Source organism: Marinobacter sp. DY40_1A1 (assembly GCF_016597815.1).
Lineage (GTDB): Bacteria > Pseudomonadota > Gammaproteobacteria > Pseudomonadales > Oleiphilaceae > Marinobacter > Marinobacter xiaoshiensis.
In genome coordinates, this window is the sequence record NZ_VCHA01000003.1 from 401895 (window position 1) to 458517 (window position 56623).

57 protein-coding genes and 3 tRNA genes (2 of these 60 only partly in view) are annotated in these 56623 nt (G+C 54.1%); 23 read left to right on the forward strand and 37 right to left on the reverse strand.

The genetic code is table 11. From position 1 onward, the window contains the following. From gltS to amn, 3 genes are all read left to right on the forward strand, one after another. Positions 1-16, forward strand: the 3' portion of a protein-coding gene (gltS, locus tag FFI61_RS10275) for a sodium/glutamate symporter (protein ID WP_200370187.1). 1208 nt of this gene lie to the left of the window's left edge; 16 of the gene's 1224 nt are visible here — the last part of the coding sequence; the start codon falls outside the window, past its left edge; its stop codon occupies positions 14-16. A gap of 511 nt (positions 17-527) precedes the next feature. Further along, positions 528-1982 carry an MFS transporter gene (locus FFI61_RS10280; protein ID WP_200370190.1) on the forward strand — a complete coding sequence of 485 codons (1455 nt, stop codon included), beginning with the start codon at positions 528-530 and terminating at the stop codon, positions 1980-1982. A gap of 62 nt (positions 1983-2044) precedes the next feature. After that, positions 2045-3520 carry an AMP nucleosidase gene (gene amn / locus FFI61_RS10285; protein ID WP_200370205.1) on the forward strand — a complete coding sequence of 492 codons (1476 nt, stop codon included), beginning with the start codon at positions 2045-2047 and terminating at the stop codon, positions 3518-3520. Between the two features lie 13 nt (positions 3521-3533). On the opposite strand, the gene FFI61_RS10290 is transcribed toward amn, so the two are convergent. Genes FFI61_RS10290 through FFI61_RS10315 form a run of 6 tightly spaced genes read right to left on the reverse strand, consistent with a single transcriptional unit; the run spans position 3534 to position 8144 of the window. Further along, positions 3534-3959 (reverse strand): secondary thiamine-phosphate synthase enzyme YjbQ, encoded by a 426-nt coding sequence (locus FFI61_RS10290; RefSeq protein ID WP_200201994.1) that lies wholly within the window; start codon positions 3957-3959, stop codon positions 3534-3536. A 15-nt stretch (positions 3960-3974) separates the two neighbouring features. After that, positions 3975-5039, reverse strand: coding sequence for a succinylglutamate desuccinylase/aspartoacylase family protein (locus FFI61_RS10295; RefSeq protein WP_200201995.1), 1065 nt, complete (start codon positions 5037-5039; stop codon positions 3975-3977). 3 nt (positions 5040-5042) lie between these two features. Further along, the gene (rimK, locus tag FFI61_RS10300; RefSeq protein ID WP_200201996.1) at positions 5043-5948 is read right to left on the reverse strand and encodes a 30S ribosomal protein S6--L-glutamate ligase; all 906 of its coding nucleotides are present in this window, start codon (positions 5946-5948) and stop codon (positions 5043-5045) included. Continuing rightward, the gene (locus FFI61_RS10305; protein ID WP_200201997.1) at positions 5945-6442 is read right to left on the reverse strand and encodes an ATP-dependent zinc protease; all 498 of its coding nucleotides are present in this window, start codon (positions 6440-6442) and stop codon (positions 5945-5947) included. Before FFI61_RS10305 ends, rimK begins: the two co-directional genes overlap by 4 nt. Then, complete coding sequence (locus FFI61_RS10310) at positions 6423-7283, reverse strand: mechanosensitive ion channel family protein (RefSeq protein WP_200202116.1); 861 nt, start codon at positions 7281-7283, stop codon at positions 6423-6425. Before FFI61_RS10310 ends, FFI61_RS10305 begins: the two co-directional genes overlap by 20 nt. A 51-nt stretch (positions 7284-7334) precedes the next feature. Further along, positions 7335-8144 (reverse strand): hypothetical protein, encoded by an 810-nt coding sequence (locus FFI61_RS10315; RefSeq protein WP_200370207.1) that lies wholly within the window; start codon positions 8142-8144, stop codon positions 7335-7337. Positions 8145-8300: 156 nt separating this feature from the next. On the opposite strand from FFI61_RS10315, the gene phrB reads away from it, so the two are divergent. Further along, positions 8301-9719, forward strand: coding sequence for a deoxyribodipyrimidine photo-lyase (phrB, locus tag FFI61_RS10320; protein WP_200370216.1), 1419 nt, complete (start codon positions 8301-8303; stop codon positions 9717-9719). A gap of 117 nt (positions 9720-9836) precedes the next feature. Here the strand turns inward: phrB and FFI61_RS10325 are convergent, their stop codons facing one another. The 6 genes from FFI61_RS10325 to hemA all read right to left on the reverse strand — a co-directional run bounded on the left by FFI61_RS10325 (position 9837) and on the right by hemA (position 16418). Continuing rightward, on the reverse strand, positions 9837-10451 hold the full coding sequence (locus tag FFI61_RS10325) for a DUF2931 family protein (protein ID WP_200370219.1): 615 nt from the start codon (positions 10449-10451) through the stop codon (positions 9837-9839). A gap of 16 nt (positions 10452-10467) precedes the next feature. Continuing rightward, a complete protein-coding gene (locus FFI61_RS10330) occupies positions 10468-12333 on the reverse strand; it encodes a phospholipase effector Tle1 domain-containing protein (protein WP_200370225.1) in 1866 nt (621 codons plus the stop codon). A gap of 115 nt (positions 12334-12448) precedes the next feature. Then, a complete protein-coding gene (locus FFI61_RS10335) occupies positions 12449-13198 on the reverse strand; it encodes a molybdopterin-synthase adenylyltransferase MoeB (protein ID WP_200370227.1) in 750 nt (249 codons plus the stop codon). Further along, a complete protein-coding gene (gene prmC / locus FFI61_RS10340; RefSeq protein WP_200370230.1) occupies positions 13188-14054 on the reverse strand; it encodes a peptide chain release factor N(5)-glutamine methyltransferase in 867 nt (288 codons plus the stop codon). Before prmC ends, FFI61_RS10335 begins: the two co-directional genes overlap by 11 nt. Next, positions 14047-15132, reverse strand: coding sequence for a peptide chain release factor 1 (gene prfA, locus FFI61_RS10345; protein ID WP_200202002.1), 1086 nt, complete (start codon positions 15130-15132; stop codon positions 14047-14049). Before prfA ends, prmC begins: the two co-directional genes overlap by 8 nt. Beyond that, entirely contained in the window at positions 15129-16418 is a 1290-nt protein-coding gene (hemA, locus tag FFI61_RS10350) for a glutamyl-tRNA reductase (RefSeq protein ID WP_200202003.1), read from the reverse strand. Before hemA ends, prfA begins: the two co-directional genes overlap by 4 nt. 246 nt (positions 16419-16664) lie before the next feature. Here hemA and FFI61_RS10355 point away from each other — a divergent pair, with 246 nt between their 5' ends. The 8 genes from FFI61_RS10355 to ychF all read left to right on the forward strand — a co-directional run bounded on the left by FFI61_RS10355 (position 16665) and on the right by ychF (position 23665). Further along, positions 16665-18419: a tetratricopeptide repeat protein gene (locus tag FFI61_RS10355; RefSeq protein WP_200370239.1), complete on the forward strand. Its 1755-nt coding sequence runs from the start codon at positions 16665-16667 to the stop codon at positions 18417-18419. Beyond that, positions 18419-19054, forward strand: a complete 636-nt coding sequence (gene lolB, locus FFI61_RS10360) for a lipoprotein insertase outer membrane protein LolB (protein ID WP_200202005.1) — start codon at positions 18419-18421, stop codon at positions 19052-19054. The genes FFI61_RS10355 and lolB overlap by 1 nt, the downstream gene beginning before the upstream one ends. Next, positions 19051-19914 carry a 4-(cytidine 5'-diphospho)-2-C-methyl-D-erythritol kinase gene (ispE, locus tag FFI61_RS10365; protein ID WP_200370241.1) on the forward strand — a complete coding sequence of 288 codons (864 nt, stop codon included), beginning with the start codon at positions 19051-19053 and terminating at the stop codon, positions 19912-19914. The genes lolB and ispE overlap by 4 nt, the downstream gene beginning before the upstream one ends. Positions 19915-19933: 19 nt before the next feature. Continuing rightward, positions 19934-20008, forward strand: a tRNA-Gln gene (locus tag FFI61_RS10370). Positions 20009-20060: 52 nt separating this feature from the next. After that, positions 20061-21011 carry a ribose-phosphate pyrophosphokinase gene (locus FFI61_RS10375; RefSeq protein ID WP_200202007.1) on the forward strand — a complete coding sequence of 317 codons (951 nt, stop codon included), beginning with the start codon at positions 20061-20063 and terminating at the stop codon, positions 21009-21011. Positions 21012-21196: 185 nt separating this feature from the next. Further along, the gene (locus FFI61_RS10380) at positions 21197-21844 is read left to right on the forward strand and encodes a 50S ribosomal protein L25/general stress protein Ctc (RefSeq protein WP_200370353.1); all 648 of its coding nucleotides are present in this window, start codon (positions 21197-21199) and stop codon (positions 21842-21844) included. Between the two features lie 21 nt (positions 21845-21865). Beyond that, on the forward strand, positions 21866-22459 hold the full coding sequence (gene pth / locus FFI61_RS10385) for an aminoacyl-tRNA hydrolase (protein WP_200370243.1): 594 nt from the start codon (positions 21866-21868) through the stop codon (positions 22457-22459). Positions 22460-22573: 114 nt separating this feature from the next. Then, positions 22574-23665 carry a redox-regulated ATPase YchF gene (gene ychF, locus FFI61_RS10390; protein ID WP_200202009.1) on the forward strand — a complete coding sequence of 364 codons (1092 nt, stop codon included), beginning with the start codon at positions 22574-22576 and terminating at the stop codon, positions 23663-23665. Here the strand turns inward: ychF and FFI61_RS10395 are convergent. After that, a complete protein-coding gene (locus FFI61_RS10395; protein ID WP_200370246.1) occupies positions 23655-24419 on the reverse strand; it encodes a pseudouridine synthase in 765 nt (254 codons plus the stop codon). The two genes, ychF and FFI61_RS10395, sit on opposite strands and share 11 nt — an antisense overlap. A 9-nt stretch (positions 24420-24428) precedes the next feature. Next, on the reverse strand, positions 24429-24812 hold the full coding sequence (locus FFI61_RS10400; RefSeq protein ID WP_200202011.1) for a nuclear transport factor 2 family protein: 384 nt from the start codon (positions 24810-24812) through the stop codon (positions 24429-24431). A gap of 263 nt (positions 24813-25075) precedes the next feature. Here FFI61_RS10400 and FFI61_RS10405 point away from each other — a divergent pair. Beyond that, a tRNA-Met gene (locus FFI61_RS10405) sits at positions 25076-25152 on the forward strand. Positions 25153-25236: 84 nt separating this feature from the next. Beyond that, positions 25237-25671, forward strand: coding sequence for a PACE efflux transporter (locus tag FFI61_RS10410; RefSeq protein WP_200202012.1), 435 nt, complete (start codon positions 25237-25239; stop codon positions 25669-25671). Here FFI61_RS10410 and FFI61_RS10415 read toward each other — a convergent pair. After that, the gene (locus FFI61_RS10415; RefSeq protein WP_200202013.1) at positions 25665-25997 is read right to left on the reverse strand and encodes a DMT family transporter; all 333 of its coding nucleotides are present in this window, start codon (positions 25995-25997) and stop codon (positions 25665-25667) included. The two genes, FFI61_RS10410 and FFI61_RS10415, sit on opposite strands and share 7 nt — an antisense overlap. 161 nt (positions 25998-26158) lie before the next feature. Here FFI61_RS10415 and FFI61_RS10420 point away from each other — a divergent pair, with 161 nt between their 5' ends. Both FFI61_RS10420 and lipA read left to right on the forward strand, forming a co-directional pair. Then, positions 26159-27436 carry an O-acetylhomoserine aminocarboxypropyltransferase/cysteine synthase family protein gene (locus FFI61_RS10420; RefSeq protein WP_200202014.1) on the forward strand — a complete coding sequence of 426 codons (1278 nt, stop codon included), beginning with the start codon at positions 26159-26161 and terminating at the stop codon, positions 27434-27436. 155 nt (positions 27437-27591) lie between these two features. Continuing rightward, positions 27592-28635 (forward strand): lipoyl synthase, encoded by a 1044-nt coding sequence (gene lipA, locus FFI61_RS10425; protein WP_200202015.1) that lies wholly within the window; start codon positions 27592-27594, stop codon positions 28633-28635. Positions 28636-28726: 91 nt separating this feature from the next. Here lipA and FFI61_RS10430 read toward each other — a convergent pair whose 3' ends face one another. Continuing rightward, the gene (locus FFI61_RS10430; RefSeq protein WP_200202016.1) at positions 28727-29164 is read right to left on the reverse strand and encodes a Spy/CpxP family protein refolding chaperone; all 438 of its coding nucleotides are present in this window, start codon (positions 29162-29164) and stop codon (positions 28727-28729) included. 214 nt (positions 29165-29378) lie between these two features. Here FFI61_RS10430 and ylqF point away from each other — a divergent pair, with 214 nt between their 5' ends. Further along, complete coding sequence (gene ylqF / locus FFI61_RS10435) at positions 29379-30314, forward strand: ribosome biogenesis GTPase YlqF (RefSeq protein WP_200202017.1); 936 nt, start codon at positions 29379-29381, stop codon at positions 30312-30314. A gap of 98 nt (positions 30315-30412) precedes the next feature. Then, a complete protein-coding gene (gene fnr, locus FFI61_RS10440; RefSeq protein ID WP_200370247.1) occupies positions 30413-31168 on the forward strand; it encodes a fumarate/nitrate reduction transcriptional regulator Fnr in 756 nt (251 codons plus the stop codon). Between the two features lie 27 nt (positions 31169-31195). On the opposite strand, the gene FFI61_RS10445 is transcribed toward fnr, so the two are convergent. Continuing rightward, positions 31196-32074: an SDR family oxidoreductase gene (locus FFI61_RS10445; RefSeq protein WP_200370255.1), complete on the reverse strand. Its 879-nt coding sequence runs from the start codon at positions 32072-32074 to the stop codon at positions 31196-31198. 165 nt (positions 32075-32239) lie between these two features. Here FFI61_RS10445 and FFI61_RS10450 point away from each other — a divergent pair, with 165 nt between their 5' ends. After that, entirely contained in the window at positions 32240-32596 is a 357-nt protein-coding gene (locus FFI61_RS10450; RefSeq protein WP_200202118.1) for a hypothetical protein, read from the forward strand. A gap of 5 nt (positions 32597-32601) precedes the next feature. Here the strand turns inward: FFI61_RS10450 and alr are convergent, their stop codons facing one another. The 8 genes from alr to rnr form a co-directional block, all read right to left on the reverse strand. Then, positions 32602-33678 carry an alanine racemase gene (gene alr, locus FFI61_RS10455; RefSeq protein WP_200370256.1) on the reverse strand — a complete coding sequence of 359 codons (1077 nt, stop codon included), beginning with the start codon at positions 33676-33678 and terminating at the stop codon, positions 32602-32604. After that, entirely contained in the window at positions 33678-35084 is a 1407-nt protein-coding gene (dnaB, locus tag FFI61_RS10460; RefSeq protein WP_200202021.1) for a replicative DNA helicase, read from the reverse strand. The genes alr and dnaB overlap by 1 nt, the downstream gene beginning before the upstream one ends. A gap of 231 nt (positions 35085-35315) precedes the next feature. After that, positions 35316-35762, reverse strand: a complete 447-nt coding sequence (gene rplI, locus FFI61_RS10465) for a 50S ribosomal protein L9 (protein WP_200202022.1) — start codon at positions 35760-35762, stop codon at positions 35316-35318. A 20-nt stretch (positions 35763-35782) separates the two neighbouring features. Continuing rightward, a complete protein-coding gene (locus FFI61_RS10470) occupies positions 35783-36649 on the reverse strand; it encodes a hypothetical protein (protein ID WP_200202023.1) in 867 nt (288 codons plus the stop codon). 25 nt (positions 36650-36674) lie between these two features. Next, positions 36675-36905: a 30S ribosomal protein S18 gene (gene rpsR / locus FFI61_RS10475; protein ID WP_007154918.1), complete on the reverse strand. Its 231-nt coding sequence runs from the start codon at positions 36903-36905 to the stop codon at positions 36675-36677. Positions 36906-36930: 25 nt separating this feature from the next. Further along, a complete protein-coding gene (gene rpsF / locus FFI61_RS10480; RefSeq protein ID WP_200370257.1) occupies positions 36931-37374 on the reverse strand; it encodes a 30S ribosomal protein S6 in 444 nt (147 codons plus the stop codon). A gap of 232 nt (positions 37375-37606) precedes the next feature. Next, the gene (gene rlmB, locus FFI61_RS10485; protein WP_200202025.1) at positions 37607-38344 is read right to left on the reverse strand and encodes a 23S rRNA (guanosine(2251)-2'-O)-methyltransferase RlmB; all 738 of its coding nucleotides are present in this window, start codon (positions 38342-38344) and stop codon (positions 37607-37609) included. A 15-nt stretch (positions 38345-38359) separates the two neighbouring features. After that, positions 38360-40870: a ribonuclease R gene (gene rnr / locus FFI61_RS10490; protein WP_200370258.1), complete on the reverse strand. Its 2511-nt coding sequence runs from the start codon at positions 40868-40870 to the stop codon at positions 38360-38362. Between the two features lie 255 nt (positions 40871-41125). Between rnr and FFI61_RS10495 the strand changes: the two genes are divergently transcribed. Further along, a tRNA-Leu gene (locus FFI61_RS10495) sits at positions 41126-41212 on the forward strand. 170 nt (positions 41213-41382) lie between these two features. On the opposite strand, the gene FFI61_RS10500 is transcribed toward FFI61_RS10495, so the two are convergent. From FFI61_RS10500 to mpl, 4 genes are all read right to left on the reverse strand, one after another. Further along, a complete protein-coding gene (locus FFI61_RS10500) occupies positions 41383-43302 on the reverse strand; it encodes a hypothetical protein (protein ID WP_200370355.1) in 1920 nt (639 codons plus the stop codon). 144 nt (positions 43303-43446) lie between these two features. Beyond that, positions 43447-44586, reverse strand: a complete 1140-nt coding sequence (locus FFI61_RS10505) for an acyl-CoA dehydrogenase family protein (RefSeq protein WP_200370265.1) — start codon at positions 44584-44586, stop codon at positions 43447-43449. An 85-nt stretch (positions 44587-44671) separates the two neighbouring features. After that, complete coding sequence (locus tag FFI61_RS10510) at positions 44672-45343, reverse strand: flavin prenyltransferase UbiX (protein ID WP_200370356.1); 672 nt, start codon at positions 45341-45343, stop codon at positions 44672-44674. A 36-nt stretch (positions 45344-45379) separates the two neighbouring features. Then, complete coding sequence (gene mpl, locus FFI61_RS10515) at positions 45380-46774, reverse strand: UDP-N-acetylmuramate:L-alanyl-gamma-D-glutamyl-meso-diaminopimelate ligase (RefSeq protein WP_200370266.1); 1395 nt, start codon at positions 46772-46774, stop codon at positions 45380-45382. Positions 46775-46929: 155 nt separating this feature from the next. Here mpl and FFI61_RS10520 point away from each other — a divergent pair, with 155 nt between their 5' ends. Next, positions 46930-48192 carry a 6-phosphofructokinase gene (locus FFI61_RS10520; RefSeq protein WP_200202030.1) on the forward strand — a complete coding sequence of 421 codons (1263 nt, stop codon included), beginning with the start codon at positions 46930-46932 and terminating at the stop codon, positions 48190-48192. A gap of 119 nt (positions 48193-48311) precedes the next feature. Here FFI61_RS10520 and FFI61_RS10525 read toward each other — a convergent pair whose 3' ends face one another. Together FFI61_RS10525 and FFI61_RS10530 are read right to left on the reverse strand one after the other, a co-directional pair. Further along, a complete protein-coding gene (locus tag FFI61_RS10525; protein WP_200202031.1) occupies positions 48312-48770 on the reverse strand; it encodes an SRPBCC family protein in 459 nt (152 codons plus the stop codon). A 38-nt stretch (positions 48771-48808) separates the two neighbouring features. Then, positions 48809-49051, reverse strand: a complete 243-nt coding sequence (locus FFI61_RS10530) for a GrxA family glutaredoxin (RefSeq protein WP_200202032.1) — start codon at positions 49049-49051, stop codon at positions 48809-48811. 196 nt (positions 49052-49247) lie between these two features. Here FFI61_RS10530 and FFI61_RS10535 point away from each other — a divergent pair, with 196 nt between their 5' ends. After that, entirely contained in the window at positions 49248-49691 is a 444-nt protein-coding gene (locus FFI61_RS10535) for a YqaA family protein (RefSeq protein ID WP_200202121.1), read from the forward strand. On the opposite strand, the gene FFI61_RS10540 is transcribed toward FFI61_RS10535, so the two are convergent. Then, on the reverse strand, positions 49631-51076 hold the full coding sequence (locus tag FFI61_RS10540; RefSeq protein ID WP_200370267.1) for an ABC1 kinase family protein: 1446 nt from the start codon (positions 51074-51076) through the stop codon (positions 49631-49633). The two genes, FFI61_RS10535 and FFI61_RS10540, sit on opposite strands and share 61 nt — an antisense overlap. Before the next feature lie 446 nt (positions 51077-51522). On the opposite strand from FFI61_RS10540, the gene FFI61_RS10545 reads away from it, so the two are divergent. Beyond that, positions 51523-52512 carry a GGDEF domain-containing protein gene (locus FFI61_RS10545; protein WP_320159565.1) on the forward strand — a complete coding sequence of 330 codons (990 nt, stop codon included), beginning with the start codon at positions 51523-51525 and terminating at the stop codon, positions 52510-52512. Here the strand turns inward: FFI61_RS10545 and lipB are convergent. From lipB to rodA, 5 genes are all read right to left on the reverse strand, one after another. Continuing rightward, complete coding sequence (gene lipB, locus FFI61_RS10550) at positions 52491-53150, reverse strand: lipoyl(octanoyl) transferase LipB (RefSeq protein ID WP_200370268.1); 660 nt, start codon at positions 53148-53150, stop codon at positions 52491-52493. The genes FFI61_RS10545 and lipB overlap by 22 nt on opposite strands. Positions 53151-53155: 5 nt before the next feature. Continuing rightward, on the reverse strand, positions 53156-53425 hold the full coding sequence (locus tag FFI61_RS10555; RefSeq protein ID WP_200202036.1) for a YbeD family protein: 270 nt from the start codon (positions 53423-53425) through the stop codon (positions 53156-53158). A gap of 29 nt (positions 53426-53454) precedes the next feature. Beyond that, on the reverse strand, positions 53455-54636 hold the full coding sequence (locus FFI61_RS10560; protein WP_200202037.1) for a D-alanyl-D-alanine carboxypeptidase family protein: 1182 nt from the start codon (positions 54634-54636) through the stop codon (positions 53455-53457). Between the two features lie 47 nt (positions 54637-54683). Next, the gene (locus tag FFI61_RS10565) at positions 54684-55604 is read right to left on the reverse strand and encodes a septal ring lytic transglycosylase RlpA family protein (RefSeq protein WP_413785032.1); all 921 of its coding nucleotides are present in this window, start codon (positions 55602-55604) and stop codon (positions 54684-54686) included. Positions 55605-55708: 104 nt separating this feature from the next. Further along, a protein-coding gene (rodA, locus tag FFI61_RS10570) for a rod shape-determining protein RodA (protein WP_200202039.1) crosses the window boundary here: on the reverse strand, positions 55709-56623 show its 3' portion. Its footprint extends 228 nt past the window's final position; only the last 915 of its 1143 coding nucleotides appear in the window; the start codon falls outside the window, past its right edge; the stop codon is at positions 55709-55711.

The following is a 56623-nucleotide window of genomic DNA, read 5'->3' on the forward strand; positions in this document are numbered from 1 at the left end:
CTTGAACAGCTTATAGCCGCTGGATTCGGGTGCTTGGCGTACGGGCTGATTTCCCTTTGGGACAACTCCGTCCAGCCAGACGACCATCTCTGGCATAAACAATAGTCTTGCCAGGCTGTAGTCGATCACACCCGTGCCTGCGATATCCTCAATCAGCCATTCGCGCCCCACCTATTGCGAGAATTCTCCTGCGCCATGGCGACTCCTCCCAATGCCAGGAATAACGTGAGACATGTGGTCACAATGGACTTCATCGTATTGTCCTTATCGCTCTTCCGATGCTTTTCAAAACAGCTTCGCTCAGAATCAACAGTGCAGTTCAGTTCAGCCCCGTTCCTGTACACCACCCCCTGCCTTTTCCATTTCGGGCGCAGCCAGTTGAGCCGGGCGGAACAACACATAAACATTCAACTAAAAAGCCCAGCGAAAATCCTCCATTGGCATATCAAAGGGCTTGAGGCCACAGACTCTGGTACGCTCCCATACTCATTGCTCTGTGTGTTGTGCGCAACTTTTATGGCCATTACATGACCGAACTGACCTCCCAGCAAACTACCACCACCGATAGCATCAGCGACTCCGTCCGTTGGCGTGTTCTTTTGGTATTGCTCATGGCAATTTTCATGTCGCTGATGAGTGTCAGTGTGATTAACGTGGCCCTGGCCTCGATCCAGCAAGGGCTGGATGCCAGCCAGTCTGATATCCAGTGGGTGCTGTCCGGTTATGCACTCACCTTTGGCGTGGTGCTGGTAAGTGCGGGCCGCGCCGGGGATCTGATGGGGCGCGGCGGCTTTTTTATTCTTGGCGTTGCCATATTCACCCTCGCCTCGGTTGCCGCAGGTCTGGCACCGGATGCGGATTGGCTTAACGCGGCGCGTTTTGTTCAGGGTGTTGGTTCGGGGTTCCTGAACCCCCAGGGCATTGGCATGATCCAACAGTATTTTCGGGGCCCTGACCGCGCTCGCGCTTTTGGTTTTTTTGGCACCACAGTGGGTGTATCTGTTGCCATTGGCCCGGTTCTTGGTGGCATTCTGATTCACCTGGGTGGCCCGGAGATTGGCTGGCGCCTGACGTTCCTTATTAACGTTCCGGTAGGCTTGCTAACCATAGCGCTGGCGTTTTTGTGGTTTCCAAGGCCTTTGATACACAAGCCCAAGCTAATGGCACATAAAGGCCTGAGATCGCTGGACCCCATGGGCGCCTTGCTACTGGGTTTGGGTGTTTTGGCCGTGCTCTACCCCTTTGTTGAATCCCGCTCGAACGGGCTGATGTGGCTGCTGCTTCCCGCGGGACTTCTGCTTTTTTACCTCTGGGTACATTGGGAGCGCTGGTATACCCGGCGCGGATACAGCCCCATGGTGGATCTTAAAATCTTTGCCACCTCCAGCTACCGTAATGGCAGTGTCATAATGTTTCTGTATTTCTTGGGCATGACCAGTGTCTGGGTACTGATCCCCTTGTACGCACAGCAGGGTGTTGGCTTTTCAGCATTTGAAGCCGGCATGATCGGCATCCCCTCGGCACTGCTCTCTGCCTGGTCCTCCAACTGGGCCGGAAAGCGAGTCAACCACTACGGTCGCAAGGTTGTCATTGGCGGATTGATGTTTGCTGTTTTCGGATTGCTGTCCAGTATCGCGGTGGTGCTATTGCATCAGCATCTGGGCGTGAGTATCTGGTGGTTGCTGTTGTCGCTGGCCTTTTTTGGCCTTGGCCAGGGCTCGGTGATCAGCCCAAACCAAACGCTCACCCTTGCTGAGGTGCCGCTCGCCTATGCAGGCAGCTCCGGAGCCATCATGCAAACAGGGCAACGTATCGGCACCTCTGTAGGGATTGCGATCATTACAGCCATTGTGTTCGCCCTGCGCCCTTACAGCTCATGGCACACGGCAGTGAGCCTTGGGTTGCTGACGATCACGTTGATCACTCTGCTAGCATTAGCCATGGCTTTTAAGGACTTACGCGACCGGCGCGCGCAGAACTAGCGGTTGGCCGCAACCGCAGCAGCAGGCACTATAAAGACAGTCAAACAACTCTGAGGCATGTCGTGACACTATCCAGTGATGATGATTTTATTGTAGTGACCACCCCTGAAGCGGCAGTTGATCGCCTTGCCGCCCTGTACGAACAAGCCACAAGCGCACTGCGCTCGGCGCTGCAGCAGTACCTTGTTGACCGCCAGCTTCCGCAGGACTCCCACTGCGCCTTTCGCTATCCCGAACTGCGACTGACTTATCGAGCTCAAGGCGAGGCACCCAGCAGCATACGTGCTTACGCGCGGCTGCAAGAGCCCGGCGTTTACAGCATTACGGTGACTCAGCCAGAGGCCTTCAGGCGTTATCTGGAGAGCCAACTGAACCATATTATGAGGGACTTCACTGTTGTTCTGGAGGTGGGTTGGAGCCAGGTCAACATTCCCTACCCTTATGTTGTTGAGCAAGGCGACGAGCTGGGCTCTTCGGGCATCACTGCCCGCGAACTTTCCCAGGTATTTCCGAGTACCGATTTGTCCGCCACCAGCGATGGCACCGCCGACGGCCTGCACGACTGGCAAGCGCTTGAGCAATTGCCGTTATCCCTGTTTGATGCCGCGCGAACGGATTTTTCATTACGCCGGCTTGTGCATTACACGGGCAGCGACTGGAAGCATGTGCAGCCATGGATATTGCTGACCAACTACCATCGTTATGTTGACCAGTTTATTCGCCATGGGCTGGATATGCTGCAGGGCAACTCACGCTTTCAGAGCATGGTATTGCCCGGAAATGTGGTGATTGAACGGGGTATGCCCGCAGATGAAATGCAGGCGCTTGTGGACTCAGTGGTCTGGCACAGGTTCCAGATGCCAGCCTACCATCTGAAGGCCGCCGAGCCCGGCCAGGGTATTACCTTGGTAAACATTGGCGTGGGGCCTTCCAACGCCAAAAACATTACCGATCACCTCGCTGTAACGCGCCCGCACTGCTGGCTGATGATTGGCCATTGCGGTGGACTGCGGCAGTCGCAGGTCATTGGTGACTATGTGCTGGCCCATGCCTATATGCGCCGCGACGGCATTCTTGACCGGGTACTGCCACCGAATATTCCTCTACCTGCGTTAGCCGAAGTGCAGCAAGTGTTGCAGCAGGCCGCGGCAGAGATAACCGGTGACGAAGGTGACACCCTCCGGCGGCGACTGCGTACCGGTACGGTATTAACCTACGATGATCGTAACTGGGAACTGCGCTGGGCCCAGGAGCGCTCACAGATCAACCTGGCCCGCGCTATCGCGGTCGATATGGAGAGCGGCACCATCGCTGCGCAGGGTTATCGGTTCCGCGTACCTTACGGCACCTTGCTATGTGTCAGTGACAAACCACTGCACAGCGAGATCAAGTTACCCGGGGCAGCCGGAGCTTTCTACGAGAGTGCGGTTACCCAACATTTGCATATCGGCATCCGCGCTCTGGAACTGATGCGCAGTGAGCGTTACACACTGCACTCGCGCAAGCTGCGTAGCTTTGACGAGCCACCGTTCCGGTAAATACGAGTCGCGGCTACCAGCGCCCCTGCAGCGTAGCCACAATCCGACGGCCATCGGCTTTATCTCTGTGCTCACAGAGATAAAGCCCCTGCCAGGTTCCCAGCGCCAGGCGCCCATGGTTAACGGGCAAGGTGAGCGACGGGCCAATAAGAACGTTCTTGATATGGGCCGGCATGTCGTCTGGCCCTTCTAATACATGCTCATAGTGCGGCGCCCTTTCGGGCACCATCACATTGAAGTGACGCTCCAGATCTCCGCGCACGTCCGGGTCAGCGTTTTCGCTTACCGCCAGCGAAGCCGATGTGTGCTGGATAAACAGGTGCAGCAGCCCCACTTCGCAGTTGGTCATGTCCGGTGCCTGCGCGAGGATTTCATTAGTTACCAGATGAAACCCTCTGGGCAAAGGCGCCAGGTCAACGAATGTCTGATGCCAGATCATGGCAGCTCCTTCGGTTTATTTCTGCAGTTCATCCCATGGGTGCATGGGCACAACTGCTTCACTCACTTCCGTCTCAAATGAGCTGCGGAAGTAATCCATAGCCTTCTCTGCTTCGTTAAGCTCGTCAAATCGGGCTATGTGATAAATGGCTTCACCTTCGTTAACCAACGGCAAATTGTTTACACAAATAACAATGCCTGAGCAAGGTGACACAATCGCCGTTTCGGATTCGCCAAAGGGATCCGCCACCATGGCCAGCTTCTGACCTTTACGCACTTTCTGGCCAAGCTTTGCCACCGGCCGCATGATGCCATCAATCTCTGCCCTCACCCATTGGGAGCTGGCCGCAATTTCCGAGCGTTTTTTCAATGTTGCGCGCCCCTTCCGTGGCGGAACCATTTCGAGTTCGCGCATCACTCGCATCACACCTTTTACACCACTACCGATAACCACATCGTCAAAGCGCAAGGCTTCGCCGCCTTCATAGGTAATAACGGGGATATCCAGCGAGTCAGCATAAGCACGCAAACTGCCTTCCCGGAGGCCTGCATCAATAATCACCGGTGCCGCAAATGCTTCCGCCATGCGTGCAGTTTCGGGGTTCTTCAGCTCAGCCCGCACCTGCGGCAGGTTGAAGCGGTGGATAGCGCCCGTGTGCAAATCGATAATATGCGTCACGTGCTCCATTATTTGTGTGCGCAGAAGGTAAGCAATACGACCGCCAAGGGAGCCTCTTTCGCTACCAGGAAAGCAGCGGTTCAGGTCGCGCCTGTCAGGCAGGTAACGGGTACGGTGCACAAATCCAAAGATGTTCACGATGGGCACGGCGATCAAGGTTCCGCGCAAATTGCGAAGCGCCGAATTGGTGAGCACACGGCGCACAATTTCCACACCAGCGATCTCATCACCATGTATGGCGCCACACACCATGAGTACCGGGCCATCGCGGCGCCCATGTACAATTTCCACGGGTATATGCAAAGGCGTGTGGGTATAAAGCTTCGCAATTGGAATTTCCACTTGTTGCCGGGTACCAGGCTTTACCTGCACTCCAGCCATCTCAAAGGGCGCTCGCGCCATCGATTATCCTCTGCCTTTGGTTTTGGTGCGCCAGGGCGCTTGGTTTTTTTCAATCCAGTTCAAAATCATGCCCGCTACGTTTTTGCCGGTAGCGTTTTCTATACCTTCCAATCCCGGTGAGGAGTTAACTTCCATCACCAGCGGCCCACGGCTTGAACGCAGCAAATCCACACCCGCCACGTTCAGGCCCATGGCTTTTGCGGCGGTAATGGCCGTTTTGCGCTCCTCCGGCGTGATACGAACCAAAGAGGCACTGCCCCCACGATGCAAATTGGAGCGGAACTCACCCTCGGCACCCTGGCGCTTCATAGCGGCAATAACCTTGTCGCCAATCACGAAGCAGCGAATATCTGCACCGCCAGCTTCCTTGATAAACTCTTGCACAAGGATGTCGGCCTTGAGGCCCATGAAGGCTTCAATCACACTTTCCGCCGCGGTGCGGGTTTCCGCCAGCACAACACCAATACCCTGAGTGCCCTGCAAAAGTTTGATCACCACGGGCGCACCACCCACCATTTTCAACAGTTCGGGCACGTTGTCCGGCTTGTTGGCAAAACCGGTTATGGGCATACCCACGCCTTTACGGGCCAGCAGCTGAAGAGAGCGCAACTTGTCTCGCGAACGAGTGATGGCAACCGACTCGTTCACCGGGAAGGTTCCCATCATTTCAAACTGGCGCAGAACCGCTGTGCCATAGAAGGTAACGGATGCCCCGATTCGGGGAATAATCACGTCGAAATTTTCCAGCACTTCTTCGTGATAGTGAATTTTCGGGTTGGCGGATGTGATGTTCATGGAACAGTGCAGGCAATCAATCACCTTCACTTCATGGCCACGGTTAACGCCTTCTTCCACCAGACGACGGGTTGAATACAAATGCCGGTTACGGGACAGAACTGCAATTTTCATTTTTCAGGCCTTAAAGCCGGTTCCCCGGCGAGATAGGAAGCTTCAGGATATATCATGGATCGGCCCTCCATCGCGGTGCGTCCAATCAGCATACGAAACCGCATGGTATCCCGGTTCGTGAGCGTCATTTCAACGGGCCAGCTTTGGCCACCAATCACCAATGTAGTTTCAATCACCAGTCGCAGCTCTTTATGGCCGCCGGAATCCGTTACTTCACGCTCATCAAGCACACGAGCGTCGCATTCCACAACCTGGTGCATATCGTTCTGAACCGGGTGCACCCAAAACCGCACTCGACGCTCGCCATCCTGTGTGTAGGGCTCCGTCCGAAAAGTATGGAGGCACGAGGTACGCGCACCCGTATCCACTTTTGCCTTGATGCGGTTAATATCCAGATCAGGTAGCGCCACCCACTCCCGCCACCCCAGGCTGATTTTATTTTCAGCAGGTATCGGCTCCACGGTTTTGAGGGCTTCAACTGTCTTTTTGGACATCCAATTGTTCCTTTTCAGTGACTTTTTCCGGCGCCATTAATTGCACCCGGAACGGCTCGGAGTGGCTGCCAGCATAGATGCTGGTATGAGGGAAAGGTATCTCTATACCCGCCTTATCCAGCGTTTTCTTTATAGCAACGAGCATACCGCTTTTACCTTCAAGCACCTTGTCTTTGGGTACCCAGAAAGAAAACTGCAAATCTATCGAGGACGGGCCAAATGCGGTAACCAGCACCAGGGCTTTGGGCTCCTCCAGACAAACAGGATTCTTTTCTGCCAGCTCCAGAAGTAGCTTTTCTACCTTCTCAGCATCTTCAGCATAGGCAATACCCACCTGAAGGTCGATTCTGCGAATAGGGAAACGTGAGCGGTTAACAACAGGCGTCTTGATCAAGGTTTCATTGGGAATACGCACATAAAGGTTATCCCGGGTGCGCAGTTTTACACTCAGCATATCGATTCCCACCACTTCACCCATGGTTTTTTCCACCTCAATGAAATCGCCAATTTCAAAGGGCTTTTCAACAAGCAGGAACAAACCGCTGATCATATTTGAGGCAGACGTTTGCGATGCAAAACCAATGGCCACAGTCAGAATACCGGCCGCGCCCAATACCACATCCAGCGAGAACCCAGCCTCCCTGAGCGCCGCAACGCCAAACAATAAAAAGATAACGTAGAACACCAGCCGCCGAACCATAACGGTGTGGTGCCGGGAAGTGCGCTTGGCCATCACCTTTGACACACTGCGCGCTGCCAAGGATGCGAGAACAATACCCAGCAACATCAAAAAGCCAGCGCTGATCCACTGCCCCCAAGCTATATCGGTAAACACACTCATTGCCCCTGTTTTCAGCTCTTCAGTCACAGCTGTTACCCCGTTGAATGCGCATCAGCCAAACACCCGGTCAATAGCTCGTACCAGCCGCCCTTTGGCTGGTTTCTCCCGGGCTGGAGCCACTTTCACGCACGGCCCGGCCGCCACGAGCAAAGCTTCATCCACATGCAGACTTGCAGAGTTCATATCCGTTGCCACTTCCACTACCACACCGGGTGTCCATAACTGGCCTCGCTCATTCAGATGCAATGACAGCAATGGCGTAGGCAAGCTGAAGCGCTCCAATACCAAAGGCTCTGTTCTGCGGTTAATGATGGTAACCGGAGTAGTTGCTCGCCACGGCCGTTTCGGCAAGGCATCCAACACCAACCGACCAAAACTTGACGACGAATAGCACAGTTCACCTTCCATCGTATTCCTGCCCACCCAGGTAAATGAGGGTGCCGCCAGCGGTACTTCAGTAAGGAGAGTCTGGCTCGCGCCGGCGCATATTTTCATCCAGACAACGGTTCCCACGTAAATAGTACAGCGTGCGCCGCCAGGGATGGTTAGCGGATGATAGGGGCGAATGACGGTTGGAAGGTTAGCCACCGCAGGTATAAAAGTGACCACTGACGAATCTCCTTGCCTGATAAATCGCTGCAGAGATACGCTTGTTTGCGGCAGTTGGTGGCCTATGGATTCTGTCCAGCCCACCGGGTCAGTCTCGGGCGCCCGTGTTTCAGAACGCACCTGCCATTCCTTATCCAGAAGTGTAACCCACACCCGAACATGCCCAAGCTTGTGATGCTGGGTTTGGCCAGAGGCCAGCTCGTAGGGCTGAGCCCATACGCCGTCGCGCCGACTGTCAGTTTGTGTGCTCATGAACGCTATAATTCTCCAACGAATACGACCACGAAAGTTGTGACGACTATAATCCAATCAGGGGCCTCGGGCGAATATCTAACTAAGTGATTTTATTGCCTCAGTGCGATGTAATTACCCCTACTCCAAACGCTTCAACCCGAAACGGAATAACCCATGACACAACTGGTATGGTTCAGGAACGACCTGCGAATTGCCGACAACCCAGCCCTTACCGCTGCCTGCAAAGACTCTGGCAAAACGGAAGGCCATTCAAACGTTCGCGCCTGCTTCATCCTCACACCGGTTCAATGGCAGGAACACGACTGGTCGCCTGCACGGGTACAGTTTGTTGTTGCACACGCAAATGCACTGGCGGAGGAACTGGCAAAGCTGGGTATACCACTCAGTTTTATTTACGCCGAGCGCTTCTCTGACAGCATTACTGCGTTAGAAAGCCACTGCTGTGAACACGGCGTGCGCCAGCTTCACTTCAATGAAGAGTATGGCATTAACGAGCGCAAGCGCGACAAAGCTGTGAAGCAACGCTTTGATGAGCAGGGCATAGCCACCTGCAAGTATCGAGACCAGACCGTAGCGCCGGTGGGTGAAATACTGACTGGCCAAGGTGAGCCCTACTCTGTATTCACCCCCTTCTCCCGTCGCTGGCGCACTTGGATTGATGAAACCCAGCCAACGCTGTACCCGGCGCCCATAGCACGGGGCGATGCGATTCAGCCGGAACGCATCGCAAGCATTCCTGAGGGTTTTGAAAACGCACCGCCAGCACTTGTAGGAACAGGCGAAGACGCCGCGCACTCTCAACTGGAGAGCTTCCTGAGTGAACAGGGCGGTGCCTATAAAGACCAACGAGACTTCCCTGCCCTTGATGGCACCAGCCAGCTCTCCCCTTACCTGGCCAACGGCGTACTCTCCGGCCGCCAGTGCCTGATCGCAGCAAAACAAGCACAAGGCATGGGAGGCAATCAGGAAGGCTTCCTGACCTGGATAAACGAAATTGCCTGGCGGGATTTTTATATTCATACGCTGTACCACTGCCCCCGAGTGAGCATGCACCGCGCATTCAAACCAGAAACTGAAGCACTGGAATGGAACGACCCAGGTGAGCACTTCGAGGCATGGAAATCCGGCAACACCGGCATTCCTCTCGTTGATGCCGCCATGCGCCAGCTCAATCAAACCGGCTGGATGCACAACCGGTTGCGCATGGTGACAGCCATGTTTCTGACCAAAAACCTGTTTATCGACTGGAGGTTGGGCGAGGCCTACTTCATGTCCAAACTGGTGGATGGCTTCCTGGCCTCCAACAACGGCGGCTGGCAATGGAGTGCCTCTACCGGCACAGACGCAGCGCCTTACTTCCGAGTGTTCAACCCGGTGACTCAGAGTGAGCGCTTTGATACGAAGGGGGAGTTTATTCGCGAGTGGGTGCCTGGGCTGGCAAAGCTGGATAACAAACGCATCCACGATCCATCGAAAGGTGGAGTTATCCCCGGCGGATACCCGAGGCCAATTGTTGATTTGAAGGAAAGCAGGAAGGAGGCAATAGCAAAGTTTCAGGCACTAAAAGACTAGACCGGAAAAATCAGCGGCGGGCGTGTCAACGCCCGCTAAAACCGAGAGTTAAACTGTAGCTTGGATTTGGTATCTGATGCATTGTGGCCAACAGGCAGGGCGCCTGATCAAATGAGCTCACCACCCATCCAGCTTGATGCCGTGCTCTTTTAGATATTCACCCTCTCTTTCCAAGTACTCATTTACCCATAGAGAGTAGTCCGACTCCTTGTTGGTTATAGGTTTGGCTTTGTATCGCCCAACCTCGACAGCGTTTTCCCCGCGATTCATAATCCAGAGCACAACAGTGCCACCCGGCGCTAAACCCAGCACAAGTGTATCCCGGGGGCGCTCAACCATCTCTCCGTATCGCTCAAACGGCGCAACTTCCTTCATCAATTCTTCAATCTCACCCGCGTTTTCAAGCTTTATTATAGCCTCGTAGTATTGCTGCTCTGCGAACGAAAACCACCGTATCAGGAACAGCTCAGGTGTTGTTTGCCATTCTGCACGAGAAAGTGGGGGGCTTTTCCAGCAACAACGAACACCTCCAAAAGGCCGGCGCCAACCTATATCTTCTGACAAAGATTCTATAAAGAACTTATCCACCCAGACATCGTAATGCCTCGGAGCCACAACACCGATACTCCGATAGGTGGAATTCGGACCGGGCAGAGATCCATCGGGAACCGTTTGTTCTGAGCACCCAATCAACACGGAAATACATAAGGTGAGTACAACGCTTTTCATCATGGCAGTTCCCATTAGCTCACTTACTCTCGTTCGGATGCACGGCGCGCTGGCCATATTTGGTGGGCCGGAAGGGATACAGCGGCCCCAGCCTCAGGTAATGGTCGGAATGGTGAATATAGCGTTGCTTCAGCAGCGCTCTGGATTCCGGAGGTATTAGCAATTCGCTGCCTTGCAAGACGTTTGCAGCGAGGTTTCTGGCAATAGGCTTTAGTTCCTCTGGCAAAGAAAAGCCTTGTACTTGCGGGTTGATAGACTCGAAGGGCACACCTGCCTCCACAGCCAGGGTGTGCATAAGGTAAAGAGGAATGCGTGAATATTCGCCACGAATCTCTCGTTCCAACCACAGGCGAAGCGTAACATTACCCCCTGGCAAGCCACGAGCGCGTTTCTGCTCAATCTTCAGAGTGGCCAGGCGATTAAGCTCCCCAATCCAGCCCTCACTACTAATCAGTGCGCGATCGTGCAACATGCGTGAGAACTCAAAGCTGGCTTCAGGGGTGCGACGGTCTTTCCCTTCAACCACTAGAGGCGGACGGACTTCAATACGCTCTTGAAAGCGATCCGGGTATCCGCCCCCAATATCGGAATGCGCCCCCGGAAGCACCCATTCACCGAAATGCTCAGGCAACTTCCCCGATTCGTCCCTGAGACTGTTGAGAGAGAAATTGTGCCTGCGCTCATCACGGGCAACAAATTGCACGGCTCGCCCGACATGCTCGGGCTTTACGTTGGTGTTGATGCGTCCCGTATCGGCATCGTGAGCGGAAAAGTCCAGATTTTCCAGATCAGCAACCGCCGCAACAGTATCGAACAGGCCAAGAAAACGAACGGTGACCTTGTTCGGCCAGAGAAGCCCCTCCCGCTCGAAAGCTCTGACCAGCCTCCCCTTATACTCTCCGTACAAAGAGCCGGTTGTGTCATATATCTCCCGATTTACGAAATGCCGGGCCGTTGCCGCCCCGCGGCTGAAGCCAAACACATCGAGAACCAGTTCGTTAATTGACTCCGGAACGAGTTCACCAACCGCTAGTGCCAATTCGCTGGAGCCCTCCTCTATTTTTTTGAGTATGCCTTGCTCGCCCAAGCCAAGCCCCATACTCGGGCTGTAATCAGGCTCACCGGTTTTAGTACCGACGCCAGACACATAAGTCGACAGCCTGACTATGGTCTCGCCATTCTCACCTTGGGTACCAGTTCGCTGATACAGGTTTTCAAGCTTGGACACATTAGTTTCGGCATTGAGGTAGCTACCCTCCATAATCTGCGACAGCTCACTACTGCAGGCTTCTTCCGACATGGCTCCGGCGGCATTTGCAGTAAGGCAGTCGTCCATTTGCTGTTGATAGGCCTGGGTGTTGTTGCGGTTATTACCTGTGCCGTCAAAAAAGATGCCGACCTCAACCCGGATCCTGGGAGGACGATCTTCTTCGGATGGTTCAGTTGATGATTCGTCCGACAAACCTTCGTCTATCAACGCGCCTTTCTGGGCCGCTTTTCGTACAAATCCCTGGGGGTTGCTGTCCAGTAGTTCTTTTGCGGCTGGTGTCAGCTGGCCTTTGTCATCGAGTGCATCGGCTACCGCGAAATCGACAACGGGTGCGGTGTTGGTGGTAAAGCCGAGAATGACCCGAGGGTTACCCTTAACGATCGAGCCGCCATGGCTGGTAGAGCTACCAAGGTGCGCTAAGGGCATACCATCGGCCAGCGCCAGCGGATAGCCTTGGGTAATAACGGCACCGCAGCCGGTAACGTCGCCAACCCGGGCAACAGATTTACCTTCAACAAGAATGCTTGAGCCGTTTGGCATTATGGGGGAGGAGCCGTGCCCGGGAATCGGGCAGACATGCTGATCGCCCACGCAGGCGACAATCAGATTGCTCATAATCAGAGTTCCTTTCCTTTATAAAGCAGCGTCCTGGCCACTTTTGATCAAATACTATTCTAATTAAGCAAGGTTAACATGGCTGTCGGCGCTCGCCGACTCATTCCGATCTCGCCTACTCAGCCCCACAAACCGGACAATCAGGATCCCTTGCAAGCTTCATTTCTCGCCACTGCATTTCCCAAGCATCCAGAATCAGCAGCCTGCCCACAAGCGGTGTACCCACACCTGAAAGCACTTTAATGGCCTCCATCGCTTGAACAGAGCCAATCATGCCAACGAGCGGCGCAATTACACCGGCTTCAGAACAAGTCAGATCTTCATTACCCTGCTCAGGGTATAAACAGTGGTAACAAGGAGATTCGGGATTCCGGCTATCATATACGCTGACCTGGCCTTCTCCGCGAATCGCCGCCCCTGAGATCAATGGAACACCCGCCGCCACACAAGCACGGTTAAGAGCAAACCTCGTGGCAAAATTATCCGAGCAGTCCAAAGCCAGGTTGGCTCCGGCCACTTCCCGCTTAAAACCATCCTGATCAAGGCGACGATTCACTACAGAAATAGACACGGCCGGATTAATGCTGCGCACTCGGGCGGCCAGAGTCTCTGCTTTGGACTCGCCAATCTGTGCGGTTTCAAACGCTATCTGCCGCTGCAGGTTAGGCAACTCAATAACATCGTCATCTACCAGCGTTAAATGGCCAACACCTGCCGAGCCCAAATAAAGCGCAACCGGGCAACCAAGGCCGCCCGATCCAACGATCACAACGCGGGCAGACTTTAGTGCCTGCTGACCCGCAATATCAAAACGGGGCATCAATATTTGGCGACTGAAACGCAGGAGTTCTTCATCACTGAGCATGGTGTGCTCCATATCGGGGCCATTGCCCCAGTGTCATGCGGTCGTTGCCGCCATAGTCTTTCCGGCTCTCCACCTTAGCAAACCCACGGCTGGCGAGCAGCCCTTGAACAGCTTCAGCCTGATCATATCCGTGTTCCAGAAGCAGCCAACCCCGGGCATTCAGCCAGGCAGGCGCTTCCGCAACGATCAGGCGAATATCATCAAGGCCGTCCGCTCCGGATACCAGCGCAGAGGCAGGCTCAAAACGAACATCTCCTTCATCCAGATGGTGGTCGTCGGAAGCAATGTAAGGTGGGTTGGAAACAATCAGATCAAAACTGCCCGCGGGCAATCCGGCAAACCATCGGCTCTGGAAAACCTCTACCGGCAACTTCAGATGGCGGGCATTTGCCTGAGCTAATTCCACAGCGTCTTTCATCAGGTCGCAGGCGCTGACAACCCAGCCCGACCGCTCACTGGCCAGCGCCAGAGCTATGGCACCAGTGCCGGTACCAAGATCAACCACTCGGGCATCATCCGGTAGGGGCAACTCCAGCGCTTGCTCAACCAGGCATTCGGTATCCGGACGTGGAATAAGAGTGCTCTGACTTACGCTTAGCGGGAGGGACCAGAACTCCTGGTGGCCCAACAGGTAGGCCACTGGCATTCCCTGCACACGCTGGCGCACAAGATCGTCGAATTCAGCTGCGAGGCGGGGCTCGATTTCACGCTCGGGAAAAGCACGAAAGCCAGAACGGCCAACACCCGTTACGTGATCAAGAAGCAACTCGGCATCAAGCCGGGGCGTATCTCCGGCGATGCGGCGCGCTGCATCGCTCAGCAACGCTTCGCAGGTTAGTGAAGGCTTACTAGTCATCGGAAAGCGAGGCCAGAAGCTCCGCCTGATGCTCTTGCTGTAGAGGCACAACCACGGAATCCAGATCCCCGGCAATCACATCATCAAGCTTGTATAGCGTGAGGTTGATGCGATGGTCAGTTACCCGGCCTTGGGGGAAATTGTAGGTGCGTATACGCTCGGAACGATCCCCGCTGCCAACCAGGCTTTTTCGGGTTTCTGCCATGGATTGCTGGTGGCGCTCAGTTTCGACGTTCTGCAGCCTTGAGGCCAGCAGACTCATAGCCTTGGCACGGTTTTTATGCTGCGAACGCTCTTCCTGGCACTCCACCACTATGCCGCTGGGCAAGTGCGTAATCCGGATGGCCGAGTCGGTTTTGTTTACGTGCTGACCGCCAGCGCCTGAGGCACGGAAGGTGTCCACGCGCAGGTCGCCCTTGTTAATCTCAACGGCTTCCGCCTCATCGGCTTCCGGCATAACTGCAACGGTACAGGCAGAGGTATGAATACGGCCCTGGGATTCGGTTTCCGGCACCCGCTGAACCCGGTGCGCACCCGATTCAAACTTCAGTGCGCCGTAAACAGCGTCGCCGGCAACCCGGGCAATTATTTCCTTGTAACCGCCATGCTCACCTTCATTCTGGCTCAGCACTTCAATCTGCCAGCGGCGACCCTCAGCATAGCGGCTGTACATGCGAAACAGGTCACCGGCAAAAATGGCTGCTTCATCACCACCCGTTCCCGCGCGGATTTCCAGAAACACGTTTTTACCATCGTTTGGATCTTTTGGCAGCATCAGGCGCTGCAGCTCCTGATCCAGCTCTTCGGTTTTCTGCTCGGCAAGCTCAAGTTCTTCTGCGGCCATCTCCCGCATGTCGGCATCGCCGTCTTTCGCCAGTTCTTTTGCCTCATTTATGTCGTCCAGTGAGCGCCTCCACGCCTGAAAGCACTGCACTACAGGCTCAATCTCGGAATACTCCCGCGATAATTCCCGAAATTTGTCCTGTTTGGCGATGGTTGCAGGATCGCTGAGCAAAGCGCTCACCTCCTCGTAGCGTTCGACTAGCTGCTCGAGGCGGGACTGTATGGATGGTTTCATATTTTTTCCGAGGTGGTCGTCGCGTCTACTTCCAACACATCAAGCTGGTGCAGCTCTCTAAGCCATTCAGTCACCTCGGTTCGCCCTTCGGTGGTGGCCTTGCGAACCTGTATCGAAGGTTCGTGCAGGAGTTTGTTTGTAAGGCCTCGCGCCAGGCTGCGCAATGCTGTTTCGGGATCACCGCCATTACGCAGGGCGCGCAGGGCCTTTTCCGTTTCTATGTCTCGCAACAGTTCCGCACGCTGGCGGAACTGTTTCAGTGTGGAGACCGCATCCAGTGCCCGGAGTTGACTGAGAAACTCCTGCACACCGTCAGCAATAAGGTTTTCCGCTTCACGGGCAGCGCCCTCCCGGGTACGGATGTTCTCTTCGATTACCTGGCGCAGGTCATCAACGGTGTAGAGATACACATCCGCCAAAGATGCCACTTCCGGCTCGATATCCCTCGGTACGGCAATATCTACCATAAAGAATGGCCGGTGCTTGCGCTTTTTCAACGAACGCTCCACCGCACCCTTACCAAGAATCGGCAGAGGGCTGGCAGTGGATGAAATAATAATATCTACGTCTGCCAGGTAGTCAGGAATTTCAGAAAGCACAATGCCACGACCACCTCTGGTCTCTGCCAGCGCCTGAGCCCGTTCAAGAGTGCGGTTAGCCACAATAAAGTTTTTAACGCCCGCATCTGCAAGGTGTCGTGCAACCAGCTCGATGGTTTGACCCGCACCAATCAGCAATGCCTTGTTTTTAGACATGTCAGCAAAAATGCGATTCGCCATGCTCACTGCAGCATACGCAACTGAAACAGGGTTTTCGCCAATTGCCGTTTGTGTGCGAACACGCTTTGCTACGGTGAACGTTTGCTCAAACATGCGAGAAAGAAAAGAACCGCTACCGCCGTGTTCCCGGGCCAGCGCATAGGCATCCTTTAATTGGCCAAAAATCTGCGGTTCACCCAGAACCATGGAATCCAATCCGGCAGCAACTCGCATCATATGCCGCACGGCATCCGCGTCGCGGTGGATATACAGAACCTCTTCCAGCTCCGCAGCATCCAGATCGTGAAAGCCCGCCAGCCAGCGCAAAACCAGAGGCGCGCAGTCGTCGTCACCTGCCAGATATAACTCGGTGCGGTTGCAGGTAGAAAGAATGGCAGCCTCGCTGGCGCCTGATGCCGCCCGCAACTCTGCAAACGCCTCTGACATACGCTCAGGCGTAAACGCGACTCGCTCCCTTAACTCAACGGGGGCGGTGCGGTGATTGATTCCCAGCGTTAGCAATGCCATTTCTTGGTTCTACAATCCTCTACCAATAAACTGTGTGCATGAGCACCACTGTGAATGCATTTTAGCGGTCTGAGCCTTCAGCTGCCACCCATAACCACTAACGCTTCGGGAAGTGCGGACAGGTTGGGCAAGAACAGGAGCTTATGCCATTATAGGGAATCGGCGCACACCGGTCCCGACTCAGCTCAAAAAAGAGAGTGTTCCGGGCTATTCAGGGCGCGTAGTCAATAATTCACAGGAAGTTGCATGTACAAATCCGCACCGCTTTTGGTTACCTGCCTGCTTGGCCTCTCACTGGCAGGTTGCGCCAGCATAACCGGTTCCGGCCACTCATCCGTTGCTGATGAAAAGACTCCCACGCAGGAAGATTCCAGAAAGGCCAGTAGCGAGCCGCCTGTAGAGTACGCAGACTTTGAGCCGGAAACACTGTATTTACTGCTTTCAGCTGAAATCGCAGCGCAGCGGGGTCGGTACGACGTTACTTTGGTCAACTACCTCCGGGCAGCCAAACAGTCCAGAGACGCCAATGTGATTGAGCGTGCCATGCGCATTGCGCAGTCGCTCAATGGCGACAACGCGCAGAAGCAGCTCGCAGAACTCTGGCTCGAGATAGACCCAAACAATCTGCAAGCACTTCGAGTCTCTGCCATTCAGGCGGTTAAACGGAATGAGCTCGAATCCGCACTGGGTTACATGGAACAAATCCTGAACCAGGGCGAAGATGCAGACTTCGACAGCCTTGCAGCCATGGCTGGTAACCTGCCACCGGAGCAACAGCAAGAGCTGATTGCTCTCTACAATGAACTGGCAAACCGTCATCCCGGCACGCCTGAGCTGGAGTACAGCATCGCCCTGCTGCTGAAAATTGTCGGCAACCCGCAGGCAGCCCTTAGTCGCCTCGAACCCCTGCTAAAGGAAGAGCCCAACTTTCTACCGGCCATCATCCTCAAGGGCGACCTTCTGTACCAGAGCGACAGAGAAACAGAAGCGCTTGAACACCTTATGGTTAACACTCGCCGCTTCCCGGCCAGCCGTCAAATGGGCACCTTGTATGGGCGCATGCTGATCAGTGAAGGGGAGCTGCAAGCCGCCCAGGACGAGTTCAACCGATTGGTAACACGCTATCCGGACAACCCTGGCCTGCGCTTGTCGCACGCACTTGTCGCACTGGAAAACGGTCAACTGGAGCTGGCGCAAGAAGAGTTGAACCTGCTAGCCGATCAGGGGCACCACACCAGCGAAGCCAACTACTATCTGGGCAGAATAGAGGACGAAGCAGGGAATACGGAACAGGCTATCGGCTATTACCAAAGCGTGGATGAAGGCAACTACTACTTCCCAGCCATTGCGCGCGCCAGTGCCCTGTTAACCGCGGAGGGCAGGCTAAACGAAGCACTGGAAGACATCCGCTCCATGCGCAGCGCCAACCCGGCACAAGCTGAAAATTTCTGGCTACTTGAGGTCAACCTGCTGCTTGACCAAAAACTTCAAGAAGAAGCGATAGAGGCCGCCACCAGCGCACTTGAAGACTACCCGGAAAACCTCCAGATTCGCTACGCCCGAGCCATGCTTTTCGATGCCCTGAGCCAGCCCGAAAAGGCAGAAGGCGATCTCAAGCTGATTATTGAAAACGACCCCAAAAACGCAGTCGCGCTTAATGCGCTTGGCTACATTCTGGCCACCCGCACTGACCGCCTCAGCGAAGCCCGTGGCTACATTGAACAAGCCCTGGAACTGGACCCGGAAAACCCGGCCATTCTCGACAGCATGGGTTGGGTTCTGTTTCAGGAAGGCCAGATTGAGCCCGCACTCGAATATCTATCCCGCGCCTGGGAAGCATTTCCTGACCCGGAAGTTGCTGCCCACTACGGCGAAGCATTGTGGATGAGTGGTGCTGAAGAGCAGGCACAAATAATATGGAAAGAAGCGCTTGAGCAGGACATGCAGCACGATGTGCTGAGGGAAACCATCGATCGGCTGACCAACACTGGTGAGCAGTAATGCGTCAGGCATTTCGCTCATGGGTAGCCATACTGTTTATGGCGGGCCTAAGCGCCTGTAGCACCATCCAGCTGGAGCCACTACCGGAGGGGATGACAGACCAGCCTCCACCCGACTGGCAAGACCGCTCAGCGAAACTGGTGCAGTTTGATCACTGGCAACTATCAGGCAAACTGGCAGTGCGCCAACCAACAGACAGTGGCACAGCTATCATTAACCACTGGATCCAGGAAGGCGAGGCATACGACCTGGCCCTGTCGTCCTCGTTCCTGGGAATGGGCAGCACACAGCTTAAGGGCGTTCCGGGTTTTATCGAGCTCACCCTCTCCAACGGAGAAACCTACCGCTCCGGAGATCCGGATTCGCTACTGGAGGCAGCCACGGGATGGCAACTGCCACTTGAAAGCCTGGCTTGGTGGATACGCGGCCTGCCAGCGCCAGCAGGTGATTTCCGCCTACTGTTCGATGCCCGTGGTGAGTTGGCCATAATTCGCCAGGACGGCTGGGAAATACGCTACGATCGCTGGCACGAACTGCAAGACGACACACCCGCCCTACCCGCCAGAATCACAGCACTGAAAGACAGCAAACGCGTGCGGCTTGTTGTCAGCGACTGGCAGGACCTGAACCCGTGACCAGATCAATCACCCTTCCATCCCCAGCCAAACTGAACCTCTTTCTGCACATTGTCGGCCGGCGCGAGGATGGCTATCACGAGCTTGAAACACTGTTTCAATTCCTCGACTACGGCGACGACATTACCCTCCGCCTGACATCTGGGCAGCCAGGAATCCGCCTTGAGAATCCGATCCCCGGCGTTCCGGACGAAGACAACCTGATCATAAGGGCTGCCCGCGCCCTTGCAACAAAGGCGTCAGGCGAGCTACCAGGCGTTAGCATCAGCATTAACAAACGTCTGCCCATGGGCGGAGGCCTCGGCGGAGGGAGTTCTAACGCAGCTACCACTCTGTTGGGGTTAAACCGTCTCTGGGAACTGCAACTGGACCTCGATGAGCTTGCGGAAATCGGTCTTGCCCTCGGCGCAGACGTGCCCGTTTTCGTTCGCGGCCATGCCGCTTTCGGCGAAGGCGTCGGAGAAAAGCTAACTCCTGCTTTCCCGCCAGAAGACTGGTTTTTGGTTCTGAAGCCGGCCTGCGACATCAACACCGGAAAGATATTTTCAGAACAAGGGTTGACAAGGAACACCCCGAAGATGACAATAGCGCCCGCTTTTGAGGGAGACGCCTCGAGGTACCGAAATGACTGTGAAGATGTGGTTAAAAAACTATATCCTGAAGTCAAGCAGAGCATGGACTGGCTCACAAAATTCGGACCTGCAAGATTAACCGGAACCGGGGCTTGCATATTTGGACGTTTCCCTACAGAATCCGCAGCCCGGATCATCTGGGAAAGCAAACCTTCCGGCATCACCGGGTTCGTAGCTAAAGGGGTGAACATATCACCACTCCACCAAAAGCTGACAGAGCTAGAATGATGCCGAAAAAGCACGATACTGGGGTGTCGCCAAGTGGTAAGGCAACGGGTTTTGATCCCGTCATGCGCAGGTTCGAATCCTGCCACCCCAGCCACCTTTCTCCCGCTTCTTCTGACTCAACCTCCGAAAACGAGAAGGATGCCGTCGTGTCCAAATTGATGATTTTCACTGGCAATGCCAACCCCGAGCTTTCTCACGCTATCGCTAAAAAACTCCACATTCCGATGGGAGAAGCCACTGTAGGCTGCTTCAGCGATGGCGAAACTACCGTCGAGATCAACGAAAACGTTCGTGGTCACGACGTATTCATTATCCAGCCCACGTGCTACCCAACCAATGACAACCTGATGGAACTGATCATGATGGCCGACGCCCTGCGCCGCGCCTCTGCATCACGCATCACGGCAGTTATTCCTTATTACGGGTATGCTCGCCAGGATCGCCGGGTACGTTCCAGCCGCGTTGCCATCAGCGCCAAAGTTGTTGCAGACATGATCTCCAGCATCGGCGTCGATCGCGTATTGACGGTAGACCTGCACGCTGACCAGATTCAGGGCTTCTTCGATGTGCCGGTAGATAACATCTACGCCACACCCGTTCTGCTCGATGACATCGAAAAGCAACGGTTCGAGAATTTTGTTGTGGTATCACCAGACGTAGGTGGCGTTGTGCGTGCCCGGGCTATTGCCAAGCTACTGGATGATGCCGACCTGGCCATTATTGACAAGCGTCGCCCCAAGGCCAACGTTTCTCAGGTAATGCACATTATCGGTGATGTTGCAGACAAGACCTGCATCCTTGTGGACGACATTGTCGATACCGCAGGCACCCTGTGCAAAGCTGCAAACGCATTGAAAGAGCGCGGTGCAACCCGTGTGGTGGCTTATATCACTCACCCCGTCCTTTCCGGCCCAGCTATCGAAAACATCAACGCGTCAGTAATTGACGAAGTTGTTGTATGCGACACTATCCCGCTGGGTGACAAAGCGAAGAACTGTGCTAAAATCCGCCCCCTCAGCATGGCCGGACTACTCGCAGAATCCATTCGTCGCGTAAGCAACGAAGAGTCGATCAGCGCGCTGTTTGAGAACGCCTGAGTAGATTGCTTGCGGTAACACGCTGATATAACGCAAGTTACCGACAGCTTTCATCAAGATACCGAGTCGGGAGCCCCACAAGGCTCCCGACTCTTTTAGTCAGCCGGAAAACCCGGCTTTTCGAAAATATCATCTGTCCAAACGCCTGGTCGCGGGCAGTTCAGATGACGATTGAGGTAAAAACCATGTCTCAGGACTTTGTTATTGAAGCATTTCCTCGTGACGACAAGGGGAAAGGTGCGAGCCGCCGCCTGCGTCGCGAAGAGCGTAAAATCCCAGCCATCATTTATGGTGCTGGCAAAGAAGCTACTCCGATTTCCATCTGGCACAACGAGCTGAAAAAAGCTCTGGAAAACGAAGCCTTCTTCTCTCACATTCTGACCATTGAACTGAATGGCAAGAAAGAAAGCGTCATCATCAAAGACCTTCAGCGGCACCCGTACAAGCTGCTGCTCTCTCACGCCGATTTCCAGCGCGTTGAGAAAGACCAGGAGATTTTTGTTCACGTTCCTCTGCACCTGTTGAACGAAGATACAGCTCCTGCGATCAAGACCTTTGGTGGCGTTGCCTTCCGTCTGATGACCGAAGTTGAGGTAGCTTGTCTGCCGCAAAACCTGCCTGAATTCATCGCCATCGATATGGCCGATGTCGAGATGGACCAGGTTATTCACATGAGCGACCTGAAACTGCCAGAAGGCGTTCGTATCCCGGCGCTGCAGCACGGCGCAGAGCACGACCAGGCTGTTGTGTCTGTCAGCAAGCCGAAAGGCGTCAAGTCTGACGATGCCGAAGACGAAGCAGCAGAAGGCGAAGAAGGCGAAGATAAGGAGTAATTACTCCGGAGGCGTTGGCAGATGGCACAGGATATTGTCATGGTGGTTGGGCTGGGTAACCCCGGTCCGGACTACGAGAATACCCGCCATAATGCCGGCGCCCTCTTCGTTGAAGCACTGGCCCGCGAAGCGGGTCAGTCGCTCCGCCCCGAAAAGAAATACCACGGGCACTATGCCCGCATTCAGTGGCAAGGCCTTGAGCTCCACCTGCTGAATCCCGCTACTTTCATGAATCGCAGCGGCCTTTCTGTAAAAGCACTCGCAGACTTTTTCAAAATCTCTCCCGGTCAGATACTGATTGCTCACGACGAGCTGGATCTCCCTCCCGGCACCGCCAAGCTTAAAAAAGGCGGAGGACACGGTGGCCACAACGGTTTGAGAGACACTATAGCCCATCTGGGCACCAACGAATTTCAAAGACTGCGAATTGGAATCGGCCACCCTGGCGATAGCCGCAAGGTTACCGGTTACGTCCTTGGCCGTTTAGGCAAGCGTGAAACGGAAGACCTGAACGAGGTGTTCAATGAAACCATGCGGGTGTTACCCGATGCAGTTTCTGGCAACCTCGCAGCCGCCATGAACCGCTTACACAGCTTCAAACCAACTACCGCCTGAGTCTGCCAGAGACCACTTCAGGCTAATCTACCAGTCCTGATTTCCCTCACTCGCACCCTTTGGCGTACACCGGTATAATCCGGCCAAACTTTCCAGTACCAGCAGAGGCATTCCATGGGTTTTAACTGCGGCATCGTCGGCCTACCTAACGTCGGCAAATCCACCCTGTTCAACGCACTGACCAAAGCAGGCATTGGCGCGGAAAACTTCCCGTTTTGCACCATTGAGCCTAACGCTGGCGTCGTCGCCATGCCCGACCCCCGGCTCGACAAATTGGCGGAGATCGTTAAGCCCCAGCGCACCGTACCCACAACCATGGAGTTTGTGGACATAGCCGGCCTGGTTGAGGGCGCCTCCAAAGGTGAAGGCCTGGGCAACCAGTTCCTTGCCAACATACGCCAGACCGAAGCCATTGCACACGTGGTACGTTGTTTTGACGACCCCAACGTCATTCACGTCGCCAACAAAATCGATCCGGCGGCAGACATCGAGATCATCAATACCGAGCTTGCCCTGGCCGATATGGACACCGTAGAAAAGGCCATCAAGCGGGTTCAGCGGATCGCGAAGGGCGGCGACAAAGAAGCCAAAGCTCAAATCGAGATTTTCGAACGCCTGCTGCCCGTGCTGAACGAAGGCAAGCCAGTGCGCGGCATGGGGTTGAACAAAGACGAACTCCTGCTGATCCGCGAACTGTGTCTTCTCACAATCAAGCCAACCATGTATATCGCCAACGTGAGCGAAGACGGCTTCGAGAACAACCCGTACCTCGATACAGTGCGTGCAATCGCGGCAGAAGAAAACGCCGTTGTAGTACCAATCTGCAATAAAATTGAAGCAGAAATCTCAGAACTGGAAGATGACGAAAAGAGTATGTTCCTGGGTGAGATGGGAATGGAAGAGCCAGGTCTTGACCGGGTTATCCGTGCCGGCTACAGCCTGTTAGGCCTGCAGACCTACTTTACGGCAGGTGTGAAGGAAGTACGGGCCTGGACCGTTAGAATCGGCGCTACGGCCCCACAAGCCGCTGCAGTGATTCATACAGACTTTGAGCGAGGCTTTATCCGCGCCGAAATCATCGGCTATGAAGATTTCGTGAAATACAACGGCGAAGCCGGGGCAAAAGAAGCCGGAAAATGGCGCCTGGAGGGCAAGGAATACATTGTTCAGGACGGCGACGTCATTCACTTCCGCTTTAACGTTTAATCCTGGCCGGGCTGTCAAACTGGTGTTTGGCAGCCCTGACACCCAAACGGCTCAACTCTTCTTCCGTTAACGGCCTGCTACTCCCCTCTGCAAGCTGTTCCCCTTCGCCTTCAAGGGTGATACTCCCCACAGAAACCCGGTGAAGCGCCAATACCTGATTCCGAAAATGACCAAACATCCGCTTAACCTGATGGTACTTGCCTTCAACCAGCGTAAGCCTGGCCGTGTGCTCTGACAGTATTTTCAAACTTGCAGGTCGCGTTGTGATGCCTTCATAAGCGAAGTAAATACCTTCCCGAAACGCAGCCACATATTCTTCACTGAGCGGCTTGGAAAGAGACACCTCATAGGTCTTTTCCAGTTTCGTTTCAGGCAAACTTATCTTTCGCGACCATGCCCCATCGTTGGTCAACAGCACCAACCCCGTCGTATTAAGGTCGAGACGCCCAACAATGTGCAACTCATTCTTCCGAGGGTGTTCAATAAGGTCCAGAACGGTCGAGTGCTCAAGGTCTTTCGTCGCGCTGACAACCCCTCTGGGCTTATTCAGCATCAGGTAAACGGGTTTGCTGTCGTTCAGGCATTGGCCATCCAGTACAACGTGGGTGAACTCAGTCACTCGCTGCTGCACTGAACTGGCCAAACAACCATCCAGAATTATTCGCTTTTGGGCAACCAACAGGCGGGTATCCGAAATCGAGAATTCGCTATTCCGGCTAATATAGCGATCCAACCGGTAAGTCTTCGACTTCACGACAATCCCTTATAAAGGGTTTGCTGAAGGCAGGTTACCGCCCAGCATATTCTCAACCACGGCCGCATTATAGAAAGCTTCAACCGTGTGGATTTTGTCACCTTCAACACGGAACCAGACCGCAAGCCGTACATCGCCAATCGGTTGGAAATGAGTTTGGTAGTCCAGGATTGCAAACACGTGTTCACCGTCAGCACTGAGTTGACGAACAATCAAGTCCTTCTGGATGGCAGCCATTCCGAACTGGTAGGAAAGCATGTCATCACGATTAAGGAATCGCATGTTTGGCCCCACATATTCAAACCCCTCAGGAGCCAGCAAGCTCTTAGCCTCATCAAAACGCTGAGCCTGGATATAAGCAATAAACTGCGCCACTAGTTCTTTTGGTTGCATAGTTAGGTTCCACTTCTGAGATGAGGTCGTCCGACAATCACCTAATAATACACGTTATTTTGCAGATTCACCTGAATCCCGGCCCACAGATAATATCCAGATGTGGTTTTGCACACATAAAACCCTCAGGCCATTGTTTTACAATGCCTAAAACCCAATCCCCTCCCACAAAAAAGCAGTTATTGATCGGGATTTGCCTGTTAGCTCTTGACACTTCGCCTCTGCGTACATAACATACGCGCCGCTTCCATTGGTGAAGTGATGGCAAGGTAGCTCAGTTGGTTAGAGCACAGCACTCATAATGCTGGGGTCGGCGGTTCAACTCCGCCCCTTGCTACCAGTATTCGAAAAAGGCCGCGATTAACGTCGCGGCCTTTTTTTATTTCCGGGCAATATAAGCACCCAGCTTCTGTGGAGATTCATCATGAGAACCACTGGCGACAGAATCCGGCAAGCTGTTTCTTTTGAAGTCATCGGGCTGCTCATTTCCGTTCCCCTCGCAGCCTTTGCCTTCGGTTACTCCCTTGAAAAAACCGGCGTGCTCGGCCTTATCGGGGCAACGCTTGCCACCATATGGAACTACATCTTCAACCTAGGCTTTGACCACGCACTCAAGCGGTTTACTGGCTCAACACATAAATCCCTGAAGCATCGCCTCATTCATGCGGTTTGTTTTGAATCAGGCCTATTGATCGCTTTCCTGCCAATTATCGCCTGGTGGATGGGTATAGGCCTGCTGGAAGCGCTTCTTGTTGACGTCTCTTTTGCACTGTTTTATCTGGTGTATGCCTTTGTTTTTACCTGGTGCTACGACACCATTTTCCCCGATACGGATGCAGAGACGCCTCCCGGTCAGTGAACTCCTGTCCGGGACAGAACATTCAACACAAACACACCAGAGATAATCAGCCCCATACCAACCAGTCCCCAGGCATCCAGCTTTTCTCCGAACACTATCCAGCCCACAGCCGCAATAAGCACGATGCCAAGCCCCGCCCAAATCGCGTAGGCGATACCGACCGGAATCGTGCGCAAAGCCAGCGAAAGCAGATAAAACGCCAACCCGTAGCCGAAAACAACGATTAAAGACGGCGCCAGCCGGGAAAACCCCTCACTCGCTCTAAGCGCAGAAGTGGCCACAACCTCCGCCACTATAGCCACCCCCAGCAGAACCCAACTATTCATCAGCCATACCCTTCACTCTCAATGGTTTATCGCCCTGTCGGGCCTGCATATTATGTTCAGGCATGCCACGATTGCATACCGTTATAAACCCCGCCAAATCTATATGGCATACTGACGCCCTAAACCAACAACGCCAACCATCCATTCGCAAGGAAGTTACTATGAAATTCGAGACGATTGCCCTTCACGCCGGATTCAAAGGCGATCCGACCACAAAAGCCGCAACCACACCGATCTACCAGACTACGTCCTACACGTTCGACGACACCCAGCATGGTGCAGATCTGTTCAACCTGAAGGTTGCCGGCAATATATACACCCGAATCATGAACCCGACCAACTCGGTACTTGAAGAGCGCATGACTGCTCTTGAAGGCGGCGTAGGCTCTCTTGCAGTTGCCTCTGGCATGTCTGCCATCACCTACGCCCTGCAAACCATCTGCCGGGTTGGCAACAACATAGTAAGCACCAGCCAGCTGTATGGCGGCACCTACAACCTGTTTGCACACTCACTGCCGAACCAGGGCATTGAATGCCGTATGGTTGCCCACGACGACTTTGATGCAGTTGAAAAAGCCATTGATGACCAGACCCGCGCACTGTTCTGCGAGTCCATCGGCAACCCTGCTGGCAACGTGGTAGATATTGCACGCTGGGCCGAAATCGCTCACAAACACGGCATTCCGCTGATTGTAGATAATACCGTAGCAACACCCTATATCTGCCGCCCTTTCGAGCATGGCGCAGATATCGTTGTGCACTCCCTCACCAAGTACATCGGTGGTCACGGCACAACCGTAGCCGGCATTATTGTGGATTCTGGCAAGTTTGACTGGAAGGCCAACGGTGCCAAGTTCCCGATGATGAACGAACCAGACCCCTCCTATCACGGTGTGGTTTACACCGAAGCCTTGGGTGCTGCTGCGTTTATCGGCCGCTGCCGCGTTGTGCCACTGCGCAACACCGGCTCTGCACTTTCCCCATTTAACTCCTTCCTGATCATGCAGGGCTTGGAAACGCTGGGCCTACGCATGGAGCGCCACTGCGAGAACGCTGAGAAGGTTGCCAACTTCTTGCAAAATCACCCTGCTGTTGAATGGGTAAACTACGCTGCGCTGGAAAACAGCCCCTATAAAGCCACCTGCGACAAGATCTGTGGCGGCAAAGCGTCCGGCATTGTGAGCTTCGGCATCAAAGGTGGGCGTGAAGCAGGTGCAAAGTTTATTGATGCGTTGGATCTGATCTACCGTCTGGTGAACATTGGTGATGCCAAGTCACTGGCTTGCCACCCGGCCACCACTACTCACCGCCAGCTAAACGCCGAAGAGCTCAAAAATGCGGGTGTAAGCGAAGACTTGGTGCGCTTATCTATCGGCATTGAGCACATTGATGACATTCTCGCGGATGTTACCCAGGCACTGGAAAAAGCCCAGGCTTAATCAGATTCAACCAAATGCCTCCAACCGGGTACGACGAAAGTCGTGCCCGGTATGCCCTCATTACACCCCGTGATTGCCCTTACCTGCCTTGTAACTGCCCTGCCAGCGGATTATTCTCTAAGGATACCCAAGCCTTAACCAAGAGTTCGGTTGCAATGAGCGAAAGCGCTAAGCCCCGCGTCACCAGTGGTTCCAAATTCCGTAATGAGCATGGCTTTTCGGCTATCAAAGATGGCCAGAAGCGCTCGGCAAACCAGGAGCCCATGTCAGTTGAGCGCAAGCCCAGCTGGCTGAGAGCCAAAATGCCTGGTGGGGAACGTTTTGAAGCTGTGCGAAAAAACGTCACTGAAAACCGGCTTAGCACTGTATGCCAGGAGTCCCACTGCCCCAACATAGGCGAATGCTGGACCGCCGGCACGGCAACTATCATGGTGATGGGGTCTGTGTGCACTCGCGCCTGTCGCTTCTGTGCTGTAGACACCGGCAACCCCAACGGCTGGCTGGACAAAGACGAGCCGGAAAACACTGCCAAGTCTGTTGAGCTCATGGGCCTGCGTTACATTGTACTGACCTCTGTAGACCGAGACGACCTGGATGATGGAGGTGCTGCCCACTACGCTGCCTGTGTTTCGGCCATCAAAAAACGCACACCGGAAGTCGCTGTAGAGGCGTTAACGCCGGACTTCGATGCGGTAATGACTGATGTAGAGAAGGTACTGGACTCCGGCCTTGAGGTGTTTGCGCAGAACGTAGAAACCGTAGAACGGCTGACACGCCGGGTGCGCGACCCTCGTGCAGGCTATGAGAAGACGCTCAGTGTGCTGGCCCATGCCAAGCAATACCGGCCAGACGTGCTCACCAAAACCAGCCTGATGCTCGGCTTGGGCGAGACCCACGAAGAAATCCTGGCCACCATGGACGACCTGCGTGAGATTGGCGTAGATATCCTCACTCTGGGCCAGTACCTGCGCCCAACGCCAAACCATCTGCCCGTAGAGCGCTATGTGACTCCGGAAGAGTTTAATCAGTACCGAGACATAGGCCTGGAGAAAGGGTTTATGGAAGTACCCTCAGGCCCCATGGTGCGCTCCAGCTACCGGGCCGACAGGGTGTTCGACAAAAACAACCTGGGGCTTGCTGTCCCGGAGGTGCCTGCAGCCTCAAATGCACTGCAGATTCCTGTCAAACACGTCGAATAAGGCATTAACCGAAAGAAAGCACTACGCAAGCAATGCACACGGCCTTCTTGCCTTACCTATCGGGAAAGACAAGAAGGCAGCAAGGCTTGTATTACTGACCCTGCTGCATCATCTGGCGCTGCTGCATTTGCTGACGCATTTCCTGCATTTTCTTGTCAAGCTCATCACGCTGCTCTTGAGTGAACACTCTATCCACCTTGGCCTGCATGAGTGCTGAAAGCGTAGCGATCTCACCGGTCACGTCGCCCAAGCTTTCTCCCTGCTCGCGGATAGCAGCTTCATTGTAATCTGCCTTGATCTCAGCCTGCATCTGCTCTTGCAGGGCACGAGCCTCTTCGCGCAAGGAACCGATCTCGCCCTGCATTTTTTCAAGAATGCCACGAATTTCTTTTTGCTGATCCTCGGACAGTCCTACCATCTGGGCCAACTGGTCAACCTGATCCGGCTGCCCACCTGCTTGCTGAGCCAGTACAGGTGCAGAAAGGCTCAATGCCACAAGAGCAGTACCGAACAGTTTTGCGAGCTTCATAAACATCTCCGTTAACAATTTGGTTTGGTTAATCGACTGGTTTCACAGCCTAAAGCATCCCGACCTCGCTTTTCACCCCAACACCCCTTCTTTTTGTACAGGTTGTGAGCCAGGCCCGCTCAAAAGCCGCCACACCAGCGCATTGAAACAAATGTGAAAGTTTGGTCATTCCCCTTCATAATGGCGCCATTCACATACTTACGGAGCGTAACCGATGGCCATTAACTGGTTTCCAGGGCACATGCACAAAGCCCGCAAGGAGATCAAAAAGATCATGCCTCAGATGGACCTCATCATTGAGGTACTGGACGCCCGCATCCCCTTCAGCAGCGAAAACCCTCTGGTGCCCGCCTTGCGCGGCGATACACCGCTGCTAAGAGTCCTTAACAAGCGTGACCTCGCTGACCCGGCAATCACAGCTCAATGGCAAACCTGGCTTGAAAGAGAGCGGGGCGTAAGAACCATCACCCTCACCCACAATCAACGGGGCGAAGCGCTGGACATACTGCGGCTAGCCGGGGAAATGACCCCTAACCACGATCGCCAGATAAGCGCTTTGCGGGTAATGATTCTGGGCATACCCAACGTCGGCAAATCCACACTGATCAACACCCTCGCGGGCCGTCCGGTTGCCAAAACCGGTAATGAGCCAGCGGTTACCAAGGCACAACAAACCATCAAACTGCCGGATAATATCTTGCTCTACGATACTCCGGGGTTTCTGTGGCCAAAACTCTCACCCGAGGAATGCGGATACCGGCTGGCAATCACCGGCGCCATACGCAGCTCCGTTCTGGATTTCGAAGACATTGCGATGTTTGAGGCAGACTACCTGCGGGAAGCCTACCCCGAGCTAGTGAAAGCCCGATACGGTTTTGACGAGTTGCCGGCAGATGGCCTGGCACTCATGGACGGTATTGCAAAAAAGCGGCGCTTCCTCGGCCGTGGCGGAGTCCCGGACCTGAACAAAGTCTCTGAAGTGCTGCTCAATGAATTCCGTGCTGGCACGCTAGGGCGGATCTCTCTGGAGACACCGGAAATGGTGGAACGGGAAATGAAAGAAGCTGCAGTTGCAGAAGCCGAAAAGGAAGCAAAACTTGCGGAGAAGAAAGCCACCGCTAAAGCAACCCGCTCCGGCCGCCGGCATTAAGCTAAATATGCATATCCTTAGATTTGATCATTGGCAAACCAGTGCCGGCGTATTAGAGTGAACGTTTGACTTGCATCAATTTGGACGGTTTACCAAAAATGGCTCAAGCAATTAGATTTCGCCAAGCACCCTCGCCTCTCAAGGCATCCTGCCAAGAGTGCAGCCTGAGCAACCTGTGCCTGCCTCTGGCCATTCAGGACAACGATCTGGACAGCCTGGAGGACATAGTGCAGCAGGGGCGCATGTACAATCGTGGCGAGCATATTTTCGATCAAAGCACGCCTTCTCGCTCCTGCTTCGCAGTAAAAAGTGGCTCAGTCAAAACGTCGATTATTACCGAAGGTGGTGAGGAGCAGGTTACAGGCTTCTTCATGCCGGGAGAGCTTGTAGGCCTGGACAGCATGAGCGGTGAATCCTATGCGTGCACTGCCAAAGCGCTGGAGCGTACCAGCGTGTGCGAGTTTCCGATAGACAAACTCGAGGAGCTCACAGGCAAACTGCCGGATTTACAGCACCACATGTACCGCCTGATGAGCCAGGAGATTCAGAACAGCCATCAACTGGCCATGCTGCTTAGCAAGAACACTGCGGAAGAGCGTATTGCTGCACTGCTTCTTTCGCTGTCCAGCCGCTTCCAGCGCAGGCGCATGTCACCCACCAATTTCAGCCTGCCGATGGCACGAAATGATATCGCCAACTTTCTTGGACTAGCCGTTGAAACAGTCAGCCGCGTATTCACTCGCTTCCAGAACCAGGGCATTATCCGCGCGCGAGGCCGCGAGGTAGAATTACTGGATGTTGAAGCTCTGCAACTGGTCACCCGGGAGTTTTCCCGCCAAAATTGCCAGCAGTAAACGGCTTTTTACCAAAACCGGCTGCCGCTATTTCGTCGGCGTGCCGGCTTCCACCCGCACCCTACCTTCCTTCAACATCGCTAACTCATTAGCCAACCCGGAACGCCAGGGTTGTTGCTTGATTCCAAATGTATTGCGGATTTTGGTACAGATCAGCGTTGTATTAGGCGGCTCAAGAGCACCCCATGGTGGCATCTCATCCACAACGTGAATATCTTCCGGAATACCCGGCAAGCCAGCAATGGCAAGTCCCAGCTCATACAGGCTGATTTCTTCGGCGCCAGCATACTGGTATGTCCCCCACACCTCTGCACCGCAATCTAGTTGCTGGATAACAGCGGTCATTACTCTGGCAAGGTCTTTCAGTGATACGGGCTGCCCAACACAGCGTCCTGGCAATGTCAGAGTCTCATTTGCCGCAGTGCTGGCTTGAACCTTGCGAATAAACCGACCCAGACTCCAGCCGGTGCGCAAAATGATGTGCCGGGGTAAAAGTGTGCGCAAGGCTTGCTCACACTCCCACTGCCAGCTGCCCAACTCATTCACCGGCTGACCAGGATTGGAGGCGATATAGCCACTTTGTTTACGACCATCAAAAACATAACACGATGATAACTGGAACAACGCCATGCCTTTGTCGCGGGCAAACTCCGCAATAGCCACCGGAAGTGAAAATGCTGCTTTATGGGTACCTTCGGGGTCGCACTCTGCAGCTTCCGGATCTGCCAGCCAGAGCGCATTGACAATAAGATCGGTGTCTTCCGGAATCCAGCGTTCCAGAGCACTGAGGTTAGCTCCCGCAGGATCACTGACGAGCAAAGGACTGACATGCAGAGAGGTTTCCCTGAGCCGCTCAAGCAGAACTTTCCCCAAAGGGCCGTAATCGTGAACAACAAGTACATGCACTAGGGTTCAATGCCTCCGGATATTACTGATATGACGGGCCAGATGCCCTTTATAGCCAATGGCTTCATTCTGCCGCTTCGTAGAATGATCGCATCTCACGATGCCGCCAGGCGACTCTGCACAGCACTGTCATCTTTATCAGAAGCATACAACACAGGGACTACCATGCTGAAACACCACAGCCATATTGTTGCCCCCATTCCCGACGAGTTGCGCACGCGCGCCCTCTATACAGTGGAAGAACTTCGCAGCCGGGGCAAAGCCGACAAAGAGGCCGTCGACAAGCTCTACAACTTGATCATAGATATGACCGACGCAGGCCTGGACTTTTTTTTCATCGAGCCTCTGCGGCGACTAAGAGCAAGCAAGATGATGTTAAGCATGGCAAAAGTTGGCATTAGCAGCATGCTTAAGGGCAGCAAGATGGTTGTCCACAAAGTACTTAAAAAACTGGATGACCGCAGCCTGGCCGCCATTCTGGATTTCATTGAAGAAATCATCCATGAGCCGGAAAATACCTGACCAGGTTACCGGGAAATCCTCGGAACCCGGCTGGTGAGGCCCGTCAAGAGCTCATAGGAGATAGTGCCAGCACAACTTGCGACCTCATCGATTCCAACAGTGCGGCCCCAAAGTTCAACAGGATCTCCCACCATGGCCTCTGGCGCATTACTCAGATCCACCGCCAGCATATCCATCGAAACCCGACCAATCAGCCGGATACGACAGCCAGCAATGGCAGCAGGCGTGTCCGTTCCGGCATGGCGGGGATACCCATCTCCGTAGCCAACGGCAACCATACCCATTCGGGTGTCGCGCTCTGCAACCCAGGCAGCGCCATAACCAACGCTTTCACCTGCCTTAACAACCCGGGTAGTGATTAGCGGCGCCTCAAGGGTCATCACTGGTTCAAGACCAAGTTCGGGCCCCGTTTTCCCGACGATCGGTGAGCCACCATAGAGCATGATGCCAGGTCGACTCCAATCAAACAGCGGCTGACCGGGAATGAAATGGGCTGCAGAATTGCCAACACTTTTCATCATTGAGGGCCAAGGTGAAGTTGCCGCTTCAAAGTTCGCTGTCTGGGCTAGTGTCATTGTGCTCCCGGCATCGTCGGCACAGGCAAAATGGCTTACAAAGCCCAGCAACCTGGACGTAGCTCCCATTTTTTCCAGCTTGGCCATAACGGCAGGCAGATCCTCTGCACGAAAGCCCAAACGGTTCATACCGGTATTTACTTTCAGCCAGAAGGCAGGCACAGCACCACCCTGCTCCATCCACGCAAGCTGGTGTTCACCATGCAGTACCGGCTCGAAGTTATTTTGTACGCAGTCCGCCAGGTCACCTGCCGCATGTACGCCCTGGAGTAACACTACAGGTTGAGCCTGGCCTGCTGCCCGAATAGCCCAAGCTTCTTCAATACAAGCGACCGCGTACTTGGGCACAATATTCGCCAGTGCAGATGCGATCCTGACGATGCCATGACCATACCCATCAGCCTTCACAACAGCCATAACTTCGGCACCGCCCGCAAGCTCGCAAGCTTTGCGGTAGTTGGCACGCAAGGCATCAAGATCAATGCGAGCGACGGTACTCCGTGGCATCAGTATTCTCCTCCATAGTCCCCGTAGTCACCGCTAGCGAGGTCTTCAAATTTTGTGTATTTACCGATAAACGCAAGGCGTATGGTGCCAATAGGGCCATTACGCTGCTTGCCGATGATAATTTCGGCCACGCCCTTGTCTGGCGTATCTTCGTTGTACACCTCATCACGATAAACAAACATGATGACGTCTGCGTCCTGCTCAATCGCACCCGACTCACGCAAGTCAGAGTTAATCGGGCGTTTGTTGGGGCGCTGCTCAAGACTTCGGTTAAGCTGCGAAAGTGCGACCACCGGGCAACTAAGCTCTTTCGCTATGCCTTTCAGAGACCGGGAAATCTCGGAGATCTCCGCAGTCCGGCCTTCGGTGTTCCCTGGCACCCTCATCAACTGCAGATAATCCACCATAATCAGGCCGATTTTGCCTCCGTTCTCACGGGCAATACGGCGTGCGCGAGAGCGTAGCTCAGTAGGGCTAAGACCCGGCGTATCATCAATATACAAAGGTTTGTCTTTAAGCAGACTGACAGCAGAGGTAAGCCTTGGCCAATCATCTTCTTCCAGCTTTCCGCCGCGAACCTTGCTCTGGTCAATGCGGCCGAGAGAGGAAAGCATACGCATGGCCAGAGCATCTGCTGGCATCTCCATACTGAATACGAGAACCGGAGTACCGGTACTGATCAGCGCATTCTCGACGATGTTCATGGCGAAGGTGGTTTTACCCATAGAGGGTCGCCCCGCCACAATAATAAGATCGGCCGGCTGCATACCGGAGGTTTGCTCATCCAGATCCCGGAATCCGGTAGTAAGCCCTGTGGTTTGCTCACCGGATTCGAACAATTCTTCAATACGGCTCAGGGTTTTGGTCAGAATCGGGTTGATGGATTGGGGGCCCGAACCTTCCTTGACTCTGGACTCGGCAATCTGGAATACATTGCGCTCTGCCTCATCCAGAATCTCGCTGCTGTTGCGCCCTTGAGGGTTAAACGCTGAGTCTGAAATTGTGCCTGAAACTTCCACGAGCTGCCGAAGGATAGAGCGCTCCCGGACGATCTCTGCATAGGCTCGAATGTTGGCAGCACCCGGTGTTTTCTCTGCCAGCTCCGCGAGATAGGACAAGCCACCGGCATCTTCGATATCGCCAGCACGCTCCAGGAACTCAGCCAGAGTGACAACATCCAGCGGCTCGTTTTCGCTAGCCAGCCGCTCCACCGCGCCAAAGATAAGCCGATGGTCCTGACGATAAAAATCGGCAGCGGAGATTATCTCGGTAATTTCATCAAATCGCCGGTTATCCAGCATCAGACCACCCAGCACGGCCTGCTCCGCTTCAGCGGAATGAGGAGGCACCTTGATGCGGCTGGTTTCCGGATCGGTGATTGCAGGTTTCAGATTAGGCTTGGCCATGAACACATCTTCAGTTGAACATCACAGCCACGACAGTGTTTGTGGAAGGTCGCAGCAATGGAGGGGGTTACCGGAGTTAACAGCATACCAGAAAGCAACAGGCCCGAAAGCCGTATTAAACGGTTCGGGCCTGTTGGGTTGACCGCCTGCAAACTCCGAAAAGCTTACACCCGGCCACCAGCGTATTACAGAGACCGGGGCAAGCCCGGCACTGCTTCCGAAGAAGACAGATTACTCAGCAACAACCGCCAGCTTAACAGTTACTTCAACATCAGAGTGCAGGTGAAGCTCGATTTCGTATTCGCCAGTTGACCGCAGCGGGCCTTCTGGCAAGCGAACTTCGCTCTTCTCTACTTCGGTACCTGCGGCAGTGATTACGTCAGCAATATCACGCACACCGATGGAGCCGAACAGCTTGCCTTCATCGCCTGCTTTGGAGGTTACTGTGAAGGATGCACCTTCCAGAGCCTCAGCGCGGGTCTGAGCTGCTGCCAGCTTCTCGGCTGCTGCTTTCTCAAGCTCGGCACGACGCTCTTCGAACGCCTTCACGTTTGCTTCAGTGGCAGGCGCAGCCTTGCCGTAAGGAAGCAGGTAATTACGGCCGTAACCGGACTTAACTTTTACCTTGTCGCCCAGGGTGCCAAGGTTTGCAACTTTCTCGAGCAGAATAACTTCCATCTCGTTAACCTCTTCGTGCTTTATTCAGCCGGCCCGGCAGGCTTTATTCGCCTCCGGATATCCAGCCAGCTATCCACAAAAGCCAGAACCACTAACAGAATCATCAGGCTTGGGCCCAGAAGCACCAGTGCAACGTAAAACATTGCAAGCCACTGGCCACTCAGATTTTTACGACCAACAATGCCATGAATCAGTGCCAGGCCCGCCAAAAACATCGGCGTTCCGGCTATCCAGACCAGCAACATAGCATTCAACCCGAGAAACGGGCCAACAACCATGGTGGCGATAAGAACCACAGCAACGGCGGGTGACAGCTTGAGATCATGAAATTCCTTGCGGAAACCGCCAGGATTATATAACCCCGACTGCCACGACCTTGCCAGCATTGTCATGCCCACGCCGACTGCCAGATAACTACCGGCCATGCTGGCGTTCATGGTGTCCCGAATAACCGTCTCAAGATCACTCCCAAGAGCACGGGCCACCTCAGCATTGTACTGCTCGTAAAAACTGACCCCGGTGCGAACGAGCTCGTCCATCAAACCGGGATACACCATGGGCAAGACAAGCCCCATGACGATCGCCAGAAAACTCCCTCCGAGAAGGGCTCTTTCCCAGGACAGGGTTGTTCTCAGCATGGATGCCATAAGCATCACCTGCAGTAGCACCGCCAGAGCTGTAGGATCGCCCCCGAACACACTCCAACCAAGAGCTGGAAGTAATGCCCAAAGGCCAATATTAAGCCCCTGACTGATGCCAAGCCTGAGAATAACCAGGCCAACAACCGCTGCGCCAATCCAGAACAACAAAGGTATTGCAGTAGTGACTGCTGCTACCCCGCTGGCCTGCAGGGGACCGCGCATTACAAATTGTGCCAGTGCACGCATGGTCCCAAGTCCTGTCTATCTGTTCTTAGTTATCGTGGCTATCCGAGTACGGCAGCAGTGCCAGGTAGCGGGCGCGCTTGATAGCGGTAGCCAGCTGACGCTGATAACGTGCTTTTGTGCCAGTAATACGGCTAGGCACGATTTTGCCGGTTTCAGTAATGTAGCCTTTCAGGGTGTCCAGATCCTTGTAATCGATCTCTTTAACACCTTCTGCCGTGAAGCGGCAGAATTTACGACGTCTGAAAAAACGAGCCATAACGTAACTCCTCAACTCCGGTTAATTACTCTTCTTCGTCCTGGGAATCCGCTGTCTGAGAATCGTCCTGGCTTTCGCCGTGACGGTCATCAGAAGATTCAGCTGAACGGCGCGGACGATCTTCTCCGCCGGAACGACGGTCCTCGCGGGACTCAGCGGCTTTCATCGGAGACATATCGGTAACAGCTTCATCGCGACGCAGAATCAGGTCACGGATGATGGCATCGTTGAACCGGAAGTTGTGAGTCAGCTCGTCCATTGCTGCCTGTGAACATTCAACGTTCATCAGCACATAGTGAGCCTTGTGAATCTTGTTGATCGGGTATGCCATGTGACGACGGCCCCAATCTTCCAAACGATCTACCTTGCCGCCATCTTCAGTGATGAGGCTGGTATAACGCTCGATCATCGCGGGCACCTGCTCGCTCTGATCCGGGTGTACCATAAATACGATTTCGTAGTGACGCATGAGTTCTCCCTACGGTTTAAACAGCTTTCGCTAATTCCCGGACTGACCAGGAAGCATGAAAGCAAGGAGGTGGCAGCCTGTGCCGCCGGTTTTTTTTGCTCTATCAATAAGGCTTTAACAAAAAAGACTTGATCAAAAGCGAAGCCTTGCAAGCCTGATTAAAGGCAATACAAAACCTTCCCCCGGAAAAGGGGTCACGTATTCTAGGCGTACGCAGCCTTCTGTGCAAGAGTTAACCAAGGCGCTGGCGCAAAGCCTCATACAGACAAACACCAGTAGCAACGGAAACGTTAAGACTATCCACATGACCAAGCATGGGGATATTGACCAGTTGGTCGCAGTGCTCACGGGTGAGCCGGCGCATACCTTTGCCCTCTGCCCCCATCACCAGCGCCACCGGCCCCTTGAAGTCTGCCTGATACAGCGTGGCTTCAGCTTCGCCTGCGGTACCAATCAACCAAACCCCTTGATCCTGCAGCGTGCGCAGAAAACGCGCCAGATTAGTCACGCGTACAAAAGGTACTGTTTCCGCCGCACCACAAGCAACTTTTCGGGCGACAGCAGTCAACGAAGCGGACTTATCTTTGGGTACAATTACGGCCTGCACGCCCACTGCATCACAGGTGCGCATGCATGCACCCAGATTATGGGGGTCGGTTACGCCGTCCAAAACCAGTAAAAACGGGGGCTTGTCGCTGGCTGCAAGCTGAGCCAGAAGATCACCCTCTGTCCATTCGCGACTTTCACTGACTGCGGCAACAACACCCTGATGAACGCCACCTACCCGCTCATCCAGCTCCCGACGATGTACAACGCCCCACTTCACCCCAAGCTCATCCAGAGTGTCAGTGATACTTTTTACGCGCTTATCCTGACGACCGGTCTGAATCCAGACCTGCTGCAACCTTCCTGGCTCACGCTTGAGAACTGCTTCAACCGCGTGCCAGCCAAATACAAATTCCTGGGACACTGATTCGAATTCCTGTTATTTGCCTGTCTTGCGGGGCTTGCGTGGTTTACTCACCCCATCTGGCTTCGCTGCACCTTTCCTGGGCTTTTTGCCCGCATCACGAGCAGCCTCTGCAACCAACTGCGCTTTCGCACTCGCAGGCTTGCTACTGCGCCCAGATTTACCGGATTTTGCACCAGTAGACGCTCCGCCACGACCACGACCACGACCCTTATCGGCCCGCTTGCCATCTTTACCGCGTGTCTCGCGCTTGGACACCCCCAAGGCATCGCGATCTGCTTGCCGACGCTTGGGCTCGCTGACCAATTCCAGGTCGATCTTGCGATCTTCCATGCCAACCCGCATAACACGAACGCGCAGCTCATCTCCCAAGCGGAAGCTGATAGCCGTGCGCTCACCAATCAGACGGTGCTTGGCAGCGTCGTGTTGGAAATAGTCACCATTAAGGGTAGAAACATGCACAAGGCCTTCAATGTATACACCTGAAAGCTCAACAAAGAACCCAAAGGGCACCACCGCAGCAATCACCCCATCAAATTCCTCGCCCACGTGATCGCTCAGGAATTCGCACTTGAGCCACGCCATCACATCGCGAGTCGCATCATCAGCGCGCCGCTCTGTCATCGACACATGCTCGCCCAACTGCTCCATTTTGGCGTAATCGTAGGGGTACTCTACCAACGCTGCGTCGTGCACAGCCGGCGATACCACATCCTTCGTCACCTCAGGATTGTGAATCCGGGACTTGATAGCCCTGTGCACAATCAAATCAGGGTAGCGGCGAATCGGCGAGGTAAAGTGAGCGTAGCTTGGAAAACCCAAACCAAAGTGGCCGCTTTCTTCCGGACTGTACACAGCCTGGCTCAGCGACCGCAACATAACGGTCTGGATGACGTTGGCATCCGGCCGATCCACGATCTGGGCCAGCAGCGCCTGGTAGTCAGCCGAACTCGGCTTGTCACCACCACCCAACTGCAGACCCAGCTCACCCAGGAACAAGCGTACCGAATTGAGGCGCTCCTCGGAGGGCCCGTCGTGTACCCGGTAAAGAGCTGGCATCTTGTGCTTCTTAAGGAAGCGTGCAGCCGCCACGTTAGCGCACAGCATGCTTTCTTCTACAATTTTGTGGGCGTCATTACGATGCACCGGCACAATTTCTTCGATTTTTCGATTAGCATCAAAAACAATGCGGGTTTCGGTAGTTTCGAAGTCTATGGCCCCACGCTCTGTTCGTGCTTTGCGCAGCAACTTGTAGAGATCGTACAGATTATGCAGGTGCGGCAGCACATCCGCGTACTGGGCCGACAAGCGATAACCCGGCTCTGTATCTGGCCGCTCCAGCATGTCACTGACCTTGTTATAGGTCAGCCGTGCATGGCTGCGCATAACCGCCTGATAAAAGGTGTACCCACTGATATTACCTGCGGCGCTGATGGTCATATCCGCCACCATGCAGAGCCGATCCACATCCGGATTCAGGGAGCACAAGCCATTGGACAGCTTCTCTGGAAGCATGGGCACCACATGATCCGGGAAGTACACAGAGTTGCCCCGGCGCAGCGCCTCCTCATCAAGCGGCGAGCCTGTGCGCACATAGTGAGACACATCAGCTATCGCTACTACGAGGCGATACCCCCCCTTGCCTCGGGGCTCACAGTAAATCGCATCATCGAAGTCCCGGGCGGTCTCATCATCAATGGTCACCAGACGCATATTGCGGATATCGACCCGATTCTTCTTATCCTTCTCTTCAACTTCAGCGGCAATAGCGGCGGCCTGAGCACCTACTTCGGTAGGCCAGTTATGGGGAATATCGTATGAGCGGATAGCCACGTCGATTTCCATCCCAGGCGCCATATGCTCACCCAAAACCTCGACAATCTTGCCGGTAGGCTGGGTACGCACAGTAGGTTGGCGCAAGATATCCACAACCACATACTGACCATGGACCGCATCACCCACATGCTCTTTGGGCACCAACACTTCGTGATTGATGCGGGCGTTTTCTGGCACCACATAGGTAATGCCGCTTTCATTAAAGAAGCGCCCTACCGTTTGCTGCGTGCGATGTTCTATCACATCAACAATAACGCCTTCACGCCGGCCACGGTCGTCGACCCTGTCTACCCGGGCTGCTACCCGGTCGCCGTGAAACACCTGGCGCATTTGCCGAGCGGTGAGAAAAAGATCAGATCCGCCATCGTCCGGCACAAGAAAACCGAAGCCATCTTTGTGGCCAATAACCCGACCACTAACCAAATCGGCCTCTTCAATCGGCAGGTATGCATCACGCCGGTTACAGATAAGCTGTCCATCACGGCACATGGCAATCAAGCGACGCCGGAGCGCTTCGATGCCTTCCGGGTCTGTCTGCCCAAGCTCGGAACACAATGTTTCGTGTGTTGCCGGCGCCCCCCGCTCTTTCAAGTGCGCAATTATGAATTCCCGGCTTTGGATCGGGTTATCATATTTTTGAGCCTCACGACTGGCGTGGGGGTCTTTGTGTTTTTTATTCCTGGAAACCATTAAAATCCTTGCTCAATGCGGCGCCACAGCGGCACCCTTCATATACATTAACAACACAGTATACGTCGGCAGGCAGTAACTGCCTAACAACCCACCTTTAATACGCACAATTACTTGCCAAGTATTTACAAAAAAAATGTTTGACAGCTTAGGCGGGAATTACTAAAGTACGCGCCATCAGATGAGACAGCTTGTTCCATCTTAGGCAGAAACGCCCAGTTTTCAACAAACTAACGGCAAAGCTGCAAATCACCTGCCGAGGTGGTGAAATTGGTAGACACGCTAGCTTCAGGTGCTAGTGGGGGCAACCCCGTGGAGGTTCAAGTCCTCTCCTCGGCACCATTTCTTTCCCCAAGAAATGGCTGAAGACACTAACATTTTTTCAAAACACTGCACTTAGCTCGAATTTTCTATGCTTGGCATTCTTCTGTGCCCTGCTTTACTCTCGCACTGTATTCAATTAAAGACGCGCACCTTTGTTGCGAAACTCTGATGCGCTCTTGATTTGCCAGTTACCTCCCTCTATTTTCAGGGACTTCATCCTGGTTCAGCAACTCGACAAGATACTCGGAGAGGTTTTTGTAGCGGTACTCAATCCGGGCGTAAACTCCCGACGGTTCGTCTTCGAACTTGCGGCCACAGGCACGGTTGGCACTGTAACTCTTGAGATAGGCTTTTTGGATGAGATTGGGCGTACCGCCAAGAGGTGTCTCGCTGGTTCTTGACGGGTAATACAACACCCACTCAAATCCATTCTCCGCATCAACAGCGCTGAGCCCTGACATCTCTGGCGCCAGGAAGCCATATCGCAGCGGTCGTTTGAGACCATCCCGGGTATCAAACTCCAGGGCAAGCCCTGAAAAGGCCGCAGGTTGAGGCTCATAGCCCGCAAACTCATACCCATAAACCCCCGTGACCACTTGCGCTGCATTCTGATCAGAGTCAGCCACTATGCCCTTGCAGTCAACGAACTGGCTCCCGTAGATCAAAGACTCAAGCTCAACTCCGCCTTCCAGAAGCTGATACCCCGGAAAGCCTTCGGGAGCATCAGGAGCAGAAGCCGGTTTCGGCACCAGAGTTCGGGTAATCGTGCCGTCTTGATGGGGGATTTGCGCGACCAACTCCGCCAGCTTTCCACCGTTAAGACTCCAGCTATAAGCTATCTCGGGCTCCCCCCCTATCTCAGTTGAGCCTGGCTGAATATTCTCGAGCTGGTGACAGGCAGTGCCGGTTTCGAACCTTGCCGTGCGTGCAACCCAGTCAAATACCAGTCGCTCATCAACACCGGAATTATCGTAGGCAGTTTTACTCTGAGGCGACAGTGATGCTGAAGGCAGCCATTGGGTACTGAGCTTGGCCATATACCCATTCACACTGATCAGCCTTGCAATCTCTTTCATCGATGGAGCGAGACAGCCTTCAGAGGTTATCGATTGCAGGCGACCATCTTCGCTGTAATCAAACATCAGCTCCGCGGACACCTGTAAGTCTGAACGGTTAGCCGGCAAAGTGCCTGAACGTTCGGAGTATGCATAAACACGCTGACTGGTCAGCAGCACAGGATCACTCAATTCCACCGGAACCAAGGGCAAATCAAGTTCGTCAACATCCACGTTTGCGTAGTTGCCTTGAGCGGCCGAATCTACAACTGCAACAACATCATCGGCATTCTGCAACAGGGAAACCCCAAGAAGAAAAGCCCCCTGCGGGCTGAGGAATCGCTCTGTGCCATCGCTCTCTGGCTCAGCCAGTTTATCGTTATACGCTTTCGGAAACTGACTGGCTGAGAAGCGCGCCATGGCTCGCGCATAAGCATGGGCGCGGTCATCTTCAGCGAGAACATAATCCCTCAACAAATTAATGCCAGCAAAACCGGATAAAGACGAACTCCCGGAATCCGCCACCGGCCCCAGTGTCGTGAGTCTGCGATAACGAGCCAGCGTTGTCAGAGGGGTAATATTACGAACGCCTGGCGCGGCAGAAAGCATAAACGCGCTGGGAATCGCCACGTCTCCAGAGCGGGTTTGTTCCACGGTTTTGCCAGGCAGCGCCAGCGCATACAAAGGAAACTTAGCTGGATTGATATTGGGCCCAACCTTTGGGTCCAACTGGAGCTCCGAGATTTCCAAAGAGAACTGACCATCTTCACCGCTCATGGCAGTAGGCTCTCCGGAAGGCAGAACAACCTTGCGACCGGATGCCAGCTCATACTCCATTGGCCCAGACGTGTACTGGCTGTCGCCATCCATATCCAACCAAACCCGGGCATTTTTGAGATAGCCGTCTATCACCCTTCCTGTATAGGGTGCCGGGTCGCTGTATTGCACCCCGTCGAACTCACGGCCATCTACAGGCAGCTCATCGGATTCCTTGCCGCAGCCGGCAATGGCGAGAAAAAGTACAGAAACAGGCAGGAAAATAAGGGGCTTCATCACGGCAACCATTTATCCTTGTTAGAGGTTGTGCCGTTACTTTAGGGGATGTGGAAGCCGGAGACCTTGATAGGTTTGGCAATCTGTAAAGTTTAGTAACAAGAAAGCCTCGAGAACTGGCCCGAGGCTTTCCTTTAACCTGGCTTAAAACGCGCGGGCAACAATCTCTTTCATGATTTCGTTGGTTCCACCGTAAATGCGCTGAACTCGCGCATCAGCCCAGGCACGGGCAATCGGGTATTCCCACATGTAGCCGTAGCCACCGTGCAACTGCACACATTCATCCAGTACTTTGCACTGCAAGTCTGTGGTGTACTGCTTCAGCATGGCTGCAGTAGGTATATCCAGCTTCTTCTCCAGGTGGAGTTCCAGGCAGCGGTCGGTGAACACCCTTGCCGCAGTAATCTCTGCTTTCATTTCTGCCATTTTGAAACGGGTATTCTGGAACTTGATCACTGGCTTACCAAAAGCTTTACGCTCTTGCACGTAATCAAGCGTCCACTGCCAAGCTGCTTCTGCAGAAGCAATAGCAGTCAGGCCAATTTGCAAGCGTTCAGCAGGGAGTTCTTGCATCAACTGGAAGAAGCCCTGCCCTTCGCGCGCACCCAGCAGGTGAGTTTCAGGGATCTTTACATCCTGGAAAAACAACTCGGACGTATCCTGAGCCTTCATTCCCACTTTGTTCAGGTTCTGGCCTTTCTGGAAACCTTCCCAGGCAGATTCCACCAGGAACAGGCTGATGCCTTTCGCACCTTCTTTTGGGTCGGTTTTGGCGACAACAATCACCAGATCGGCCATTTGCCCGTTGGTAATAAAGGTCTTGGAACCATTCAGAACATAGTGATCGCCGTCCTTGATGGCTGTGGTTTTCACACCCTGCAGGTCGGAACCGGCACCCGGCTCGGTCATGGCGATAGCCGTAATCATTTCACCGGACGCCATTTTCGGCAGATATTGCTTTTTCTGTTCTTCGGAGCCGTGGTTCAGTATGTAGGGGGCAACAATATCGGAGTGCAGCGTCCAGCCAATACCTGAGAGCCCGGCACGGGAGACCTCTTCCATAATAACCGCGCTGTATCGGAAGTCAGCGCCAACACCGCCGTACTCTTCAGGCATGGTGGGGCACAAAAAACCCAGCTCGCCAGCTTTTTGCCATAGCTCGCGGCTGACCTGCCCATCTTTTTCCCACTGTTCGTGGTAGGGCGCGGCTTCTTGTTCAAGAAATTTCCGGACGGAATCCCGAAAGCCGTCAAGGTCTGCATCGAAGAGCGTACGTGGAATCATGGTAAACCTCAGTCAGTGAACAGTGTTGTAACTAGCGTTCACCAAGTCTCTTCTTGCAGGCAGGTTTGCTCAATGGTTAAAACCATCAATCCTGCTGGCCAAAACCATCGTTGCGACTCATTTTGGCGTTCACTCGAGCCTCACCCCAACGGGGCATCAGGTCTTGGGGCAAGCCCAGATGATCCAGAATTCGAGCCACGATAAAGTCCACGAGATCCTCTATCAATTCCGGGCGGTGGTAGAACCCGGGACTGGCCGGCATGATCACCGCTCCCATTTGGGTCAGCTTCAGCATGTTTTCCAGATGCACTTGCGAGTATGGCGATTCACGGGTCACCAGAATCAGTTGGCGTCGTTCTTTAAGCGCCACATCGCCCGCGCGCTCAATCAGATTGTTACTGGCACCGGTGGCAAGTGCAGAGAGGGTTCCTGTACTGCATGGGCACACCACCAAAGGGGCTTTATCGCCAGACCCGGAGGCAGGAGGTGAAAACCAGTCTTCACGCCCAAACACCACTACTTGGCCCGGCTGGGCTGATGCGTATTCCGTCAGCGCCTTTTGCATAGCTGACGGGCTTCCCGGCAGCTTCAAGTCGGTTTCAGTCGCAATAACAATTTGTGCCGCCTTGCTGACCATTACATGAACCCGGCAACCCGCTGCCACCAGGCATTGCAGCAAGCGCAGGCCATATTGGGCACCGGATGCTCCGGTGAACGCCAGGTTTATGGTCGGGGCTTTCGACACGCTCTCAGGCATGGGTTGGGTCAACGATATAACTCCTTCTGTGCCGGGTCAGCCATGAATACGTTCAAGCTCGGCTATGAGCTTACCGTGAATGCCACCAAAGCCACCGTTACTCATAATGACAATGTGGCAGGGGCTCGGCAGATCTGCCATTACACGCTCAATCAGCCCTTCTACTGTGGACTCTACAAGGTGTTTACTTGATTCCGGATTACCGGACTGCCAAACGGAGACCAGTTCCGGCAGCCAGTCCATATTGTTCAGGTTGGCCCAATACACTTTATCTGCCAACGCAGCACTCGGCAGCAGCGTATGCTGGTGCACGCCCTGCTTCATAGTGTTGGAGCGGGGCTCAATGAGGGCAATAACCGGCTCCTCGCCCACCTGATTGCGCAATCCGTCCAGGGTGGTCTCTATGGCCGTTGGGTGGTGGGCAAAATCATCGTAAACCTTCACTCCGCCAACATCCGCCAGCAACTCCATACGACGCTTTACGCCAGAGAATCGACAGAGCGCAGCCACGGCGTGATCGGGCGTTACCCCCACATGCTTCGCAGCAGCAATGGCTGCAAGAGCATTGCGAACGTTATGCATACCCGTTTGGCTCCACTTCACCACCGCAACGGGCTGCTCATGGTGAACCACCATAAATCGGCTGCCATCCTCGGATAACAGCTCGGCACGCCAATCAACCGATGCAGCGGTTTCGCTCCCGATAGCCATATCCTGAACCGGGCTCCAGCACCCCATATCGAGAGCTTTATCCAGATGTTCATCCAAGCTTGGGCGAATAATCATGCCTTGAGACGGAACCGTGCGAACCAGATGATGAAACTGTCGCTCGATGGCCTCTACGTTTTCGAAGATATCGGCGTGATCAAACTCAAGGTTATTCAGTATCAGGGTATGGGGGCGGTAATGGACAAACTTGGAGCGCTTGTCGAAAAAGGCGCTGTCGTACTCATCGGCTTCAATTACAAAAAAGTCGCTATCGCCGAGACTCGCTGAAACCGGAAAATCTTTCGGCACGCCACCCACAAGATACCCGGGCGCAAACCCAGCCTGATCAAGAATCCAGAGGAGCATGGCTGTGGTGGTGGTTTTGCCGTGAGTACCGGCAACCGCCAACACCCAGCGATGCCGCAGAACTTCTCTCGCCAGCCACTCCGGGCCCGACTTATAGTCGATATTACGGTTAAGTACCGCTTCTACCTCCGGGTTGCCTCGGGACATGGCGTTTCCAATCAGCACAAGGTCTGGCTTGGGCTCAAGGTGCTCCGGGCTGTAGCCTTCCATCAGGCTGATGCCCTGGGCCTCTAACTGGGTGCTCATGGGCGGATAAACGCCCTGATCGGAACCGGTCACTGTGTGGCCCAGCTCTCTTGCCAATACCGCAAGGCTGCCCATGAATGTGCCACAAATCCCCAGTATATGAATATGCATTCGCCGTCAGTCCTCTGCGTTGAAACCCGACAAGCCTCCCGTATCCTTTCGGTGCCGTCAAGCGCATTGCTATCCGCACTTCCTGCCATGAAAATTGCGCGCATTTGACGTATCATCTGCACCATTGTCGAATCAACAGGAGACTCCACCCCGAGATGGCCATCAAGAACGCATTTTACGCTCAGTCTGGCGGTGTTACCGCTGTAATCAACGCGAGTGCCTGCGGGGTCATCCAGACCGCCCGTAAGCATTCAGACAAAATCGGCAAAGTGTTTGCTGGTCGCAACGGCATTCTGGGCGCGCTGTACGAAGAGCTGATCGATACCAGCCTCGAAAGTGATGAAGCCATTCAGGAGTTGATTCACACCCCGGGCGGCGCATTCGGATCTTGCCGCCACAAGCTGAAGAATATCTCGGAAAACCGTCGTGAATACGAGCGCCTTATCGAAGTTTTCCGCGCACACAACATCGGCTACTTCTTCTACAACGGTGGCGGCGATTCCCAGGACACCGCCTACAAAGTCTCACAAATTGGCGAGAAGCTAGGCTACCCCATTACCTGCATCGGCGTTCCCAAAACAGTCGATAACGACCTGCCGTTTACCGACTGCTGCCCTGGCTTTGGCTCTGTAGCCAAGTACATCGCCACATCCACCCTGGAAGCCAGTCTGGACATCAAGTCCATGTGCGAAACCTCCACCAAGGTGTTCATCCTTGAAGTCATGGGCCGTCACGCAGGCTGGATCGCAGCCGCTGGTGGTCTGGCTGGTCAGGGCGAAGGCGAGCCGCCCCACATTATCCTGTTCCCTGAAATTCCGTTTAACCGCGAAGCATTTCTGGAGCGGGTCGATTTCTGTGTTAAGGAATATGGTTACTGCGTGGTGGTTGCTTCAGAAGGTGCCCAGTACGAAGACGGCCGTTTCCTTGCAGATGCCGGCGCCAAAGATGCATTTGGTCACACTCAGCTTGGTGGCGTAGCGCCGGCACTGGCCAATATGGTCAGGCAGGCTCTGGGGCACAAGTACCACTGGGCGGTTGCGGATTATCTCCAGCGCAGCGCTCGGCACATTGCCTCTGCAACCGACGTTGAGCAAGCTTACGCCGTTGGCAAAGCGGCTGTAGAAATGGCTCTGGCAGGCAAACAGGCAGTTATGCCTACGATTGTTCGTGAGAAATCCAAACCTTACGTCTGGTCGATTGGTGAAGCCCCGCTTAGCGAAGTTGCTAACCAGGAAAAGAAGATGCCCATCCATTACATTACGGATGATGGATTTGGTATTACCCAGGACTGCCGCGACTACCTGCTACCTCTGATCGCAGGCGAGAACTTCCCTCCGTTTGACAACGGCCTGCCGCGGGTGGCGAAACTCAAAAACACCCTTGCAGAAAAGAAGCTGAAAACTGATTTCAAGCTCTGATTGATTAAAGCAACTACAGTGCTGATCGGGACCCTGTTAGCCGGGGCCTGATCAGCAATTCTGCGCCTCACTGGCTCTTTCGGGCCTCATGCCTTTACAGTAACTTCAACACACCTGCTCTAGTGCGCGGCCAACCGGTTCCGGATGATTCGAACCGTATCGATGTCTGCCGCGATATATGCCTGCTGAACAAAAAGATCATAAGGCAGTTCATCCCCGATCTCGTCAAGATATCGAGCACAATAGCTGAAACGTACGAACAAAGACTGCGGCTCTGGCTCTTCTATTGTCATTGTGAGACTTCCACCGGCAACCGTGGCCGTTGGTATAATTTCATAATGTACAAACTGGCCTTCATTAAAGGTAACCAGATCATCAACAACCAGGCCGGGCAGCTCAAGGCTCCGTTTCAGGCGTTTATCGGTTTGCCAATCGAGCTCGAACTCCCCAAGGCCAATCACAAAATGTTGGGGCGCCTCTGCACGCATGACCAAGCCTTCCCACAACTGCTTCCGGGTCAGGTTGGGGATGGACGAATCCTTCAGGTCATTAACTTGAACCACATGCTCAAATTCCATACTGCGCTCCTTACCTGCCAGATAGATTCTACAAACGACTAAGCCTCCAGTTGCCGCACGTAGCTTGCAAAATCATCGTACCCGCCTATGTATCTGTCCCCCACCAAAATCTGCGGCACGGTGTGTACAGCTCGCCCAATTTTGTCGGCAATGTCTTCTTTGGTCATGCCATGCTCGATCATATCCACCCAGGTGTAAGGCATATTGCGAGACTCACACAAACTCCTTGCACGCACGCAAAACCCGCAACTTGAACGGCCGTAAATCGTTACCTGTTCCATAAAAGCCTCCAAAATAGATACCCCGGAAGGATTCCCGGGCGGTTATAAGGGGTGTAAATAAACTTGAATTCATGATGACATGATTGAGGAAATTTAAAAAATTGAAGCTCTAAATAGCCGCTATAGTAACGCTTCATACTTAGTGCCGCCTCGTGGGGCAAAAGACCCAAACACCCATCACCGTAAGGACAACTCTGTGGTTTACCTGACGTTATTTCTGACCTCGTTTGCAGCGGCTACTCTGTTGCCTGCCTACTCGGAGATACTGACTGGCACCCTGGTTGTTCAGGGCTATCCCATGTGGTGGCTGTGGTTCTGGGCCACGCTGGGCAATACGTTGGGGTCTGTGGTGAACGGCATCATCGGCAGGCAGGTAGACCGCTTCAAGCACAAGCGCTGGTTCCCCTTGAGTGAAACGCAACTGCACAAAGCAAGAAACAGTTTTAACCGCTACGGCCAGTGGTCTTTGCTACTGGGCTGGCTACCTCTGGGCGGCGACGCGCTGACGCTTGTTGGCGGCATCATGCGCGTGCCCTGGCTCAACTTCATTGTGCTTGTGGGTATAGGCAAAGGCGTGCGTTACGCCTTTGTGATCTGGCTGGTTGCAGAAGCATCAGGCATATCATCACCTTCGCCATAAAGGTATTTGCGTAACAAGGGCTCGCCGTTGAACTCCGAGTGCAGCACAGCAATAAAGGTATACACCCCAATGAGCTTTCGGTTGAGGAATACAAACTCTCTGGGTGGCACGCGGAAATAACGGCTTATGGCTGAACGTGCAGCCTGTCGCGCAACTCTTGACGGCAAGTCGCTTTGCTTCCAACGATACTGGCCCTTCTCGTTAACCGCGTAGTCAGGCCAGCTTGCATGGTCGCTGGACAAGGGCTCCAGAACCGACATGCACACCTCGCCAAACTTCTCCAACACATCCTTCGGCCAGTCAGTGTTCATGAAACGCAGTTTTACGCCCCCATCGATCACTGCATCCAGATCGTTCTCATAAGATGCACGGATCATCTGGATAACCGGGTCAAGAAACTCGCTTGAGTAAGACTGCACAGCACCAAAGTCCAACAGCACTATGCGATCATGCTCCACACCATTGCCATCTTCTCCGGCAATGCGAATACGGTAGTTTCCGAAATTGGGGTCGGTCTGGATCTCACCCCACACGAACAGCTCCCGAAAGAAGAGCTCAAGCGCGGCTTCTCCGAGCGCACTGCGGCGCTCCAGTGACAACTCCCGAACAACGCCAGCACTTACGGAATGCCCATGCTCATAGGTTGAGGCAATAACCTGCGCACCTGAATACTCCGGCAACACCCGGGGAACCACAAACCGGGGGTCATTCTTGAGCATCTGGCGAAATTTCTCTGTGGTGCGAGCCTCAAGATGATAATCAACTTCCCGGTGCATCATCTGTCGCACCTCTTCCAGCCAGTCCTCAAACTCTGGCCCGAAGCTCACCAACCTAGCCACTCTGAGTAACTGAGCCACCGCATTCAGATCGCTATCAACCGCATCGGCGACACCCGGATACTGGACTTTGAGCACCAGCTCCAGGCCATCACTTCGCCGCAATGCCCGGTGCACCTGCCCCAGAGATGCGGCCCCAATAGGCTCGGGGTCTATCTCAAGCTCAGCAAACTTATCACTGCCCAGCTCGGCTTTGAGAACCCGCTCGATGGCAGACCACTCCAGCGAGGTAGTCTGATCTTCCAGGGTGTGTAGGGCTTCAGTGACCTCTTCAGGCAGAAAATGCTCACCATAAAGCGCCATCACCTGACCGATTTTAACCACACTGCCTTTCAGTTTTCCCAGCTCCTCCACCAGAAGATGGGCTTGCTTGGATAACATGGCACGGTGGCGCTCATCCCGCTTATCCTTGCTGCTGAACCAGTTCGTTGCCATGTGCGAGGCCACCCGCGTGCCGGCGAAAAGCCCGGCGCGAGTCAAACTCAACCGACGTTCAAAGCTGCCGGTCTTGATACGGGAGACTGAATTACCTGAGCGTCTGGATGACATGTAAGACCTGTCCGGATCTGAAAATTTACCCACCCTGCAAGAACCCCTCACTTGTACTCTAAACGTAACAGCAGCAGGTGGCTCATGTCATTATACGGATACTTCTGCTACCTGACCTCTCCACTGCGACCCATGCTCAGCGGCTTACCGGCCATTGCTCGCCTCTGCCTGCCGGTTTATACCTGCTCTGATGCCCACACAGCCAGGCTACCGGGGAATAGTTTGTTGTCATCCTCTGGCTGTTTTTACGGTATTACACAACTTCTGCCCAGAATACCGTTTACTATTGAATGGATGCGGAATCAAAATAACTGATAATTATCAAAAAAACCTGCTCACACTATGTCGAAATTGCTCCTGAGCTTCCCGCAAATGGGCGCTCTCAGCTTCAGGTATCGGGTGAAATTCCAGTTCCGGTTCTGATCAACTGGCTGAGTATCTCTGCAGTGCCATTGCTGGCCTTTTTTGCCTCCCGTTCTGTCGAGCAAGGTGAGCACCTCGCGGCTGGCCTGCTGATAGCATTTGCCATTCTGATGACAATCAATTTGCTGATTTACGCTGCGTTCCGCCACAAAACCTTTCAACGTCGCGCGTTTATTGGCCTGACAACCACGGTGTTTATCTATGTGTCGGTCAGCGCGTTAGAGAATGGCTCGGCGATTATCTGGCTCTTTGCCTACCCACCCATCATTTTTTACATCAGCGATGCGCGGTTTGGTGTTGGCGCCTGCCTATTCGGATTTACGGGGGTTACGCTGCTGTTCTTCAGCCCGCTTGCAGACCAATTACTGAATCTGCCCTATAGCACCAGCTTCCGGATTACCATGGTTGTAGCCCTCGGCTTTGAAATGATCACCTGCTACATCCTTGATCAGAGCCGGCGACGGAGCAAACTTGGTTTGTTGGCGCTGGCCCGGGAGTTCGAGTACGCCGCCAAGCATGACACACTCACCGGCCTTGCAAACCGCAGGGAGGCCTTGGCTCAACTGGAAGTGGAATACGAACGCTATCTTCGTACCAACCGGCCATTTGCCGTGTTGTTAGCAGATATTGACCTGTTCAAAAGTGTAAACGATACCCACGGACACCATGTAGGCGATGAGCTGATTGTGTTGGTTGCAAACACACTGCATGAGGAGGCCCGGAAACTGGACACCACCGCTCGTTGGGGAGGTGAGGAATACCTGGTACTACTGCCGGAAACCAATGCAGACGGTGCAGTGCAGATTGCCAACAGGATTCGTGAGGCAATCGCTGAGAAAGCTGTGATGGTGGCGCAGACAGCAGTCCACTGCACTGCCAGTATTGGCGTAGCAAGCATCGAGGGGGTGGAATCTGTCGACAAACTTCTTCAGCATGCAGACGAAGCCTTGTACCGTGCAAAAGCCCTCGGCCGCAACCGTGTTTGTATGTATCAGATTGACGGACCTGCCTGATCATCCCAGCCGTTTCGATAACTTACTGCAGAGTCGCCCAACCCTGAAACAAGTTGGGCTACCAACAGCTGCTCAACAGCATCAATAGACGCTGAGGTAAAGTCACTGGTTTGGCACATGGCCAGTCCCGCATACCCGCAGGGGTTGATCCTGCGAAATGGCTCCATGTCCATATCGACATTCAGCGCAAGACCGTGGAACGAACATCCACGGCGAACCCGCAATCCCAGGGAAGCAATTTTTGCATCACCCACATAAACACCTGGCGCATCTGGCCGGGGCTCTGCGGCAATATCAAGCTCAGCAAGCGTGCGTACTATGCCCTGCTCAATAATGTCGACCAGCCCCCTCACCCCTATCTTGCGACGGGTAAGCCCAATCATCAGGTAAATCACCAGTTGACCAGGTCCGTGATAGGTCACCTGTCCACCACGGTCTACCTGAATCACCGGGATATCACCCGGCGCCAGGATATGCTCGGCCTTGCCAGCCTGGCCCTGGGTGTAGACCCGAGGATGCTCCAGACACCAAAGCTCATCATTGGTGTCGTCACCCCTTTCTGCCGTGAAGCTTTTCATGGCTTCCCAGGTTTCCAGATAGGGCTGCTGGCCCAAAGACCTGACAATGAGTTCAGGCATGGTGCTTACAACACCATGTGAACACGGCCGCTGGCCTTGAGGTCCTCAAACAAGGCCTTTAGCTGCGGCTCGCCAGTAGCCAGAATATTCAGCCGTACCGAGCAGAACCGACCTTCCCTGCTGTCTTTAACAGAGACATCTTCTTCCTTGATTCCCGGAGCGTGCTGCTGAACAACCGCTACGACAAACTCTTTGAAATCCGGTGCGGCATCGCCAATCACCTTGATACCGTAATCACAGGGAAACTCTATTTTTGGCGCTTTCGGCTCGCTCATGCCGTTTTTCTCCCGGGCTCAACTGGCCCTTACTGGAATAACTGAACAAAAAACAACTTGATGGCGTCCCAGATTCGCTTGAACAAACCGCCTTCAGGAACCTCCGTCAGAGCAAGCACTGGCTGATCAATCAGCACTTCCCCATTAAAGGACACTTTCACCCGACCGAGCTCATCACCGGCACGAACCGGTGCCTTGATCACTGAATCAAGATCCACACTGGACTCAAGGCTGTCACGGGATCCGCGAGGAATGGTCACGTAGGCATCTTCAAGCATGCCCACGGAAAGCTTGTCAGATTGACCGCCCCACACCTTGGCCTCAATCAGCTCCTGCCCCGCCCGGAACAAGCGCTCACTTTCATAGTAGCGAAACCCGTAGTTCAGCATTTTCTGGATTTCCTGGGATCGCGCCTCAGAGCTGCTGGTTCCCATCACTGTTGCAATAAAGCGCGTGTTGTTGCGCTTGGCTGAAGCAACAAGACAGTACCCTGCCTCTTCGGTATGGCCGGTTTTGAGGCCATCAACACTATCGTCGCGCCATAGCAGGCTGTTACGGTTGGGTTGACGGATATTGTTGTACGTAAAGTGCTTCTCAGCGTAGATCGGGTAGTTTTCCGGGTAATCATTGATAATCGCACGCGCCAGAACAGCCAGGTCATAGGCGGTAGAAAAGTGATCTGCGGCAGGCAGGCCGGTAGCATTCTGAAAGTGGGTGTCCTTCATGCCCAGAAGTTGAGCCTGCTGATTCATAATATCTACGAAAGCGCCCTCACTGCCGGCAACAAATTCCGCCAGGGCTACCGAAGCATCGTTGCCTGACTGAATAATTACGCCTTTGAGAAGGTCTTCTACGGAAACACTGGTGCCCTCTTTAACAAACGTACGGGAGCCCTCTGTTTTCCATGCTTTTACGCTGATAGGAACCATGTCGGACATGCTGATCCGGCCTTCGTCCAGCTCGCGCTCAACAATGTACGCTGTCATCATCTTTGTCAGACTGGCCGGCGGCAAGCGCTCGTTGCTGTTCTCTTCCATGATGATGCGACCACTTTTCGGGTCCATCAGCACGTAGGAACTACCAGCAATTTGCGGCGGTGAAGGAATCAGCACGGTCTGGGAAATTGCTTTGCCTGAAACCGTAAGCATCAGCACAAACGTAAGGAGTGCTGAAGCAAAAGAGAGTGAGCGGAAAACTGATTTTAATGCCATGGGTCCATTCGTTCGTCGTTAAGTGTGTTTTATAAGTGATCTGACGCTCAGTCAGAGTCTGTCAGCACAATTGATTGCGCAAATCCTTCAGTTTCCAAAAGGCGCTGCGTCTTTCGCGCACTGCCTTCATCCTGAAAAGGCCCAACCTGAACCCGGTGAAAGCGCCCTGAAGCAGTATCTACTGCACGTACTCGCACAGAGTTACTCCCCAAGGAGCTACCAAGTCTATCCACGGCGCGGGTCTGTAGTTTTTCTGCCGGGTCACGACTGCTGAAAGAGCCCAACTGCACAAACAGCCCGCCGCCCTGGCCGTCAAATGCACCGCTTGCAGTTTGCGTTTGCTCCGGCCGCTTAGCTTGGTGTCCCTCCAGAGCAAAAGGCTGGCCAGCAAGAAACATGCTGCCGTCGGGCTTCACGGTAATCGATGCGACTTCTACACGGGCGGTTCCGCGTGACTGATAACCCAGCTTTTTAGCCGCTGCGTAAGACAAATCAATGAGGCGATCACCGTGGAACGGCCCACGGTCATTAACCCGCACAATCACAGACTGCCCGTTATCCAGATTAGTCACTTTTGCGTAACCCGGTATCCGCAGAGATTTATGGGCTGCGGACATCTGGTACATATCAAAGGTTTCACCATTAGACGTTTTGTGACCGTGGAACTTTTCGCCATACCAGCTTGCGGTGCCGCGAGCGACATAGCCGTCATTACTGTCCATTACCGTGTAGTGTTTGCCCCAAACTGTGTAGGGAGATTTGTTCCCGGCCCTTACCGGGGCCTGATATACGGGCACTGCATCTGACAAGCCAGAGGCATCAAAGTTTCCCGTGGGTGCCCGGTCTTGAGTAATGGTGTAGCGTGATGAATGGTCGGTACCGGCCGGTGCAGGCGTCGGAGCCGATGCGCAGCCGGCAAGTGCCAGAGCCGCCAAGCCCAACAACCATAACCCTGCGCTATGTGGTATCACTGTACAGATGCCCTCTGAAATATGCGCTGCTGAATGGAAAACACAGCTCTTGCGACCATTGTAACGGGTTCGCGCCCCGTATCACCATTACCGGCCTGACATCAGGCCGTGATCATCCGGCGATGGGTGTGTATGGACATCAGAATGCCAAACGCCGCCATCAGGGTAACGGTTGATGTTCCACCATAAGACACAAGCGGCAAAGGCACCCCTACAACCGGTAGCAGGCCACTTACCATGCCCACGTTAACGAACACATAAATAAAGAAGGTCATGGTCAGCGCACCCGCAACAAGGCGACTGAATGAATCCTGGGCAGTCACAGCGATAAAGAGGCACCGCAAAATAATCAGGAAGTACACGCTGAGTAGTATCAGAATCCCTACAAACCCGAACTCCTCTGCCAGTACCGCCACTATAAAATCAGTATGGCTTTCCGGAAGAAACTCAAGGTGCGACTGAGTGCCCTGAAGCCAACCTTTGCCATCCAGGCCGCCAGAGCCGATGGCGGTTTTGGACTGGATAATATTCCAACCTGCACCCAGCGGATCACTCTGGGGATCAAGCAGTGTCAAGACACGCTGCTTCTGGTACTCGCGCATTCCGAAAAACCACATTACTGGCGCAGCTACAGACACCATTGCCAAAAATGCGCCTATGAGTTTCCAGCTCATACCGGCAAAAAACACAACAAACAGACCCGCCATACCCACAAGAAGCGAAGTCCCGAGATCGGGCTGCCTCACAATCAGAAGCATCGGGAGCAGGACAATAGCCAGCCCGACACCAATGCGTGACAGCTTCGGCGGCAAGAAGTGCCGCGACAGATACCAGGCGGCCATTATGGGGACAACAAGCTTCATCAGCTCCGATGGCTGAAACCTGGGCAATCCCGGCAACGCTAACCAACGCTGTGCACCTTTCGCCCCAACCCCCACAAATAGCACAGCAACCAGGCCCGCGAGGCCAAGTACGTAAAGCCAAGGTGCCCAACGCCTGAATACAGAGGGATCAAG

Coding starts and splice junctions, on each gene's coding strand:
- FFI61_RS10400 (WP_200202011.1), bottom strand. CDS start 24,812: ATGCAACCAAAAGAACTAGTGGCGCAGTTTATTGCTTATATCCAGGCT.
- pth (WP_200370243.1), top strand. CDS start 21,866: ATGGCACAGGATATTGTCATGGTGGTTGGGCTGGGTAACCCCGGTCCG.
- lolB (WP_200202005.1), top strand. CDS start 18,419: ATGCGTCAGGCATTTCGCTCATGGGTAGCCATACTGTTTATGGCGGGC.
- mpl (WP_200370266.1), bottom strand. CDS start 46,774: ATGCATATTCATATACTGGGGATTTGTGGCACATTCATGGGCAGCCTT.
- hemA (WP_200202003.1), bottom strand. CDS start 16,418: ATGGCATTGCTAACGCTGGGAATCAATCACCGCACCGCCCCCGTTGAG.
- phrB (WP_200370216.1), top strand. CDS start 8,301: ATGACACAACTGGTATGGTTCAGGAACGACCTGCGAATTGCCGACAAC.
- FFI61_RS10290 (WP_200201994.1), bottom strand. CDS start 3,959: ATGATCTGGCATCAGACATTCGTTGACCTGGCGCCTTTGCCCAGAGGG.
- FFI61_RS10510 (WP_200370356.1), bottom strand. CDS start 45,343: ATGCCTGAGAGCGTGTCGAAAGCCCCGACCATAAACCTGGCGTTCACC.
- alr (WP_200370256.1), bottom strand. CDS start 33,678: ATGCCACGGAGTACCGTCGCTCGCATTGATCTTGATGCCTTGCGTGCC.
- lipA (WP_200202015.1), top strand. CDS start 27,592: ATGAGCGAAAGCGCTAAGCCCCGCGTCACCAGTGGTTCCAAATTCCGT.
- FFI61_RS10450 (WP_200202118.1), top strand. CDS start 32,240: ATGCTGAAACACCACAGCCATATTGTTGCCCCCATTCCCGACGAGTTG.
- ylqF (WP_200202017.1), top strand. CDS start 29,379: ATGGCCATTAACTGGTTTCCAGGGCACATGCACAAAGCCCGCAAGGAG.
- prfA (WP_200202002.1), bottom strand. CDS start 15,132: ATGAAACCATCCATACAGTCCCGCCTCGAGCAGCTAGTCGAACGCTAC.
- FFI61_RS10560 (WP_200202037.1), bottom strand. CDS start 54,636: ATGGCATTAAAATCAGTTTTCCGCTCACTCTCTTTTGCTTCAGCACTC.
- FFI61_RS10280 (WP_200370190.1), top strand. CDS start 528: ATGACCGAACTGACCTCCCAGCAAACTACCACCACCGATAGCATCAGC.
- FFI61_RS10520 (WP_200202030.1), top strand. CDS start 46,930: ATGGCCATCAAGAACGCATTTTACGCTCAGTCTGGCGGTGTTACCGCT.
- FFI61_RS10470 (WP_200202023.1), bottom strand. CDS start 36,649: ATGCGTGCACTGGCACAATTTGTAATGCGCGGTCCCCTGCAGGCCAGC.
- FFI61_RS10415 (WP_200202013.1), bottom strand. CDS start 25,997: ATGAATAGTTGGGTTCTGCTGGGGGTGGCTATAGTGGCGGAGGTTGTG.
- FFI61_RS10305 (WP_200201997.1), bottom strand. CDS start 6,442: ATGTCCAAAAAGACAGTTGAAGCCCTCAAAACCGTGGAGCCGATACCT.
- FFI61_RS10525 (WP_200202031.1), bottom strand. CDS start 48,770: ATGGAATTTGAGCATGTGGTTCAAGTTAATGACCTGAAGGATTCGTCC.
- FFI61_RS10420 (WP_200202014.1), top strand. CDS start 26,159: ATGAAATTCGAGACGATTGCCCTTCACGCCGGATTCAAAGGCGATCCG.
- FFI61_RS10410 (WP_200202012.1), top strand. CDS start 25,237: ATGAGAACCACTGGCGACAGAATCCGGCAAGCTGTTTCTTTTGAAGTC.
- FFI61_RS10500 (WP_200370355.1), bottom strand. CDS start 43,302: ATGAAGCCCCTTATTTTCCTGCCTGTTTCTGTACTTTTTCTCGCCATT.
- rimK (WP_200201996.1), bottom strand. CDS start 5,948: ATGAAAATTGCAGTTCTGTCCCGTAACCGGCATTTGTATTCAACCCGT.
- FFI61_RS10380 (WP_200370353.1), top strand. CDS start 21,197: ATGTCTCAGGACTTTGTTATTGAAGCATTTCCTCGTGACGACAAGGGG.
- FFI61_RS10310 (WP_200202116.1), bottom strand. CDS start 7,283: ATGAGTGTGTTTACCGATATAGCTTGGGGGCAGTGGATCAGCGCTGGC.
- prmC (WP_200370230.1), bottom strand. CDS start 14,054: ATGACTAGTAAGCCTTCACTAACCTGCGAAGCGTTGCTGAGCGATGCA.
- FFI61_RS10325 (WP_200370219.1), bottom strand. CDS start 10,451: ATGATGAAAAGCGTTGTACTCACCTTATGTATTTCCGTGTTGATTGGG.
- lipB (WP_200370268.1), bottom strand. CDS start 53,150: ATGCCTGAACTCATTGTCAGGTCTTTGGGCCAGCAGCCCTATCTGGAA.
- dnaB (WP_200202021.1), bottom strand. CDS start 35,084: ATGGCCAAGCCTAATCTGAAACCTGCAATCACCGATCCGGAAACCAGC.
- FFI61_RS10540 (WP_200370267.1), bottom strand. CDS start 51,076: ATGTCATCCAGACGCTCAGGTAATTCAGTCTCCCGTATCAAGACCGGC.
- FFI61_RS10530 (WP_200202032.1), bottom strand. CDS start 49,051: ATGGAACAGGTAACGATTTACGGCCGTTCAAGTTGCGGGTTTTGCGTG.
- rpsF (WP_200370257.1), bottom strand. CDS start 37,374: ATGCGTCACTACGAAATCGTATTTATGGTACACCCGGATCAGAGCGAG.
- rpsR (WP_007154918.1), bottom strand. CDS start 36,905: ATGGCTCGTTTTTTCAGACGTCGTAAATTCTGCCGCTTCACGGCAGAA.
- FFI61_RS10505 (WP_200370265.1), bottom strand. CDS start 44,586: ATGATTCCACGTACGCTCTTCGATGCAGACCTTGACGGCTTTCGGGAT.
- FFI61_RS10335 (WP_200370227.1), bottom strand. CDS start 13,198: ATGCTCAGTGATGAAGAACTCCTGCGTTTCAGTCGCCAAATATTGATG.
- FFI61_RS10330 (WP_200370225.1), bottom strand. CDS start 12,333: ATGAGCAATCTGATTGTCGCCTGCGTGGGCGATCAGCATGTCTGCCCG.
- FFI61_RS10315 (WP_200370207.1), bottom strand. CDS start 8,144: ATGAGCACACAAACTGACAGTCGGCGCGACGGCGTATGGGCTCAGCCC.
- rplI (WP_200202022.1), bottom strand. CDS start 35,762: ATGGAAGTTATTCTGCTCGAGAAAGTTGCAAACCTTGGCACCCTGGGC.
- FFI61_RS10355 (WP_200370239.1), top strand. CDS start 16,665: ATGTACAAATCCGCACCGCTTTTGGTTACCTGCCTGCTTGGCCTCTCA.
- FFI61_RS10555 (WP_200202036.1), bottom strand. CDS start 53,425: ATGAGCGAGCCGAAAGCGCCAAAAATAGAGTTTCCCTGTGATTACGGT.
- FFI61_RS10295 (WP_200201995.1), bottom strand. CDS start 5,039: ATGGCGCGAGCGCCCTTTGAGATGGCTGGAGTGCAGGTAAAGCCTGGT.
- FFI61_RS10430 (WP_200202016.1), bottom strand. CDS start 29,164: ATGAAGCTCGCAAAACTGTTCGGTACTGCTCTTGTGGCATTGAGCCTT.
- ychF (WP_200202009.1), top strand. CDS start 22,574: ATGGGTTTTAACTGCGGCATCGTCGGCCTACCTAACGTCGGCAAATCC.
- fnr (WP_200370247.1), top strand. CDS start 30,413: ATGGCTCAAGCAATTAGATTTCGCCAAGCACCCTCGCCTCTCAAGGCA.
- rnr (WP_200370258.1), bottom strand. CDS start 40,870: ATGGTTTCCAGGAATAAAAAACACAAAGACCCCCACGCCAGTCGTGAG.